The following is a 57,671-nucleotide window of genomic DNA, read 5'->3' on the forward strand; positions in this document are numbered from 1 at the left end:
AGGAGCCATCACTTGATTGCCCATTTCCACAATCGACACTTTCGCTCCCTGTGTATGTAAGTTTTCCGCCATTTCCAGACCGATAAATCCGGCTCCTACGATAACGGCTTTTCGCGGAGCGTGGCTCTTGATATATTCTTTGATCCGATCTGTGTCGGTGACATTCCTTAACGTGAAGATTCCGCTAAGGTCGATTCCCGGAAGAGGAGGACGTACCGGGGAGGCTCCGGTGGAGATGACTAATTTATCATAGCTCTCCTCATAAGTGTCTTCACTGCTTTGCCGGATGGTCACTGTCTTTCTTTTCCGGTCAATGAAAATCGCTTCGTTTTCTGTACGTACATCTACACGGAAGCGTGTAGAGAAGGCTTCGGGCGTTTGTACGAACAATTTATCCCGTTCCTCTATCACTCCTCCTATATAATAAGGAAGGCCGCAATTGGCGTATGATATGTACTTTCCTTTTTCCAAAAGGATAATTTCTGCTGTTTCATCTACTCGTCTGATTCGGGCAGCAGTGGTGGCTCCTCCTGCAACTCCCCCAATAATAATTATTTTCATCTGTTTGTAGTGTAAATAGTTTCCTACGGAAATAACAAACTGCATGGAAGAAAAGTTCATGGATTCAGATAAAAAAACTATATTTGCGCACCCTGTTTTTCATTCTTCTATTTAATGTAGACAAATTGTATGAATAAAATTCTTATTATTGACGATGAAGTCCAGATTCGCAGCCTTTTAGCTCGTATGCTGGAACTTGAGGGCTATGAAGTGTGTCAGGCAGGTGATTGCAAAGCTGCCATCAAACAACTGGAAATTCAATCGCCCGACGTAGCTTTATGCGATGTTTTTCTTCCTGATGGAAACGGAGTAGATCTGGTGTTGAACATCAAGAAAATAGCTCCCAATGTAGAGGTGATTCTTCTTACTGCTCACGGCAATATTCCCGACGGGGTGCAGGCTATCAAAAACGGTGCGTTTGATTATATAACGAAAGGAGATGATAATAACAAGATTATCCCTCTCATTAGTCGTGCCGTAGAGAAAGCAAAAATGAATGTCCGTCTCGAAAAATTGGAAAAGAAAGTCGGGCAGATGTACTCGTTCGATTCTATCCTGGGGGAGTCAAAAGTGTTGAAAGAGGCTGTATCTCTGGCGCAGAAAGTGTCTGTGACAGATGTTCCCGTATTACTGACGGGGGAAACAGGAACAGGAAAGGAAGTCTTTGCGCAAGCTATACATTATAGTAGTAAACGGAGCAAACAGAATTTTGTGGCGGTCAACTGTTCGTCTTTCAGTAAAGAACTGCTCGAAAGCGAGATGTTCGGACATAAGGCTGGCTCGTTTACCGGTGCGCTGAAGGATAAGAAAGGACTTTTTGAAGAAGCTAATAACGGAACGATCTTTCTGGATGAAATCGGAGAGATGGCTTTCGAATTGCAGGCAAAGTTACTGCGTATCCTTGAAACAGGAGAATATATAAAGATCGGTGATACCAAGCCGACAAGAGTCAATGTGCGTATCATTGCTGCTACCAACCGCAACCTGCAGGAGGAGATCAAAGCAGGACATTTCCGTGAAGACTTGTTTTATCGTCTTTCGGTTTTTCAGGTGCATCTTCCTTCGCTTCGTGAACGTACCGGTGATATCAGAATTCTTGCAACTGCTTTCGCCAAGAGTTTCTCCGAAAAACTTTCGTATGCCATCAATGAGATGACTCCCGCTTTTCTGGAAGCTCTGGAACAACAGCCGTGGAAAGGGAACATCCGTGAATTGAGAAATGTGATTGAGCGTAGCCTGATTGTGTGTGAAGGGGGGCGACTGGATATTTGTGATCTTCCTTTGGAAATCCAAAACACTCATTATGAATGTTCGGATGATAGTGTAGGCAGTTTTGAGTTGGCCGCAATGGAACGCAGACATATTGCACGTGTGTTGGAATATACGAAAGGGAATAAAACGGAAGCTGCCCGTTTGTTGAAAATCGGACTTACCACTCTGTACCGGAAGATAGAGGAATATAAAATCTAAGCATACATTTTCTTAAGTCCTTTTATGCTGGCTTTGGGATATATAGCATTTCAAAATAGGCAAAAAGGACTTGAGAAACCATACCATAAGGACTATCGGAAGATTTTTGCATCTTCTTCCTCTTTGTCAATCAAAGTTGTGGCACTGCTTTTGATGGCTTGAATAATAGAAGAAGTGAAGCCTTTGTGCTCCAGTTCGTTCAATCCTTTTATAGTGGTTCCGCCCGGAGTGGTTACTTTCTCTATTTCCAGCAATGGATGAGTGTTATGATTCAGAATCAGTTCTGTCGCTCCTTCCATGCTATACGCTGCCATTTGCATGGCATCCTTGCCGGGAATTCCTAGCTCAATCCCTGCCTGCATAACCGCTTGCATATATTTTAAGGCGAAAGCTATTCCGCTGGAGGTTAATGCAGAAGTGGTATCTAGTTGTTTTTCTTGTAGGAACAGGCATTTTCCTCCTTCTTCAAATATCTGTTTTATTAATTGCTGATATTCTTTATCGGTTCCGCGGGAAGCTATCAAAGTGAGGCTGGAACGTTCTGTAATGGCCATATTGGGAACTGCCCGAAAGATAGGCATCTCGGCTTCTGTCAAATGAGCCAGGTGGGAGATACATACTCCGGACACGAGAGATACGAGGATTTGTGTACGTGAGAAACGTAGAGGAGATAATACTTCATCTACTTTCCAGGGATTGATGGCGAGGACGATTACTTCGGCTTCCGATATGGCTTGTTGGTTATCGGTCGTTATGTGTATTGCCGGGAAATGTTCTTGCAGTCTCTCCAGTTTATCGATATTTGGATTGGAGACAATAATGTCTTTTTCATTGTAAAGATGTCCTTGCGCCAGACAAGTGACAATTGCACTCCCTATGTGTCCGGCTCCTATAATAGCTATTTTCATCTCTTTATTTTTTTTATTTGGTTTTCAGATGTCTCTTTTTTATCCGGCTTTGAGTCAGGCTGCGCACTGACTCTCGAAAAATTGTCTGGATAGCGAACTAATCAGTCTGTTTTTATCTGTGGTATGTACAGATAGTGTGAAACAATGATCGCTTCCTCCATAAGAAATGAGAGATACGGGGATATCTTTGATAGTATCCATAATATGACTTTCTACTTGTGTGCGTTCCCAATGAAGGGAGCCGATGATATGTATTACAGACATATTTTCGTCCATAACCATTTCGGCATATTTATGTAGTTCCCTTTGAATGATTCGCAGGGTGTCCCGGCTGGCTGTCAGCATCATCGAGATGGATACATTGGATGAGGCCATTGAGATGACATTGATTTGATATTTGTTGATAACTTCCAATATCTTACCCATAAACAAATATCCGGGCAATACATTCAATGAGGTAAAACGCACAAAAGTAGCCGAATCCTGTGAGAGGATGGCCTTGACACTGTTGCCTGTGTCATGGGAAGATATATAGAGGCGTTCTGTTGACAGATCGTGTGTATCGGTTAGGCGGATAACTATATTAGAGCGTGCCGCAAGGGTGATACAATCTGCGTAGAGCAGGTGTACTCCGCTGTTAATCAGTTGTTCGGCTTCTATGTAGGTTAGTGAATGTTGTTCTCGCAGGCAATTCCGGTTTGCGTAGATATGATTGATAGGGGTGGATAACAGTATTTCGTCCGCTTTGAATAGGGTGGCAAGCACTGTTGCATAGTAATCATTGCGTTGTTCGCTCATGAAGTCTATTTCACCATACACATTTCTGCAAATGGAAAGTGGGGCGATAAAAATATCTACATTCCGGTTCTCGTCAATGTATTGTTGGATAGATTCCTGAATATATGGGATATCCGGCTTTCTTTCCAGGTTGATCTGTATAAGTTTGCCGGTATCTAATGTTTGGGCACGAAGACCCTGTTGACGTAAGCAATAAGTGAATAAATCACTGGATAATCCGTATACTTCCGCTTTTATCATTTTATCAATCAGTAAATCTGCTTTGTCTTCTACAAGTATATGTATTTTCTTTATGCACTCCAGAATCCGGTTTTTAATTTCCTGATTTAAGTGCGAATCTGTAATGAGATGATTGGCAAGGGTACAGCAATATGCTTCGATGGCATTGACTGTGGTATGAGAAACTTCATCTTCTTCGTGAAACCAACTGATGGAAATAGCCTGTAACCACTCCTGTAATTGTGCCAATATAGGGACTACAGCTACATAAGGATGTTCTTTCTGGATACAATTGATTACTTGCTTCATTTCATCCTCATCTTTAATTTTCTCGAATTTACAAACTTTCATTGTTATCTGGTTATTTATTGGTTACTACTCTTTTCAATCTTTTCAAAATGATATGCTTTTTTCAAAAGAGAAAGATATCTTATCATCATTCTTTTACTTTCGAATCCGGTATATTTTTATAAATCAATTTGTTAATGTCGTAATTGATGCTTCTGATGCATTTCCTTACTATAAGTAATCTGCTAATACCATACCAAATTGGGATATGAAAATAAGATTTCTTATCTTTGTTGCGTAATTGATTGAGAAACCAGCAATATTCATCCATTTATGAAACTCTGTATCTAGCTACGCTCAACGAATAGCATCATTTCTAACAGGGCTATTCAGCTATCCGACAGGCAACTACTCGTCTGCCAAAGAGTTTTATATCCATTTTTATAAATTTACGGAACTGTGTGCTGCTATGATGTGGTATACCGTATCGTATTATTTTTAAGTTGAGCAATGAATTATACATATAAGCAAATATGGCTCATCAACTTTCCTGTGATGATGAGCATTCTGATGGAACAATTAATCAATATTACCGACGCTATTTTCTTGGGGCACGTGGGAGAAGTCGAACTGGGAGCTTCTGCGCTTTCCGGAATCTATTATTTGGCTGTTTATATGCTGGGCTTCGGATTCAGCATCGGGCTGCAGGTAATGATTGCCCGGAGAAATGGGGAACAACATTATAAAGAGACGGGACGTACATTTTTTCAGGGAGTATATTTCCTGTCGGGGATGGCAGTCATTCTTTGCCTATTGCTCCATTTGGCTTCTCCCTTGATCCTGTGCCGGTTGATAACTTCGGATGAAATTTATCAGGCAGTGATTCATTATCTGGATTGGCGTAGCTTCGGTTTGTTATTCTCATTTCCTTTTTTAGCTTTCCGGTCTTTTCTGGTAGGGATAACAACGACCAAAGCATTGTCCGTGGCAGCTATCATGGCTATCTGTATCAATATTCCTTTTAACTATCTGCTGATATTCAAACTGAATCTGGGGATATCCGGGGCGGCGATGGCTTCTTTTTTGGCAGAGTTCGGAGCTTTTATCGTACTCCTATTATATATGTGGGTGAGGGTAGATAAAGTGAAATATGGGCTGAAGGTCGTTTATGATGGGAAAGTGTTAATAAAGTTGTTGAGGATATCTGTATGGAGTATGCTTCACTCTTTTGTCAGCGTTGCTCCCTGGTTTCTGTTCTTCGTTGCTATCGAGCATCTGGGAAGGACAGAGCTTGCTATTTCCAATATTACTCGTAGTGTTTCTACCGTCTTTTTTGTGATTGTCAACTCTTTTGCATCCACTACTGGTTCATTAGTCAGCAATCTAATTGGGGCGGGGCAGGGGAAGGAACTTTTTCCCGTTTGCCATAAAGTTCTTAGGTTGGGTTATGCCGTGGGGGGGCCATTGATAGTTATGGCTCTTTGGGGTAACCAATGGGTTATCGGATTTTATACGAATAACGATAATCTGGTGAGACTAGCTTTCTATCCTTTTATAGTTATGCTGTTGAATTATGCTTTTGCACTGCCCGGATATGTTTATATCAATGCTGTTACCGGTACAGGAAAGACGAAGCTCGCCTTTATCTTCCAGTTAATCACCATTCTTGTATATTTGATTTATCTGTATCTGTTAAGTGAATGTTTTCATGCTTCTCTGACTGTGTATATGACGGCAGAATATTTGTTTGTTATTTTATTAGGGATACAATCTATCATTTACTTAAAGAGGAAATCCAACTAGAATATGTATTTTTGTACTTTCAATACTTGATACTTTCTCGAAATGACTGAAGATATAAAGAATAAACTTTTAATGTGTGCGGAGATGTATCATCGCGCAGACTTTATACAAAGCGATCCGGTGCAGTTTCCCCATCGTTATACGCTGAAACAGGATATCGAAGTCAGCGGTTTGCTGACGGCGATTATGAGTTTTGGCAATCGCAAACAGATCTTGAAGAAAGCGGACGAATTGCACGGGCTAATGGGAGATTCGCCTTATCAGTATGTATTGTCCTGCCAGTGGGAGAAGGATTTTCCTTCAGGAGCAACCAATAGCTTTTATCGGATGTTGTCGTATGCTGATTTTTATGGATACTTTCGGCGATTATATATAGCTTATACACAGTTTGAAAGTCTGGAGGAAGCTTTGATGTTATATCCCGGAATACCAATGGAAAAGTTATGTGCATTTCTTGAAGTTTCTGCCAAAAGTCCTCAAAAGAAACTGAATATGTTTTTGCGTTGGATGATTCGTCGGGATTCGGAGGTCGATTTGGGGGTTTGGGAAAGTTTTGATCGCAGAGATTTGATTGTCCCTTTAGATACACATGTATGTCGGGTGGCACATTATTTCAAGTTGACGGATACGGAAACCTTTTCTTTGAAAAATGCATGCCAGATAACGGCAGCATTGGCTAAAGTCTTTCCGGATGATCCTTGTCTGGGCGATTTTGCTCTGTTCGGCTTGGGGGTGAATGGGGAGATTTAAATAGATAACCTAATAGTACTGATTTTTCCGGCTATTATTGAAAATATAGTGTTTTCTTAAGTTATTTCGATTATAACCGGAAAAGTCGATATTAAACCAACTTTATTCGATTATAATCGAAAAACTGGAGAACTGTTAGAACGTTGTTATCTTGTTTGTGAAATCCCTCCAACCATTTGCGTTCTTATATTTTTCCACAGATTCGGCAGGAACACGAATGACGGTAATATCATCCGGAAATCCGTACCATACTTTTTCAAATACCTGCGGAGGTGTTGTCCCTTCTACCTTTACTTCTTTAATACCTGTATTATTGAAAGCCGAAAAATTAATCTGTGTGACGTTTGCCGGAATGGTTAATTGGGTCACTTTCCTATTACCACCCAGTAATCCCTGTCCCAATATCCGAATACTTTCAGGTATTTCGAAGCGAGCCAATTTCGGACATCCTTCAAGACAATAGGGGTGGATCATAGCTTCGGGGTCATCATTGAAAGTACTCCCGTAGGTGGTCACTTCCGCCAATTCCGGGCAGTAATAAAAGGCTCTTTGCGCCATGGTTGTAACGCCGTTCGGTAACTTCACGGTTGTAACGCTACTTTCCCGGAATGTTTCCAATCCGATTGTTTTTACATTTTCCGGAATCTCAATCGTTTTCAGTTGAGATGTCTTAAGGAATGCCTGTGCTCCGATTTCTTTTAGTATCGCAGGCAGCAGCACTTCTTCAACGCCCGCATATACAAAAGTGCTGGCGGGAAGTTTGGTGAGTTTCGTTTGGCTTAAATCTGCTTTTTTCAAATTCCGGCAATAGTAGAAAATGTTTTCCTCCATCTGTTCCAGGCTTGATGGAAATACTATTTCCTGAATGGCCGAATTGAAGAAAGCCATATCTCCAATCGATTTTAGTCCTTCATTGAGTACTACCTTTGCTATTTGGCTGTTTCTGAAGGCAGCTTTCGGGATTGATCTCACGCTATTGGGAAATATGATTTCATTGTATCCTTTCAATATTTCCGTCAATACTCCGTTTTCTACACGGACAGGAGAAATGTGCACGGAGAAGCTTTTCTGTTTTCCTTCTATTGTTATGGTTACTTCCTGTTTATCGACAGGGACAGATGATGAGAAACCACTGATCTGTTCCGAGGTAACCTTTACGGGGCGTTGTTTCCCGTCATCATACTTGCCTGTCACGTTAAGGCCGGTTAAGTCTATATTCTCTCCTAATGCATAAATTGTTTTTGCGGGCAATTGTTCTATGGAGAAATCTTCAAGTGAAGCCTCTATGGGTTCAGTAGGATTTGCTGCCGAAGGTGAATCTTTCTTGTATTCGTCATTTTCGGTGCTGCAACTTAGTAATATTGTTCCCAAAAACATTTGCAGACAAAGTGCGGTTATTATATAAAGTCTAGTTTGCTTCATGTGATAAAGGCTTAGTTAGGGAATTGGGTTAAACGTATTTCTACTTTTACGGCTTTTCCGGCTTCTACGGTTTTGCCGGAAGACCATATCTGATAGTTGTCAGGGCCGCCCCCTTCTTGTACCACAAATGTCAGGAACCGTTGCGACTGCGTTGCAAACCATTCCTCTCGTGGCAGTACAAAGGTGGCCATACCACTTTCATTTGTCTGTATGATTGCAGTTGGCAAAGTTAAATTATCTTTTTCAAAAACCTTATAATCCTTTTCATTATACATTTTTACGGGAACGCCCGTTGCAATTTTTCCATTCTCATCATAAACGGATACCACTACTTTTGCTTCTTTCATTTCTTCGTTTCCTTTTTCGCATGCTACCATGAAAAGCATGGCGCTTAATAGAATAACAATATTCTTCATAATCTTTTCTTTTTTCTAATTTTTCGAATGCAAAAGTAATAAGATTGCATCAAATTCGGGTTGTGATGCAATCTCGCAAATCTAACAATTTGATTTAAAGTGTATTGATATTCAATGGATTATGAAAGATGTATTCTAAGATTTCTAACACAGGTCTAACACCTATCCGAAAAGTGCTAAAAACAACTCTTTATTGGCCGTTTCTGCCGATTTGATACGTGATTTGAGCCGTGACTTGCGAGCATATACATTAGCTACCGTATCTTTCATAAACAAACTGATTACTTGTGGCGAGAAACCTACAAAAATATAACAAAGCAGTCGTATGTCAGCTTCTTTCATTGACGGAAAATCATTCCGCAACTTCTCCATTGCATTATCATGGCAGGTATTTACGATAAGTTCCAGTTCTTGGAACATTGCATTGTTCTCTGCAAAATCGGTGATAATCTGTTTCACTTCGTGGAACATGGCCGCTTGTTGTGATGCGGTATTCTCACGTTCATAGTAAGTCTTTCCCAGTTTGTCAATGATGTCAAAACGTGAAGCTACCAAACCTTTTAAATGGCTTTCCGCATTGCGCTGTCCTTCCATATGTTCTGTCAGGGTTTTGTATTGGGTGTTGGCTTCTTCCGCTAATAGCAGGTAGCGGTCGGTACGTTCGCGTTGCAAGCGCAGGCGTTGACGGATGATGTAGTATGCTACCCCTATTATTAGAAAAATAATACTTGCTACGACAATTTCCCAGGTAGTACGGTTCTTCATCCGGTATTCGGCGAATTTGGAGCGTTCCTTGAAATAGTCACGTTCCACCATACCGGCGGAGAATTGCATATTTGAACGTGTCAGCGAGTCAGTCAGATAGATATAATGGTGTATCTTCTCTGTCGCTTTCTCGAAGTTTCTGGCCTGCGCTTCAATCCGATAAGCGGTGTATTGCAGGTCTGCCATGTCACGTATATCGGTGGAATGTGTTTCTGCAAGTGCCAGATAGTAGCGTGCGCTGTCTATACGGTTTTTTAGTAGATTCACATCTACTAATGTATGGTATCCGTATAACGTATCTTGCCGGGCAGAGAGTTCGATGCGTTGCAGTAGGTCATGAGGAATTTGTTTCTTGCCTGACACCACATAGAGAGAAGCAAGATTGGTGAGACTGGCTTTGACTAACTTATCGTACTTGTGCTCATCGGCCAAATCAAGTACGGCAGAATAGAGCCGCATAGCTTTCTCCATGTCTTTAGAATTGAAAGTTGCGGCTGCCATATCGAGAGTTGCCTCTGTTTCTTCACGAGTATTATCAGCCTGCCGGAAGTTATTGCGAGCTTCACGAAAATAATGATAAGCCCGGCTATAGTTCATCTGGTCATAATACACTTCACCGATTTGACTGTATAAAAGCCCTGCATAATAAGGCTCATTGGTATCCTTCAGTTTCTCTTCAACTTTCAGGTAAAGGCGTAACGCTCCCGGCTTGTCTCCTGTGCGCAGTTTAACCCGTCCCCAATAATAAAGAGTCTTGCATTGGCGGCGTAAATCTTTGGGATGATGTTTGTAATACTCCCAAGCCCGACGAATCAGCGAATCATTTGTTGCTTTAATATGATTTTTGTCTAAAGCCTCTGAATAAAGCAACGCATACCTAGCCTTTTCAGCCTGATTTCCTTCCAATTTGAGTTGTTGTAATATTGTTAAGGCACTGTCCGGTTTATTCTGTAACAGTGCTTCCGCCTCGTCAAGTCGGGAAATCTGTTCTCTGTTATAACATCCTGTAAAAAAGAGAATTGCTAATAATCCAAATATAATCCTGCATTTCATGGTGTGAATGTAGTGAAAATATTTCGAGTTTAGTATGGAATCGTCATATCTTTATAATTCTTATGATGTTTAATTTTGTAAAGGTAGGAAAATAGATTCGAGTTGAACTTTTCGGATTAATATCAATATGTCTTGAATATATAGTCATTTAATAGACCTTTTTCAACTTTAAAGTTGAATATTTGTTTTGTTATACTATATTATTCATATCTTTACATAAAGATATTTTAGATATGGATATAGAGACAGTCGATAAATTCTTGAAAGAATTTAAGGACTATTATAAGCTTCCTACGAAAGATAAGTTGAATTATATGGGAGAACTTAGGGAGTTTGGCAAGTCCGTAGATAAAAAGGAGGTCTATATCAAAATAAGTAAAGGTACTGGAACAAATTCTCCAATCTGTGTCTCCTTTCATTTGGCAGAGAGAAAAATAGAATATCCTTTCAAAAATAAAAAGTAGAAGTTATGAAAAGTCCGTTTACAGGTGGTGACGCTGTATTGTGTCATGAAAAGCAATCATTTGAATTTCGAAAAGACAATTTTGAGATAGTATATCATTTTTATAGATGTAAGGATACAAATGAAGAGTTTACTACAACTGAACTTGATCAACTGAATATGGATCAAGTTTATAATTTGTATCGTCAGAAATATGCAATACCATTTCCGGATGAAATAAAAAGGGGCCGGGAATTATATGGTATATCTGCACTTCGTATGTCTAAACTTTTAGTTTTTGGAGACAACCAATAATTCCTGTTTTGAGAATAAAATAAATGAATTTATATTTCACAACCATTTGTCTTTACGTTCAAGTATGAATGGGTATGCTTCTGTCATTCCCGAGAAGGTTAAGCAGATTATTGTCTTTTTTGCATCTGCATTACAAGGAGTTTTTGAAACAAAACTAAATAAATTATTATTTTATTCTGATTTTCTTTCCTATAAGAAATATGGTAAAGGTATTAGCGGGTTACAATACCAAGCTATAAGTTATGGACCTGTTCCTGTGCGTTATAGTACTATATATGAGAACTTGGACGGATTAAAAAAGGAAATTATAAATTTGGGAAATGGTTATTCTGGAAGTATAATTACAACTGTTGAGCAATTTGAACAGTCTTTATTTACAGTTGAAGAATTAGAGGTTTTACAATGTGTATTAGCTCATTTTGAGAAGAGTAAGGCTAATGAAATTTCAGAAATGAGTCATGCTGAGGAAGCGTGGCGCCAAAATGAAAAACAGCATAGTTTGATTGATTATAGTTATGCGTTTGATTTGAGACAGGTGTAATGTAAACTTCCCTTTTAGTACCCATATAAATATAGAATCACAATTTTATACGGGTACTTACTGGAAGCTTATAATTTGTGTCTATTAACCTATTGTTTCTTTGAAATATCCAAATCTTCCATCTACAAGTGCGCGACGATCCAAACCGAGATTACGTTGTTCACATGAAGTTTCAGAAATCATGGTACAGGAGAAACAAGAAGCGCGATTAAGGCCATCTTCGTTTTCCCAGCACATTGGATCTGATGAGCAGTTAAGAGCTCTATTCATGGCTGTTTTGATGATATGCGCAATCAAGTGAGGTTGTCCTTGCCATACGAGACCACCCATACTGCCCTCTGCTCCGTCAGCAGTGTATATGAGAACACCACACATCTGATCTGAATAGTAAAGGCGTTCATTTAAGCTGGCAGTTGGATAACCGCATGAGAATTCCATTTCTTTCATAATTATGTGGGAGAAAGTATGGAGAAGATAGAAACGGGCTCTACCATATTGATCCATTTCATCAGACATAAATTTACCCATGTCATCATCCTTAAGATTACACTGGTAGTATTCGTCCAAATTATGGCGTTTAGCCCACTGATTCACTTTCTCTTCGTTAAACATGAAAAATATTCCTTCGCCGAATAGTTGGTTAGCTGGTAAAACAAGTACCTCTTCTTTGTTGCATGTATAGATTGGCTTTATTTGTTCGTCAGGATAAACGACTTTTTCACTTACAATCTTTGGTGATGGCATAGAAACTCGGCTAAATCCTAGTTGAGTTGTAGTTACAGCTAACGTATCTATTGTTTGGATCTTTGTAAAATACTCTTTTAAATAATCAGGAAGGTCTATATCTTTAAAGTGCAGTCCGGGTTTATCTCCTGGAGTTTTTGAGTTCTTGGCAAATACTTGATATTCATTGAGGCGATATGTTGCCAAAACGTCAACTTCCTCTGTTTCATCCGGATTTACGAATGACTGTTTTATTTCATTCCAATCGTTTTCGCTTAACTCAATATCGTCGTCATCCGCAGCATCTCTCAAAGTATTACCGTTTTCAAACATTTTTTGCCAGAAATCATCTCTGGAAGAAGTTTCTGTGCGGCGTTCGTATCTTGGATAAATTTTTTCTTCTATCTTCTTCAACATTTTATTTGCTTCAGCAGATAGTTGTCCTTCTGGCTTCTCAATATACTCGTTTGGAATATAAAGACTGCTTAGGCTATTGGCATAGTAAATACTATTACTTGTTACTAAAGCCATTTGCATGATAGTTCGGTCATGTCCACTCCTACAAATCTCTGGTCTGTTTTCAGAATCCCAAGGACGTTCTCCACGACAGAAAGGCTTGATGTTCATAATACCAGCCAAACTGACTGTGCGCTGACAATGTGAGCATTTGAGAGTTCCCCAAGATTCACTTTGGTTCCGGTTTGTAATCCATTGGAGATTGTGTTTTTCATCAGGAGATCTTGGACAGGATACGCAGTCATAATTAAACAGCTCAAAACCTTCTGGTTGGTCTATTTTCTCGCCCGCAAGTTTAGCACAAAAATACTGATACCAAGGAATATCTGAAATATGACCGTTAGGACAAATTAAAACCATTGGAACAGGTTTAAGCAGGTCATAAACAGTCTTGTCCGTTAGCATAGATTTCTTAAAAGTGCGGAAAGTCTTTTTGTAAGGATCTCTAGGAGGGGCAAAATAATCCATTTTACCATCGTTACATCTTTCCGTCTTCCAAATTTCAGTCCAATCGTCAATTGACTTTAATTCATAATTCTTAGAAGAAATAAACCACTTAGGGAAATTGATGGCTGGAATTACAAACATTTCATCCTTAAGCTCTACTCCTAAGTCTTGTTTCTTTTTATAAATCGGATGTTCTGATTTATCAATCTGATTGAACTTATCCAATTGAATATGAGGTACAGCGATAAAACATTTTAATGCAGTCATCTGCTTCTTTTGCTTCAAGAACTCTACGAAACGAGTATCATCAATTATTTCAACACCAGCCAAATTCCCTAGCTGCTGCAGCGTATGATTTGCATTCTCTGGTTTAGTGATTTCTGCTGATAGCGTTTTAATAAATTGCCAATCAGAAATACTCAACGGCATAATGAATCCTCCCCATTTTGTTGTGACTAGAGAACCTACGCCCGCAGTTGAAGACAAAATCTTATATTTGCCAATTCCTTGATTATATTGTTTTTTGTTATTAATATCCATAATTTTTATTTGATAATGTGGATTACAGCCTCTGGTTCAAGAATTCTTAACGCAGTAGGAACTTTCCATTTGTTCTGCTGTCGAATTTCATCATAATCCTCTGTAGAGGAATATAATGGCGTAGCTTGCTGGTCTCGTCCCAAACGATTCTTTATATAAACCAAATCTTGCGATTCTTCTTTCTTTTTTATCCATTGTTCCAGCATTTCATGAACCATCAAACATATATAGTCAAACAAATCTTTTGTCAGCAATTCACGTTCAATGCCCGAGAGTTCTGCTGTCCTCTCCAGACGCCCAGCAAAATATTTCTTAACTTTCTTTTCAATTTCCCCTATCTTAACCATGTCTATATTGCCTGCAGATTTATTATCAGCTAAAGTTGGGTATAGATGTCTCACATATGCGCCAATGAATAATGGTAAATATTTTTCTACAGACTTATGAGAGAATGGAGTGATTGAGATAGGCTCAACATAGTAGTAAAGCTTCTCATGGAATTCCCTAAACTTCTCAAAATGTGATACGTCTCTAGAACGGAAAGGATTATGCAAAGTCAGCACTAGTCCTTCCTTTTCTCGTGCAACCCGAGAACTTGCCTGAATGTATTCAGCAATATTTCTCGGCATTGAGTTCATTATGATGGTGTTAAATCTTGATACATCAAGACCAACAGAAATCATATTTGTTGCAAGGATGAAATCGTCAGGTTTGATTGCCTGTTGCCAATTTCCCCCCTCTTGATAAGGAAAACGATGTTCTGGACTCCAACTTATTGACTGAACCTTATTCAATTCTGCAACTGCATCGTTTCCAGAAAGTCGCCCTGTAAGTTCTGATTTGGAGAAACGTTCGTTATATGCATAGAAACATTCCAGCATATTGGAGTAACGCATCACACGTTTGTAAAGACGACGAGTGTATTTAGTAAATTCCATGTAGAACTGTGCATCCGTTTTGCCAACCTCTTTCAAACTATTGAAATAAGAAATGGTAGTGAAATAGTAATCGGCAGCTTTGATAAAATCTTTGTCGTTCAACTTAGCCAAATTCTCTTTCTCAAAAATTGCACGATGGACAAATAGAATAGCAGCAAGCCTCATCTGTGTTGTCATCTGTGTTCTGCCTGTCGGCATCACTCCAATATACCTGCGCTTTGAGACAAACGACCAATCTTCGTCTCCCTTTTTTTTGCATCGTTTGTAGAAAGCAAAAAAAGAGTCATCATAGTCAATACCATTCTTAGGAAAAATGCTTACTCCTCTATCGTAGAGGGCACGAACCTGCAAAGTCGTATTACGAGTTGTAGCAGTTGATGAAATAATCTTAGGACGAATTGTTAAGTCTCCTTCTTTTCTCGTGCAAAGTTGGTCAATAGCACATTCATACAAACTGACAGCAGAGCCTAACGGACCTAAAAGTAAGTGTAACTCATCCTGAATGATAAGATCTGGAGGTAGTTTTTGCCAATTCGTACCACGACCAAACAAACGTCTTGAATCCTTACTTGCAGAAGTTTTATTAGTATTAACCTTGTGAGCCAATTGAGCGAATTTATCTACTGTACCAAACAACAGTGTAGGAGGATTTACGTAGATATCGTCATCACATAACCTGACAGGAATCACCGCATTTCCCACATCATAAGTACAGAAAACATTTTCGCAGAAAAACTTCACACCACTATTTCGACTTGTCTCGTGTGTCAGTTTAGAACCACACCAAGGGCAAACATCCAATGGAATTTTGCTGTTATTTCCAGATTCAGTTCTGCTTTCCCATTTAAGACATTCTTTTTTCAGGTCCTCTAACGAATTAGGCAGTGATTGGTCACCAACAAACAGTCCTATTGAAATCTGTTCTTTACCAAGATTGCAGTTATCTATTTCCCATAGACGAATTTGCTCTAAAGCAAGAATCAAACGCAGTGCTCTTTGGAACTGCTGGGTAGTCAGCAATCGTAACGTATATCGCATAATAGCCGTTACGCCATAACCCGCTTCTCCACAAGTCAAGCGGCGATTGATAATTGTAAGGGCAATCAAACCCAAATAAGCTTCCGTCTTGCCACCACCTGTCGGGAACCATACCAAATCGACCAATTCGTTGCGGTTTGCCCAAGAGACATCACTTTGACTCTTAAATATGCCATCAAGATTCAAAAGAATAAACGCCAACTGGAATGGTCTCCAAGCTGCATGTTCAACTTTGGGGAATATGTTGTCTGTAGCCTTTCTGTAGAAATCGATATCCAAAATAGATTCTTCATCTCTAACCTTTTTTTGATTTTCTTTCTTGTTGTGCCACAATTGCATAAACATCGCTGCATTCATGGTTCTAAATGCTTTCATCTTAGCTGAGTCAGACAAGAATTCCATCACATTATGTTTCATTCTTTCATAATCCGCCTCACAAGCATCAACATTTTGAGTAGCAGTTTCGTAATCCTTCAGTTCACTAATACTATCTCGTTGTGTCTCAATCCACATTTTGTATGTAGACACGAACTCCAACAAACCACTCAAAATCTTTTCATCAGAAGTTTCTGAAAAGAATGACAACCATTTAAACTGAAGACATTGATTATCTTCAAGATAAGGCTTGGGTAAAACATATCCGTCCTGTCCAGCCACTTCACAAGACTTGTCTCGTGGAACAGGCTCAACATCCGGTGTTTCAATACTCGGCATAAACTCCGAAAAGACATGCATCACTCCATCCTCATCTTTCTTCCAGTCAACAGAACAAAGATGTCCAACACCATAATCCTCAATCCTGCGATAAAGAAAATTAAGATTGTGAGCTTCCTCGTCATCAAGATTATCAGATTGTAAACTTTTATAAGGACAAAGATGCTTGCTTATTGCTTCTATTTTAGTTCCAAAGAAACATCTTTCGTTTACCGTCTCTGACACGATGGAATAATAATGTTGTCCGTCAGTCGTTACTTCTGTCGAAGAATTGTTTAGCAATATCTTCAAGTAAGTTCGGCTATCTTTAGTCTTAATCAACTGTAACCAGACAGAGAGAGAAAGTTGTATATTGTCGCTGATTTTGACAGCAATAATATCTTTGAGACATTTATTCTTTTTCGGTGAATAAATAACCTTGCCATCCTCTAACGAGATCTTTAACTTTACCGAACTCAAATCAATCTCTTTTGAAAAAGGATGTTCTACCCAATAACCAAAATTCCGACTGTCACAAATGGAAATTAAGTCTTCGAAGTACGAAAAAAATGTCTCATATCGCTCTATCGTTTCTATTCGTTTTTTGATTGTCTCAACTTCTTGGGCTGTAAAATATGCATTATTCTCTTTTAATGAAGAAATATTCTTGAATAATCGTTCTTTGTAAGAACTAAAAAATCTATACTGTTCCTTGAAAGTTGGGTTATTGAAAATCGTATCAAAACTCCCATCAGGATTTTTTGCTATCTCTGCTGTTATTTGAATATTGAGTGCTCTTAGACTTTCTTTATAAGTTTTCAATTGTGCTTGCGGAATCGTTTGGCGTAATGATAGTTTGTCTCCCTCTAGCTCAAACCATTCATTAAACATGGCAGCATTCTTCCTGAAAAAAGCCTCAAAAGCTTCCTGTTCTTCGATTATGACTTCAAGCCGTGTGTGTTGTTCTAATTTTGTGTAATAGCGACCTGAAACAACAATTTTCAATTCATTGTCATTGGCGAAACTAGAATCTAAACAACATGATATTCCCATTGAAGAAGGGAACCTTCTACTCAAAGAATTCAAATCCTCGTCTTCATTCTGAAAGTTATCAATTATTTCTTCAAGTTCATTTTCTTGCTCGTAATTTTCATCTGGCGTTTCTATTGCTTCGGATTCCGTATCCGTATTTACTTGTTTGGAAGCGTCACCGGTCTTAATTTCTTTTTTGAAAGGAAACAATATAGCTGAACTGTAAATTGAACCAGGAGTTGTACTTACCACTTCTCCCGAAAAATCTGTTTCTTCACTGACAGAAGAGCCTGACTTCAAGGAATACAGCCCCTTACAACCGCCAGGGCCGATGAGTTGTTCTTTGATGAACAGTTCCAAAGATTCACGTTTAGTTCTTATCATATATAGATATATTTTTTATTTCAGTATAATCAATTTCTTTCTTTAGCAAGTCAATCAATGCTTCTAAGTCATCATGATTGTCAATGCCAAACATATCTTTCATACCATCGCTCAACCTTTCGAACGATTGCTTATAATCGTCTGAGAACAAGTTGTTACAAAGGAATGACCTAAGCATCGAATTCTTTTGTTCTGTTTTTGTTCCTTTTTGAGCTTTCTTTCGCCGAATAATTTTATCATATGGAGTTGCAATTGACAAATATTGGAAGAGCACATCCTGCATCCTGCGGCTTCTTGGCAAAATCATATCATTGTTTTGAGCGTACCAACGCTCAAAAGACTGTCTTTTGATTTGCTCGGAATATGGTATTTTCTCCATTACTTCAGCAAATACGATATCAGCACCTCTTAGCTCAACTTTTCTTCTTAGTAATATCTCCCAAAGTTCACTTTCAGATGAAACTTCATCATCTGTTAAAGCATAGCGTTCATCTTGACGGATATACAATTCGTCTTTCTTGATTTCATCTTCTGATTGCTCAAGAATTGATTCTAAAATATCTTGCAATTTTGATAACGGACATATTAAGAATGCCTGTTCACTCTCTTGCATAAGAGAATTTAGAGATGATACTGGTATTATTTGCTCATTACTGAACAGATTGTTCTCTTTGCAGATAACATAGTCAGATTCTATCAGTTTAATTGACTTACCACTGCCTGTGAAAGCACTATATCGCTTATTGTTTTGATTTGCTCTATGACTATTACTAGAACGGGATGTTGAGCGGTCTCGGCTGTCATCAATCTTTCGCTTTGGTCGTTCTGGTAGGGGAACTGTACATTTTACATAGTTTATGCGATAGTCAGACGACAAGATGTTTCTTAGAGTTCTCATGTATTCGTAATGATGCACCGCATAATATGGGTCAAAAACAAACGGGTTGATTATATTCAATAGTTCCTGTTTTTCACACAAACAGATTGGGTCAAACGAATTTGGATAATGATTGTATGGTCTACCTACATAATGTCCTTGATAAGACAATACAATTATCTTGTTTGATGGGTTATTCGAAACGTATTTACCTTCTAATGCTTTGTATTTTAACGATTTGAATGTTTGTGTTATAACACCAATTCCATATGAATCAAACACTGAAACGATATGCTGCTTGTAGTAGTCTGGCATGAAATAATCAAGAATGAGACAAACTTTTGTCTGTCCATTCAAAAATGTCATGATTTCTGGGAAGATTTTATTTTCCCATGTATTTTGAATATTTTTAAAAAATATATCAAAATACTGTGCATCAATGTCGTCAATAGAATTTTCGAATTCGTTTTTGAATAAGTTTTGAGAGTATTCATTGAAACAAACTGCCAAATTGTTTCTTGCCTGAATATTGTATTCACAAGCATCTAATGCATCATCAACAAGTGTCTTGAAATCATCTAATCCTTCTTGCTGTATAATTAATTTGTTTTGTTTGCGAATCCTTCCAAAGATGAAGTCTGATTCTTCTGCGGATATAGAAATAAAATCTTTCATTTCCTTTACATCCTCATGCAATATGTCAGCGGCATTTTTAAGCTTCCACGTTAATTGCCTTTGCAATTTATATGGTTTCGTTGAAAAATAAAAGTAAAATACATTTTGTATTCCTGCCCCTAACTTATTAAGTCTTTCTATTCTCGGTTTTTGAAACGAATATGCTTCAGAGAAACGTCCATTTGCGCTTCTGGAAAGAAACACGAACATGTTTTCTATTTTGCATAAACCTTTATTCTTCTTTATAGGGCGATCCAATGCTCCTACTTCAATGTCTGCTCTGGAAACAGCATAGCACTTATCACATATGGTTTTCTCATTACCACAATAATTATCTAGATAAGGATTCTCTCGAACAGAACAATCAAAAGGCTTACAAATTATCAAGTTTTTGTTGATACTGCTTTCCGGTATATTCCTGTTCTTAATATAGTTATAAATATGCTTTGAATATTTGTAGTTGTTCTGTGCCTGTTTGAATTTTTTTGATTTGGCAGAACAATCCATCGGTAAAGTCATACAAGCTCTTTCTATATCTGCGCGCAATTTAATTTGTATTAATCGGTTGTAAAGCAATGAAAGTTTCAATGTAACAAACTCAATACATATTTCTTGTGCCCAAACTTCTGAAGCAGGAATATACAGCAGCGGATAACGCACTTCATCATCTATTCTACTTATGTAATAGTTCATCACGTCATTTATCATGCACAAGAACATTCGTGCATCTTCCTTTTTAGGATGACACATCACATCAATAATCAGATTTACATCCGAATTATTCTTGTTGTAGTGATTTATAAAGTGCTGGTCGATCATGTTGTGTTATATATTAAGTATGAATATATCAAGACTCATAATGGCACGAGTCATACCAACATAAATTTCAAACAAGAAATTTTCGTAGGTACTCTTAACTTGCTTGGCAGGGATCACAAGTATGATGTTCTCATTTTCCAATCCTTTGTATTTTAAAATAGAAGAAAGTCCAATAGCACGTTCTGGCAATCTATATATATTCTCCTTAGAAAGTTCTATAACAGAATCCGAATATGATAATTTATCATAAATGGAATCTTGACTATCCTGCAAAGAGGTCAGCAAATCTGAATGTACAAGAATTGTAGAATTATCCAATGAAAAATTAGAGCTTATCATCTCTTTTCTTTGTTGCTTAATACCTCTTGTTAGAACTTTAGAATCCTCTACAAAATGAATTTTACAGGCACATTCATCATTACTAATCTTATTCCAAAAAGCTGTTAGATTTTCAGAGTTCACTGTCATTAATTCATTTGCATATCTTACAATCTCTATATTAGTCGGAACTCGTTTATTACCATTGATTGTAAAATGTGCCGAAGTATGTAAGATCTCATCTATTGCAGATTCTAAATTACGTGTGCCACTATTATATCCTTGCTCAATATCATATAAAACTAAAAATCGGCCTGTTCGCAGACCAGTATGTTGCAATGACGTTAGTTCTCTTAGTATGGTAATCATTCCTTTATCAGCAACATCCTGTGCTTCGTCTATAATTACATAATCATAATATTTGTCTTGCAAATATTTTATAATAGTTGACTCCAGTTCCTGCAAGCCTGTTGTAAGGCTTAACTCATTGATAGATATTTGTCCACCAGAAATACGATGCAAATATGAAGCATAACTCTCTACATCGCAATTGCTAAGCCCTTCTAATTGAAGAATGTATTTAGTTTGTGCAGCAAGCAACTTTGTCCAGCATAGATACAAGCCATTCAATCCCTTGTTTTTCTTAATAAAAGCCTTGGCTATTGTTGTTTTACCAGTGCCCGGACCACCTTCTATTGCCACTCGGTGATTCCGTTGCAGGCTATCTAATGCATCCAAATTAGAGATGTTCAACCAAGTTAAAATGTCCTTTAATGATGATTGACTGTATCTTCCTGCATCTTTGATCGTAGGTGCAAAACTGTTAACTACAGATGAGAGGATTTTTGTAGAAAGATTGCAGCTAAACCAATGTCTTCTCCGTTTGTCTTCGTTCAACACATTGATACAGAAGTCTGCAAAAGAAGTATCCGAATCTTGTTTGTTTTTATTCCACATTTTGTAAGAAAGATCCTGAACGGGATTGTTGCTTGTGCGTTCAAGACTTGCATGAGGGAAGGCACAAAGATGGTCAATGAATACCTCTTCTCCATTTAATACTTTATTGTTGATAATCGCCCATTGGTAATCTTCAGCTTGCTTGAACGGTGAACGTTCCATCTGGGTGAGTGTTCCTTTGTTCTGGTAAAAATAATGACCTGCTTCAATCTGTATAGCTCCACCTTTCACCTCTATAACAATCGCCCCAAGTTCACAAATAAGTAAAAAATCCAGTTGTATCTCTCCAGCTCTACCAGAAGTAATGTGAAGTCTTACATCATGCCAAAAATGCCACATTATTGAACTCTTTTCACAATCATGTACAATACGTCTGTACATGTCAATCTCGCCCTGTAATGGAGTCCCGTCATTCTTTGTTATAAGATGCTCTAATCGAGACAAATCTCTATTTGTATAGTCTATAATCATATTTCTTTCTTAGTCCAAAATGTAGGGTTAACCAAATCTTTTAGTTTGTAATTAAACATCTTTAATATTTCTTCCCTATGTTGCGGAAATTTATTTAAAAAGTCGACAAATGTCTGTATTGTTTTGCAAAGTTTGAGACCATTCTTTTCATAATAGCCATTGCTCAACCTATTTTCAAATTCTTCAAACGAAATTTGATTGGGAACATCTAGTTTCTTTGTCTTTTGCTCCCAATATGATTGATTGCGGTAGCAGTATTCCCAAAATGACATGTAGCGATAGAACTGCGGTTGGTTGCACCACCGCGCTATTTGAACATAAATATTTGACAATTTATGATTGACATAATCTGCATGTCTCATTACATAACCGAAACAGCCATATTGCATCAAAATTTTGATTCGTTCAAATAGTATTTTGATGTCATTATAAAGTTTCTCATCTTCACCGGATTTCAATGTGTAACCACAAAAAAGATAGAATTTCGTTCCGCGTTTGGAATTATATCTCTTCCAGATTTTTAATGCTTTGATTATCTTATCACGGTCACGCCAGTTGTCAAACGCAAAAATAAAATCGCCATGATACTTACACTTAGATAACATCTGAGCAATTTCTTCACCATCTTTACTTTCAGCCAAAATGCGTTCATCTAAACCCTGTCGAAATTGGAATGGACGTTTTGAATCGATGAGACTTTGTAACATCGGCTGCCAAATTTCTTTTGGAGCTGCCAAAAAATTATCATCCCAAAGATAAATATAAGGACGAATCAAATCGCCTTTCTCATTCCTCTCATCATCTAAAAACCATTCTAATTCCGAATAACGATAAACCTTATTTTCAAGTTTATTAACGCAGAAAGGGCAATGGCGAATACAGCCGCGTGTTAAAAAACCTATTGAGTAATAAAGATAATCATTAAAGTATGATTTCTTTCTTCCTGCTTTTATTTTTGATTGTATGTACTCGTCATAAAGATGATAATATGGCATTTGCCTACACATATCAATTCCCCATTTTTTCTTTCCACCTCTTTTATTTGGATAATTATTCAAAAAAATATCATTTTCCAATTGATTCATGTCACGAGTACGTGAAGATTTGAAGTCTTTAATATCCTTTTTTATAGCATAATCACCAGTTCCACCTATTTTAAACTTGTTTTCGTCTGGAGTTTTCTTTACCTTCTCATAAAATGGAGGGTCTGGGGTAAATGAGAAAACTTTGGACATATATATAGTGGTATACTCCATAACATCCTCATCTTTATCTATTATCAAACGAAAAGGAATTGCATTATCAGCTAGGAAACCCGCTAATTTCAATAGTACAAGATTAGGGTGACGTGTACCACCATTCAATAGGTCAGCATCAACTAGTCCAATTAATATTTTATCTTTAGATGTCATTCTTAATATTTAGAAACAGATTTACTCTGTTAATATTAGCAATTCTTTTATGTTTATTCTAGAATCTTCGCAACTACCACTAATGTTTCAAGTGACGCTTGAGTAGTATCCATGTACCATTTTGGAATTGTTGCGGGGTTCTCGTAGTGCTATTCTACTAGTCATTTACTAGTACGTTTCTTTTCTAAAAGAATTACTGTTGGCATGTTTATCTACCATTGTCAAATCCTTTTGGATAACAAAAATAAGAAATAAATTTCAATGTACATAAATTTTTATCAAATATTAAGTGGTAATTTACATATTTCATAGCGAATTAAGTAACTTATGTAGCATAATTTTTTGATAATCCCTAACTTTTCAAGTCAATCACAGTATGAATTATTTCTCTAAGTAGTATTCGTAATTATTTCATATATGTTTAAATTGCATTACAAAGATTATATATACATCTTGGTTAAGGTTGCAAAAACATAATGGACTGTTTGGGCGAGGGAGCTATGCGCAAACCAGTGAGTTGGACCAATAGAGTGTGTGCAGCCAAAGAAGCTTAGTAGAAAGCTTCTGCTTGACAATGCAAGTGTATACCATAATGAGAAAATAAATCGAATGTGTCCCATATGGGAAAACGAGGTTTCTTTCTCTTCTATATTCCCCCGTATTCTCCTCATTTGAACATTGAGGAGACGTTGTGACGTATTATGAAAGGGAAATGGGGTAGACCACAGGGCTATGTCACTATTGAATTGCTTTTTTATGTCATCAACAGGGTTTTGGCGGCGATAGGAATACGATTGAATATTAACTTTAGCTATTATGCTGCTTAAGTTTGATTAGTTACTTAACGTTATATCTTTTTCATTTTCTTCCTCCACCTCTGAAACCCTCTCATCAAACTTTCCTCTTCCACCGAATCTGCCATATCATACTTTACCACAAACTCATGCATCGACTTTATATACATCACTCCGTTTTTGAACTTATTTTCCAACAGAAACGAATAAAGCTCCGCTTTCATTTCCACCTCAATTTCCTTTTCGATAATAAAGATACTGTCCTGACCGAAGTAATTGTAGATTTCCGGGTTCTTGCCCTGTCTTGGGCTGGGAAGAACAAAAGTAATATTTCCAGTCTCTTTCCAGGAGACGCCTTGCGGATGAGGAACGGACAATTGATGCAAGAAATGATAAATGGGAGTGAGGTGGGAGAGGTGGATGGGGATGGGGAGCCTTGAAGGTGGAATGTTGTGCGATTGAAGTTCTAAACTTTGTCCGTACCGGACATACATATACCTCGCCAGATATGGCTTAATGGCAAACGTGACTGTAACCATGGGATTTGAATTTTGAATTGTTGAAATTTGTTGTATACTGATTGCCGTTTCGTGCGGCAGATTCCGTCGTGTTTGTTGGAAAAAATCCCATGGGTTACGGGGACGGAATTCTGATTTGGTAAGAAGTTGAAATTCAAATGGTTACAAATGCCGGTTTTTCCTTTAAAACCAACGGGCCGTTCCTTTAAAAGGAACGACCCGTTGCACACCGAGGAATGACCTCTTCCTTTTAAAGGAACGGACGGCTCCCTAAAATCCATCGTGCAAAGCTATGCCTAATATTCTGATTTTTCAAAAGGAAGAATAGCGGTAATCTTTATGTTATGTAATGAAATATCATAAATGGTATACATATCTAATTTATGCGTATGTATATTGACAATATGTAATAAAAATATACTAATTAATAGGACGTGTGTTTTAACTATATTTATCAGATAACTATTCTTAAAGTGGAAAAACTTTTTATTCCTTTTCTTGTTTCTTGCGTAACAGGCGGAAAAATAGTTCTGATAAGTAAGGTGAACTTCGTACTTTTACGTCTCAAACAAAAAAAGCAAGATATGATAACATCAGTGAAACTTATGCTGAACAAGAGCAGGATATTGAATAATGGCAGTTACCCTTTAGTATTTCAGGTGATCCACAATCGGAGAAAAAAATTACTGTATACAGGCTACCGGATGAAAGAAGAGGTGTTTGACGAGTCGGAAGGGAAGATTATGAATGGCGTAGGTTCTACTTTTACGGCTACGGAGGTCGTGAAAATGAACCGCGAGTTACGAAAGATGCGGAATCAGATTGATATTCGGATCAGGCAGCTTGAGCGGACAAGAGAAGAATTTACAGTGGAGGATATTCTGACTCAAAATGCTTTTGGTACAGGAAAATCACAGTTTTATTTATTGCGATATATTAATGCGCAAATTGAGCGTAAGCAGGAACTGAAGAAAGTAGGAATGGCTGCGGCCTACAAGAGCACCCGTTCGTCGTTGGCAAAATTTATAGGTCGCCCTGATGTGCGGATGTCAGAGGTTGATTTGGCGTTCGTCAGGAGATACGAGGATTTTCTGTATAGTAATGGTGCTTCTGGCAATACGGTAAGTTATTATCTGCGCAATTTGCGCTCTTTGTATAACCAAGCGGTAACGGACGGTTATCATCCTCGTGGCGAATATCCATTTGCGAAGGCACAGACCCGCCCGGCGAAGACTGTAAAACGTGCTTTGTCACGGACGGATATGCAGAATTTGGCGGACTTGAATTTGGAGAATGAACCAGAACTGGAATTTACCCGCGATCTGTATCTGTTCAGCTTTTATGCGCAGGGAATGGCTTTTGTCGATATTGTCCTTTTGAAGAAAACCGATATTTGTAATGGTGTGCTGACTTATTCCCGCCATAAGTCGAAACAGCTGATTCGTATAGTGGTGACTCCGCAGATGCAGGGCGTGATAGATAAATATAACACGGAGAATGAGTATCTCTTTCCGATCATTAGCGGTGAATATGCTTCGGGATACCAAAAATACCGTCTGGCGTTAGGGCGTATCAACCGCCATTTGAAGAAAATCGCTGTTGTAGCTGACATTAAAGTACCGTTAACGACATATACTGCTCGGCATACTTGGGCTACCCTCGCACGTGACTATGGAGCTCCGATTTCTGTGATTAGTGCCGGACTTGGACACACTTCGGAAGAAATGACACGCGTCTATTTAAAGGATTTTGATGTATCCATGCTCAATCAGGTGAATAGCATCGTTACAAACTTATCCAAATGAAATAATTATTTGTAATATAATCTGTTGAGAATTAGAAGATATAATATTTTTATTTATCTTTGCAATATTGTAATCTATTCCGTAATAGAGATCATATTAAAATATCTTTGTTTCTTAATATATTTCACGCTGCAAAGTAAATGAAATTTTTCAATATTGAATTTATCATAAAGTCCAATAATTTATTCATTTTGTACAGATAGGGACAATAATGGCTAACTCGTTTGATTGGTTGCCTGACATTGCTCTATCAGTTGTTTGGGGGTACATCCGAAATGTTGTTTGCAGTAACGGTTGAAGTTACCTTGCGAATCAAATCCCAATTCTTCAATGATATCTTTTATACATACTCCTGGTTCCGTCATTTTTTCCAATATTCTTTGGTTCTTTTGTTTCAGCATCCACTGTTTAGCTGTCATACCAAACACTTCATTGAATTTGGTAAAAAAACAGCTTCTTCCCATATTCGATAGTGAGATAAGCTGCTCTATATTATCTACTTTGGTATGATTGTGCATGACAAAATCTTTAAAATCCACTTCTTTTCCGATAATGGGGTGGAATAATACTGCAATCTCCTGTTTTTCATAAAACCCTCGTAAAAGAAAGAAAAACTCTCGTTGCATCAGCCCGTGTAAGTGTGCGCAACTCATTCCGTTTTTGATGCAGTGAGTTAATACTTCAAGAAATAGTGTTAATGGATAGCGTATTTTAATTGGTGAAAAGTCATATTCAATGTTGTTGCATACATTTGATAAAGACTGTAATATGAGCTTGTCACAGTTCTCTGCAGGTATATCGAAAAACATGGAGAGCAGGCTTGAATCGGTTCCCGCAAATCCTTTTAGTCGGGAAGAACGAGGGATGAGTATCATTTCTCCAGCATGAAACAACTTGTTATGAAACTGGTTGCAACTTATGGTGAAATCGCCTTTCAGGAAGAACAGGAGATAATTTTTTGTTGTATTATCTTCTTCAAATGCTGCATTCTTAGCGAATTCAAGATATTTAAATCCAGTTTCAATCGTTGTCATGTAGTTTTGACATGACCGATGTTCTTCAATATACAGAAGTTCGCTTTTTATATGTTTTGTTTCCATGGCAATAACTGTTTTGATTGTTTGGTCTGTTGCTTATCTGTTTGTTTCACAATTGTTTCAGTATCTATTTTTTTAATGAATTATATATCAAAATGATATTATTTATTTTGTTTGCTATGATTCATTGTATTATGATGTTGAAACATTTTATTATTAGTTTTTGTAATATAATTCTTTGATAATTAGATGTTTACTGTTTATGTGTAATTATGCATCTCTATTACGGAATAGAGATGCATAAGAAATAGTTTGAAAAAACTGTATATAATGAATGATTGTATAAGAAATAAAGCCGGCATACTTATTGGTCTATTTACTTTGCTAGGATGTTTTGCGGTTAGAGCACAAGATATAGCAGTAAAAACGAATTTACTTTATGGCGGGTTGTTACAAACACCAAACATAGGGGTGGAATGGGGAATATCTCCCAAACTGACTGTTGATTTGTGGGGAGCCTACAATCCTTTTCCTTTGGGTAAGAATGGTTATGGTTCCAACAATAGAAAAATGAAGCATTGGTTGATACAATCAGAGCTTCGCTATTGGCTTTGTGAACGGTTCAATGGACATTTCTTTGGCGGACATTTGTTTTATGGACAATATAATGTCAGTAATATTCGATATTGGGGACTAGGTGACTTTAGAAAACAGGGAAATCTTGCCGGATTCGGATTCAGTTATGGGTATCAGTGGATTCTTTCACCACATTGGAGTATAGAAGGGACATTAGGGATCGGCTATGCACACCTGCATTATAGTAAATACCCGTGTAAGGAATGCGGTGAGCGTTTAAGTGTAAACAACCGTAATTATTTAGGGCCTACACGTGCCGCTGTATCTATCATATATTTATTTAAATAATATGCCAAATGAATAGTTTTCAGATTATAATACTTTCCTTTTTTATGAGTATAACGTTCATGTCAGCTTCCGCTCAAAATAATGATTCGATCAAGAGCAATAATTTTTCTATAGAGAAGAATGCTCAAGGTGACTCTGTGAGTTTGAAATTTCATTTGATGATTGCTCCCGGCATTACAAAAGCGAATGATGAGTTGCTGCTTACACCTATATTGATAGATATAAAGGGAAATCAATCTTTTACTTTCCCTGCCATACGTGTAAATGGCAAAATACGGGAGAAAATGGTTCGAAGACAAAAAGTGCTTCACTCATCAAAAGCAGAGAAAGACTTAATACATACAGTATCCAATCGGCAATGGAATACAATAACATGTTCAACTCCGATGTTAGCCAATCAACTTTGGATATGGCAGGCAAAGTTGGTGTTACGGCGGCAACTTAGAAATTGCTGTATGAAAAAGGAGTTGGATATGGTGGAATTGTTTACGTGGAACCGGACGGATGGATATTCTATTGTTAAGCCGGAAATAAAGAATAAGGTGGAAATACCGGAAATGTTACCGCATAAATGTGCTACGGAAGTACTGGCTGAAACAGAGAAATTTGTAGAACCCATAGATAACTATTCAGCGGGTAAAAGGATTCTGGCGGGCGAGCAGGAAGGAGCACAGATTGTTTATTTCAAGCTTGCAAAGGCAGAGATAGATAGCAATTATCTGGATAATGAGAGAGTGTTGGAACATATCATTGATGTAATTCGCCGTATTAGTGAAGATCCCGAAGTAGAGATAGCTCGCGTAGTGCTATTGGGGCTTTCCTCACCCGAGGGGGCTTTTGAATTCAACAAACGATTGTCTGGAAAACGAGCTGAAGCGCTGAAGCAATATATAGCCGACCGGATTGCTTTGGCAGATAGTTGCTTTGCGCTTGTGAATGGTGATGAGGGCTGGGAAGAACTACGTTATAAAGTGGAACACTCTGATATGGAATACCGTAAGGAAGTATTGAATATTATTGATTCAGTTCCGATAATGAAAGGACGTGAGGGACAGTTGCAACGTTTGAAAAGAGGAGTGCCTTATCGTTATTTGGAAGAACACTTCTTTCCGCAACTGCGTCGAGCCGGATACATCAAGGTGTATTACCGGATGAAAAATGGAACCATATAAATCTCAATATATAATAATTTATTTTTTAATCATAAGACAAAAATGAGAAAGAATTATTTTCTAATCGGAGTATTTGCGCTGGCAACAATAACGTTTGCTGCTTGTAGCAGTGAGGACAAGCTAGGTGAAGAAAGAAGCGATGACAATGGTAATACCGAAGTCATAGAGGGAGAGCCTACTTGGGCGAAGTTTACATTTAAACTGGGCAAAGATGGTGTTGTAGCACGTGCAACGGGTGACGCACATGAAGGTACTACTACAGAAAAAAACATCAAAAATCTGCGGGCTTATATCTTCAATGAATCCGGTAGCTTTGAAGCAAAGACGGATAATGCTACTGTAGATGAACATGGCACGGAGCACACTGCTGTATTGAAACTAACTTCCGGTAAAAAGAAAGTGTATGTAGTAGCTAATATGCAGGACGATTGGATTACGTCTACCACTACAACTGCTCAATTTGAAGCTGTTACTTTGACACATTGTACGAAAGCAGGACGTATTGCCCATACCAAAGGTGTAGAAACGGCAGTTGCTGTATCGCGTGTCGGTAATTTTGATAAAATATCCGGTAATGGGAATGCGGCGACCAATGGTTTCCTGATGGCAAACGTATTAAAGGCAACTGAATACACATTATATCCCGGGATTTCTGCTGAGGATTGCTCGAAACCGGCGTATGAAAGTTCAGCGGAAATGAAGAAAAATAATCATTTGGAAGTGTCCATATCCCGTGCTGCTGCCAAGTTGCAGGCTACTTATGCAAATGCGGACGCTTTGATATTGAAAGATAGTGAAAGTAATACATTAGGCAAATTGCTTACTCCAACTTTTACGGTTCGTAATCTTCCGGTTCAGAGCTATATATTTCTGCATAATCATGTTGATGGTTTCCTTACGCCGTTCTATACAATGACTAATACTAGCTCTACATTTGCAGATTTTGCCAAATATTATGACGAGGTGAATGAGCCAAATTGGGATTTGAAAGCAAGTGCTGATGGGGAAGCTATAGAGTCTATATATTTGCCGGAGAACTCCAATCAGACACCGGTAAGGGGAAATACTACTTATGTGTTGGTGAAAGGGGTATTTGCTCCGGCGGCTAATGTGATGATTAATGCTGTTGAAGTGAAAAATGATGGTGGCAATCTTAGTATCGAAAATAAATTAGACGGAACTGATTATACCACAGGAGGAAAAGATGTACCGCCATATTTTATTGTCCCGGAATGGGAAAATCAGATTTATACGGCTCCTGCAGACTTTAGTGGAAACTTGGCAATCTATGGCTTGGGCATGATTTTAAAGACTTATTTGAATAAAGCCGGAAAACAGAAATGGTTAAATGCCGTAGACGAGGGAAGTGCTGTAGACGAAGGTGATATAGAAAATCCTGTAAGTGTTTATTATGGAAGCTCATTCTCTGCTTCTGAAGGTATTTATTCAGTTGTTACCATCAAGAAATATTCGCATAGCAAGAGTGATGCACCTGGCTATAAGGAAAGTATTGAAGGAACAATCCGTATTTTCCAGTACACCGGAGGTATTTGTTACTATCGCGTGAATGTTGAAGATAACATGGACGGAAAGACAGAAGCCAACAATCTGTTCTATTCAGTAATGCGCAACCGTTTTTACAATGTAAATATCTCAAAAATTACTTCAATCGGCTATCCCGATGACGAAGATGTTACCGTAGACCCGACAGATCCTATCAACCAGAAAACGTATATGCAGGCACATATCACTGTGGAACCATGGACGAAAGTTGAACAAGATGCAGAACTGGGAATGTAATTGCTATTAGTTTGCCGGTTCATTATGAATAGATTTTAACGGATTCTTTTGCCGGGGAGTTGTCCCGGCAAAAGAATCTAAAATCCCCCTCAATAACAATTTAATATGCACTTCAAGGATAATACATTTTACCGGAAAAGAAAGATGGTGGCATACATATCAGTGCTATTATGGCTTATTACAGGATGCGTTAATGAAGATTTTTCCGATTGTCCGCAGGGAAGTTTCCAGGTGGCTTTCGAATATGTTCATCACACGGACAATACTTGTCCCGATCGCTTCAACATTGATGTACAGCAAATAGACTTGTATGTATTTGATGCAGCCGGATGTTTTCTGAAATGTATAACTCGTAAAGGGACGCCTTTCCCGATAGATTTCCGGGTTAACCCGGAACTTTCTGCCGGTAACTATACGTTAGTGGCATGGGGAAACCTGACTGGCGAGGTGACTTTACAACCGGCCTTTATTGCCGGACAAACTACGCTTGAGCAGGCGTTATTATCACTCAACGCAACTGAAGACCGTAGCGTGAACCATAAACTGACTCCTGTTTTTCATGCAATGAAACAGGTGGAAGTAAGCGACGCGAAGGAACAAACAGAAGTCCTTTCATTTATTAAGAATGAGAATCACCTGCATCTGAATGTGAAGTGGTTTGAAAAGAGCGGAATACCATGTATTCACCGCTGTGCGGATGGCGTGCGTGTCCGTGTGGTTGACCCCAAAGGGGCGACTTATAAATTTGATAATTCAGTAGTTGCTTCGGGTAACGAATTGACATATTATCCATATCAGGGCGCAAATAATGATACGTGGAATCAATTTGCAGGCGTTTTCTCTTTGATGCGTTTGGTGGAAGGGGAAAAATTGACGCTATTGATAGAACGTTTGATGCAGGACGGCACAATCAAAGAACTCTACCGTTCTGACTTAGTCGAACTTATCCGGAGGCATCCATATACCCGCATCCAGTCGGAACTTGACCGGCAGGATGTGTATGAAGTAGAAATATCTCTCATAGATGATTTGGATGGTGACACGGATACTTATATGCAAACGGCTGTTACCGTATCAGGATGGACAATCATATTGCAGGATACGGAAATGTGATACTTTATAATTAAACGAGAGAATGAGACTGAAATTAGTTTATATATATAGCTTCGTTGTGACATTGTTATATCTGTTCACTGCTTGTACTGACGGAATAGAAGAATCTTCCGATAGTAATGGTCAGGGAGAAGGCAAGGAAATTCCTGTCAGTATCATGCCGAAACTTGTTGCAGGGGATGAAAATGAGGTATCAAAATTGCGTGTTATCATTTTTTCGACACGCACTTCCAATCCTTATGGGTCTAAAGTCTTAGTCAGTAACCGATTGATAGATATAAATGAAGATTATGTTGCCGTTACCTATATAGGATACAATGATATTTATGTGATAGGAAATGAGCCGGTAGATCTTTCGGGAATAAATAGACCGGAAGATTTGAAAAGTATCCGGATGAATACGGTAAGCAGCTTGAATGCTTCGGAATTTGTCTTTTTCCGGCAATTGCTCAATGTGAATGTGAGGAGTAAAAATGAGATATATCCGGAGGGCGCATCCGCTCCTGTTTCAAAACTGGAGATAAAGTTGCAACGCGTGATTGCCAAGTTAAGTGTGAAGTTTGACCTTAGTACGGAGATTTATGAAAATGGAAATCCTACGGGCGAATATGTCAACCTTGAGTCTATGGAGCTACTTAACATCCCGAAGTACAGTTATCTGATTCCCGGTAAATACAAGATAGAAGAGGAGTTTCTGGATAACCGTGTTTTCTCATTGGAAAATAGCAGTACGAAACTGAATCATTTCACATGCTCATCCGGTGATATATATTTGCCTGAATATCTGCCGATGGATGAGGTTTACAGAATGGTACTGCGTATTAAAGGGACATCACGAGGAATCACCCGTATATATACTTTGCCGATTGGTGACGCGATGAATTCAATTGATTCACATTCTACCGAATGGAACATAACCCGCAACAGGCATTACAGTTTGAATATTAAAGCCATTACCGGCTATGGGGAAGAGTCTCTTGAAATGAAATCCAGCGTTTCCGGATGGTCAGAGATCAATGTTCCTATTGAAATAACGGGCGCCAGTTTTCTTGCAGTCAACAAAAAGACGATTGAAGTAAAGTCACTGCGCTTTTTCTCATATGTGCGTTTTGCTTGTAACGCGCCGGTTGAAGTGAAACTTCCCGATGAGGTGACAATTGGTAATCAACTGCAGATGAAAATAGAATATGATGACGCAAATAAGAAAAGCGGGCGTGTCGGCTTCAGACGTGGAAACTGGAATACAGGTAATGATATTGTATATGTGACTACATTGACATCGGGTACTGCATCTGTTAAGCTTGATTTGCGACTTTATAGATCGGAGACAATTAGTGTCGGAAATAATCTTACCTGGGCAGAAGCTATGGGATATTGGGATAAAGCTAACTGGATTAGTGCGGGTATTTATAATGATGAGTTTTATAAAAGAGCCACCCTGGGAACGGGATGTAGGGTATATTATCCTGAAGGAGTAAATGAGAATGATGCAACAAGAGGGAAAGGATGCTGGAGATTAGCTACTATACGTGAAAATTGGGCGATTTATTCTGATAAAGCATGGTGTATAGAGGAATATGGTGCAAATGGCAGAAGGGCATATGTAAGTTACGGGCCCGGAAATCAGCTTATAGACGATAATAAAGATAATAAAGGCTACCGCTATAACTGTACTCTTGATGTCCGTCCCCCTGAACTTTCGGACTTTATAGTTTCAAGTTCAGATGAAACTAATGTTACGAAGGAAAAAGCATCCTCTATATGTACAAAATTAGGCAATGGATGGAGGTTGCCTACAGGAAAAGAAATGAATTATGTTTTTCTGAATGCCGGAACCAACGGGCTTCCCAATAATTTCTTTTCGGACAGTTATTGGGGAAAGAATGAGGACAGTACCTTCATTGTAGCAACAATGAGTGATCCGGACGGAAGTGCCACGACGGATGAATTGCGAAATGGGAAACACACGGTGCGGTGCGTAAAATTACGTTATCCCCCTATTGGATAAGAAAAATGAAATATATGATAGTAAAAAAGAATTATATTCAATTAATCCTGTTTGTATTGCTTTTCTCTTTGGGGGCTTGCAATAGTGATGAAATGTCGGATATCAACGATACAACAGAATTACAGGAGCAAATGGTTTTGAAACTAAGTGTGCAACAAGAGTCTGTTGTGCATACGAGAGGGACAGGTACTCCTGCCGATGAAGCAAAGATTGAAAATATGGATTTCCTGATATTCAATCAGGACGGAAATGTTGTTTATCATCAACACCCTGTATTGGAATGGACTGGAAATGAATATAAGACGACAGTAAACATTTCTTCAGCTACTGGAGAACATACATTATACCTGATAGCTAATTATCCGATGGAAGAAGGGACAATACATACTTTACAGGAGTTGGAAAATAAGATATGCACAAGTGCGGAGGCACTTGTGAAACCACCTTTTGTAATGGCTACCAAGCGCATTACTCTTTCCTCACTCAACATAATAGCTATTCGTAATGCCATGGAAAGTGACGGCAGCAATGGTTTCAGTTTGAAACGGAATGTTGCGAAATTCAGTGTGGAAGTGACAGCCAGCAATTTTAATTTGATTTCAATAGATTGGTTGGGGTGTCCTGTATCAGCCTCGATATTGACGAATGTGGATTATACCAGTCCGTCCACTTTGTCCATCAGTAAGCTTGCCTCTTCGTCAAATCCTATTTATCTGTATCAGATTCGGGATATGGGTTTGGATGCACATAAAGGATTTCACATCGTTGTACATGGAAATTATAAAGCAACGGACGGGACAGAAAAAGAAGGATACTATAAAGTTCGTTTATGTACGATCAATACTACAGGGGAAAAAGTTCCGTTGACTTCAATTGCAGGCAATGATTACTACAAACTGGATATCCGGAGTGTTGCGGGATTTGGCGCTAGTTCATTTGAAAATGCGGAAAAGAATGGATTTACTAATGATATGGAAGCATTCATGCTATTGGAGTATGATGGCACATATGAGTATCAAGAAAATTATTTGCGAAATGGCTATCAGATGGGATTTGAAAATTCTCGTTGGATTATATACAGCGATGAAACTCTGAATTCATCTGTGTTAGGTCATTTCTACCGGTGTATCCGGGATGAATCATTGAAAGGTTACACCATGTTTGACCCGCATTATCCCAACCTACAGCATGGATTAATAACAGTGAAAGCAAATGGAACAGAAATAACAGGGGAAACAGTTTGTAATGATACTCCTGATAATCCCGTCGAGATGGACTTATGTTTCACGGAATCAAGTGGAGATGCAGGTACAGGTACGGAATACTCCTTCACAAGTATTATCCAATATGGGGTTCTGCAAAAAACGGTAACTGTTGAACGCTATCCCTCTATCGGTCGGTCATATACAGTGCTTCCTATGTTATATACGAATTACGGGGAAGTGGTCGGTTCATCTGATTGGATTGGGATAGCTGAACAACGGCACGAAGGGGCTATTCTTTATCCTCTGTTAGACTCTAACAATGACCATATTTTTGTTCATGTGAAGAAAAATGATACAGGCGAGGCACGCGAAGGAACAGTACGTTTGTTTGGCAGGAATGGATATTTTGAACTTCGTATACGTCAGGAAGGATAATCCGGATAGTGTTAAGAGTGAAAGGAGATATGAGGATGAATATATTAAAAGATATTTTGGAAAAAGAAGGTGATAATCGAGGCTTTGTTTATTTGTATTGTCTAGAGGATTCATGGAAAGCATTCGGATATTCTGCTTTTTATTTGTCTTTACTTTATCCGGGTATGAAAATCGTGAAATATGATAATCCGGATATTATATGCTTTTGTATGTGTATATCGGATGACTGTCTGATGGAAATATTCGAGATGAACCGGATATATGTCGGGAATGAATGTATAGAAATGAAAGTGCCGGAAAGGATTTGCGGTGGAGAAGACGAATATGTCAAATGGTGTAATGAATTGTGCTTGAACTTGTAGGGTTATGAATAAACGGAGATTAGAATTATTACACCTTTTAAGATTGGTAATACATCAGAAATATGTAAGACTTCTTTGTATTACTTTAGGCGTGTTTCTACTTTTATGTACTTGTTCTGCCAATTCTGGCAAATCAAGTGCTATGACAAAGCAACAAAAAGACAGTATACTGATAGAGTGCTTTTGGGATACGTATGATTTTACAGATACTGTCCGGTTAAGCAGCTCGACCACTACCGAAAAGATGCTGGTGGATTATCTTTCTCAATTGTCGGAACTGACAGAGGAAAGGGCTTGTGAAAATATCAGGAGATTGGTGTTGAAGACTAAAGTTAATAAGGTGGTAAACCGTTGGTTTCTACAACGGTTAGAGCATCATCTATATGAACCAGATTCGTCACTACGGAATGATAGTTATTATATTTCAGTATTGGAGGAAGCATTAACATCCGGACATTTAGATGGAATGATGCGTATACGTCCCTTGTATCAATTGAAAATGCTTAAAAAGAACCGGATAGGGATTAAAGCTGTTGATTTTACTTTCATTCTTCCTACGGGGGAACTGCAAAATCTATGGGATATTTCCGCTAAATATACATTATTGCTGTTTTATGATCCGGATTGTATTTATTGTCGGCAATCAATGATGGAACTGTCTGAATCATCGGTAATAAATTCCTTCTTGCAACAGAGTGGACTATCCCTATCGCAACTTGCTCTTGTTACGATTTGTATGGAAGGTGAAATGGATGCGTGGAAAGAATATCAGCAGTCTCTTCCTTCTGTGTGGATAAACGGTTATGATGTCAGGAAGGTGTTGACTGAAAAAGAACTATATTTTTTGCGTTCTCTTCCCTCGATATATTTGTTGGGAGAGGACAAGCAAGTATTATTGAAAGAACCCTCTTCTATAAGTGAAGTTACCAGTTATTTATTAAATAAGTATGATGATATATAATAGTGGCATAAGAAAAATGGAATCATGACTTTTCCGCTGCCTGTGAAGGTAGCCTATTGTTTGTTTTGTTTGTGTGTGCATCTTTTTCCCGGTGGGGAAGAAGGTGCACTTTTTTATTATGATATTTATTAGTTTGAATATATTTGTTTATTTATTATTCTCCCCCAGGTATTGATTTTGTCGCTTTTTTCTGCTTTTCGTCGTTTTCTTGTCGTTTATTTAGTTCCTCTATGTCAGTTGTATATGTCTGAAATGCTTTTTAGTACTTTTCTGTTGAGGCTATTTGGTGTCGTTTCATCTCCGTGGGAGATGCTGCATCTTTGCATTGTTAACGTTAGCGAAGTGATAATTAAAACAGTATTCATTAAAAAAAGAAAAGTAGTATGGCTATTAGATTTAGAAGGGTGTCTCGCCTGTGTGACCCTACAAATAAAGAAGCAGGAAAGAAAGTGTATCCGGTGATTTCTTATCAGTATGATACGAGTGCAACGTTGGATGAGTTTGCAAAGGAGATTGCGTCTGCTTCCGGTGTCAGCGAGGGTGAAACGATTAGTGTATTGAAGGATTTTCGTACGTTATTGAGAAAGACATTGCTGGGTGGCCGTTCGGTGAATATCGCCGGTCTGGGATATTTTTACCTTTCTGCCCAAAGCAAAGGGACGGAGAAGGCGGAAGATTTTACGATCGCTAATATTTCAGGGCTTCGTATCTGTTTTCGTGCTAACTCGGATATTCGTCTGTTTACCGGGACGACTACCCGTTCGGATGGGTTGAAGTTCAAGGATTTGGATCATATTAATGATTCGGGTAGTGTTGGTGACGGTTCGGATGATGGGGGTGAAACTCCGGATCCGGATGGTGGTTCGGGTGGTAATGGTGAAGCACCAGACCCAGCTGCTTGATTCATGAGCCGTTGAGAACTGTCTGGTTTGTATGGAATGGGGCTTCGGCCTCATTCTTTCTTTATAACTACGTAAAAATATAAATATGCAAATAACTACAATCCTTGCTTTTATTACCGCTATGGATGGTTTGGAAGCTGTGAAATGGTTAGTGAGGTATATCACTTGCCGCAAGACGGATGCACGAAAAGAGGAAGCATCCGTGAACAGTATGGAAGAAGAAAATCGCCGTAAAAAGGTGGACTGGTTGGAAGAACGGCTGACTCAACGTGACGAGAAGATAGACGGGCTTTATATTGAACTTCGCAAGGAGCAGGAAGAGAAGATTGACTGGATACATAAATGTCATGAAGTGGAGTTGATACAGAAGGAGTCGGAAGTGAAGAAGTGTGAGATTAGAGGGTGTGTGAAGCGTATGCCACCTTCGGATTATTAACTGGTGCGTTTGAACTAATAATGAATTATCATGAGAAATATAGATTCTATCATAGTACATTGTTCGGCTACGAAAGCCGGGCAGGATTTTACTGCCACAGATATTGACCGTTGGCACCGGGAACGTGGGTTCAATGGTATCGGGTATCACTATGTGATCCGTTTGGATGGGAAATTGGAAAAGGGGCGTGATGTCGCTTTGGCCGGTGCTCATTGTAAAGGTTGGAATGAGCAGAGTATCGGGATATGTTATATCGGCGGATTGGATGAGAACGGGCGTCCGGCAGATACCCGAACGAATGCTCAAAAACGGGTGCTTTATCAGATTATTATGGATTTGCAGCGGGAATATAATATTCTCCAAGTGTTGGGACATCGGGATATTTCACCGGATTTGAATGGTGACGGAGTGATTGAACCTTATGAATATGTGAAGGCTTGTCCCTGTTTTGATGTGAAGGAGTTTTTGAGGAGTGGGAGGGAGTTACTGTTTGTATTGTTGGTGGCTTTGGTTGTGCCTGTATTGCTGTCGGGATGTAGGAGTAAGAAAGAGGTGATAAACAGGGAGAGTGAAGTTAGGGTTGATTCAAGTTTAAATAGTAGCTCCGGGAAAAGTCTTGTTAAAAATAAGGTTGCTTCAGAAAAGGATTCGGAGGTGGTAGAAGAGCATATCGAACAGGTGGTGTTTGTGTTTCCTGTTGATACGCTTGGGTTGAAGGCTGGGATGGTGGTGAAGACTGTGGTGGATAGGAAAAACGTTAATGAGAAACAACTTCTTCAAGAAGTGAATTCACAGTCTGTGAGCTTATCGGATATGAGTGCTAAGACAGAGATTCATAAAACGGGAGTTGAGAAAACTACTAATAGGACAACCGGAGGTTGGTATTGGTACGGAATTATTTTGCTGGTTCTGGTTATTGTGTGTTGGATTTGCAAAGTGAAGAGGAAGTGAGATGTTGTTTGTCTGGTACAAAGTTAGTTTTGATGAAAAATGGAGTCATGGTAGTGCTGTCTGTGAAACTGTGTACTTTTTTGTGGAGTTTGTATGTGTATTCCCATGGAAATGCGTATCTTTGAATAATCAAAATAGAGGAAAAATAATGAACGGAGTATTGCCCAAACTTCCAATTGGAATACATGATTTTGAGAAACTTCGTAAAGGAGATTATCTCTATGTGGATAAAACCACTCTTGTATGGCGAATAGCTAACACAGGTAAAGCCTATCTTTTAACTCGTCCTCGTCGTTTTGGGAAAAGCCTGCTACTCTCTACTTTTAAAGCCTATTTTGAGGGCAAGAAAGAATTATTTGGAGGGTTGGCTATTGCTGGCATGGAAAAGGATTGGAGGAAATATCCCGTACTGCATTTGGATTTGAACGTGAGAAAACATGATTCTTCCCAGGCTCTAGTCGAAATTCTTAGCAGGCAGTTGACGCAATGGGAACTGAAATATGGCAAAGGAGAGGATGAGGAAACTCTTTCAGGACGTTTTGCAGGTGCAATTCGTCGTGCCAGTGAACAGTCTGGTTGTGGAGTAGTAGTGCTTGTTGATGGATATGATAAACCTTTATTGAAAGTATTGAGCAATGATGTTTTGCTTGATGATTATCGTAAAACCTTGAATGCTTTTTATAGTGTACTGAAAAGCTCTGATCGTTATCTCCATTTTGTTTTACTTACAGGTGTGACTAAGTTTGCACAAACTGGCATGTGTAATGATTTGAATCAGCTGAATGATATCAGCATGACGTCTCAGTATGCCACCATTTGTGGTATTACGCGACAAGAATTGAAGGATACTTTTATTCCTGAACTGAATCGATTGGCAGAAACGAATGAACTGACTTATGAAGAAACATTGAACAAGATGACGGCTTTATATGACGGCTATCATTTTTGTGAGTTTGCGGAAGGAGTATTCAATCCATTCAGTGTGCTTAATGTTTTTGACGGGTATAAGTTTAGCAACTATTGGTTTCAAACCGGTACTCCTACTTTTTTAGTCGAACTGCTTAAAAAGAGTGAGTATGATTTGCGTACGTTGATTGATGGGGTAGAAGCCAATGCTTCTTCGTTTATGGAATATAGGGTAGATGCTAATAATCCGATTCCGTTGATTTATCAGAGTGGCTATTTGACTATAAAGGGGTATGACAAGCGTTTTGGAAACTACCTGCTGAAATTTCCCAATGATGAAGTGCGATATGGATTTATGGATTTTTTGGTTCCTTACTACACATCAGTGGTAGATGATGAACGGGGTTTTTATCTTGGTAAATTTGTACGTGAATTGGAGAGTGGTGATGTTGATGCTTTTCTTACCCGCTTACAGGCTTTCTTCGCAGATTTCCCTTATGAACTGAATGAAAAGACCGAACGACATTATCAGGTTGTATTTTATTTAGTTTTCAAACTGATGGGGCAATTTACCGGAGCAGAGGTTCGTAGTGCCCGCGGACGGGCGGATGCAGTGGTGAAAACTCCGAAGTATATTTATGTATTTGAATTTAAACTGAATGGTACTGCCGAACAGGCTTTGCAGCAGATTGATGAAAAAGGCTATCTGATACCTTATCAGGTAGACGGGCGTGAGTTGGTTAAAGTTGGAGTGGAGTTCAGTGCAGAAAAAAGGAATATAGACCGGTGGTTGTATTAGCTCGATAACCATGTTGTTAAAGGAGTTACGGAGCCGTTTGAGATTGTTCAAGCGGCTCTTGTTTTGCGGGTAGTTCTTCTTATCGTTTGTTTTAAATCCAAATCATAATCTCTATTTCTTTATCAGTTGTGATCTTTTCCTTTTTTCTGATTTCCGCTTTGAGAGGAAGTAAATAAGTATCAAGTTTGGTGTCAAACCAGATTGCGGTTTCCCATTGGGTATTGCCGATTTTGGCCGTCATCTTCAACCGTCCCCAGCCTTCCTCTAAGAATCCGAGATTCTCTCTTATTTCTTTGGACATCTCTTTCGGCAGGCAGGCTATGTGCCAACCGCCCGTTCCAACAGTCGATGAGTAGTTCCATACTTTTGCGGTAAACTCGTATTTCATTCCTTTATTTTTCATTGTACAAAAATAGGTAATAATAGGAGATTGGTTGTTCTTTTTCTCTCAATTAATTTTTGATGTTATATTCTATTACAGGAATCGACAACTGGGTGAAGAAACAGAATAAGTCAAAGTTAGCTTGTGCATAGCCCTTGTGGCTGCCACATAAAGCATACTTTTATCAATATTGGAATGATAGTTCTTATCATCTGTTTGCGGAATGATTACTTCGTCAAATTCCAGTCCTTTCGCCATATGGGCGGAAGTGATGATAATCCCTTTTACATAAGCAGAACTTTGATTGGACAAAAGTGAGATGTCGTTTGCATATATCTGGAACTTTTGAACAAGTTCTTTTGCTTGGGATTCTGTTTTGCAGATAATCCCTAATGAGGTATAATGGGAGTTCCTGAAGGAGTTTACTAAATCCGCAATACCTTGGATTTCCTCTTCTGTATTTTTGAATGGAAGAATCTTGGGGTGTTCCCCATGTCTTATAATCGGTTCTAATTCATTGTTCGGTTGAATTTTTTGTGCAAAACTGGTGATCTCAAAAGTAGAACGATAGCTTTTGCAAAGTTTCATTATTTCTCCTGTTGCAAATGCTTTCTGAATCATATCGGCAGTGGAAGAACCATAAGGATTGACGGATTGGGAAGTGTCTCCAAGAATTGTTTTTCGACACGGATAAAGTTTTTGAATCACTTTGTATTGTATGGGAGAATAGTCTTGCATTTCGTCTATCAGAAGATGTTTGACATAAGATTGGGCGTTGTTCCCATTTAATGCGATATGCAGATAAGCCAAAGGAGCTAAATCCGCATATTCCAGTATGCGGTTTTTGCGTGTCTTGAACATCTCCGGTTTTCCGATCCACTCAAAAAAGTCTTTATAGATTTGGAGATCGTTATTGCCTACGAACATCTTTTTTATCTCTTTCTTTAGTTGGTTTTTCTCCGGAGTGCTAACTGTGAGATTATATTGTAGTTGCATCATTTCCAGAATGTAATCTGTCATAGTCTCAAATCGTTGACGTATGGGATAGCGGTGGAATCGTTTGAACTGTTCGTTAATAAATTCGGCAGGAATGGTGATGTATTTGGTGAGTTTTACGTCTGTTGCTTTGAAATAGTTGTTTTCCATGTAAAGGATGAATTTGTCAAGTAGTGATATAAACTCGAAGGAGGCTTTGTATTGTATTCGTTCGATAAAGTCGGGTGTCGGGTTTTCTAATAGTTCCGTCACTTGGTCGAAGAAATTCTGGTGTTTATATTTGTTGTCAATTACGTCCGACAGAATTTGCCCCATGCTGGTTTCGGGAACGGTCTCTTCGCCAAGTTTCGGAAGTACATTAGAAATGTAATCGGCAAATACTTTATTGGGGGAGATGATTAATATGTCTTTGGAAGAAATCTGTCCTTTCTGTGCATAAAGCAGGTAGGCAATACGATGGAGGGCGATAGAGGTTTTTCCTGAACCGGCAACACCTTGTATAATAAGTACAGAAGCGTTTTCATTACGGATGATCTGATTCTGTTCCCTCTGAATTGTCGTGACGATATTTTTCATTTTATTGTCGGCATTGGAACATAGTTCTTTTTGCAGAATATCGTCATGAACAGTTACGGAACTTTCAATCATATACTCCATTTTTCCTTTGCGAATGCGATATTGGCGTTTGAGTGAGATCGTCCCGTTAATTTTGCCTGCCGGGGAGGAGTAGAACGCCTCGCCTAATTCATGATCGTAGAACATGCTTGAAATAGGAGCTCGCCAATCGTAAATCAGATTCTTTTTTTGATTGAGGTCATAGAAAGTATGTATTCCTATATAGATCGGACTAACTTGGCTTTTGTCTTTCTTTTCCTGAAAGTCGATTCGTCCGAAATAGGGGATATCCAGTATTTTGCTTAGTCGCCTGCGTTTGTCAATTACATTTTCACCTAATGCAAAATGATTTAATATGCTTTCGCGCATGGAACGGATTTCGTGGGGATCGATATCTTTGTTCGACCATAGATAATCCTTGTACTCCTGCAGGGTGTCTATATGCTCTTTGACGGAAGTACTGGTAGTGTTAATCGTATCATGGATAGTGGTTATGACTTGCTGTAAATACTCTTTTTCCTGTTTCTCTGTTTGATTGAATATCATAATCTCTTTTTAGTTGTATGGTGAAGAATTGAATTTGCGGACAAAGTTAGCTCAACCCATCAAGGGATTAAATAGTTATTTATAGCTATATATGTATCCTTTTTCCTATTTTTGCATACTTACTTAATAAGGAAAAAGATGAATATTTTTGAATTGGCAAAACGTAACCAGCAGAAAGCTTGGGAGATTATAGAGGATACCCGTATTGTTCGGATATGGGAGGGGATTGGTGCCAAAGTGAATCTGGTAGGTTCGTTGCGTACAGGATTATTGATGAAACATCGGGATATTGATTTTCATATTTACACTTCTCCTTTGGATTTGTCTGCCAGCTTTCGGGCGATGGCTGAATTGGCGGAAAATACGTCCATAAAGAAGATTGAATATACGAATTTATTACATACAGCAGAAGCGTGTATAGAGTGGCATGCATGGTATCAGGATATGGAAGGAGAACTCTGGCAAATGGATATGATTCATATCCAAGAAGGCTCTCGTTATGATGGCTATTTTGAAAGGGCGGCCGAACGCATTTCTGCGGTATTGACAGATGAAATGAGACTGGCTATCCTGAAATTAAAATACGAAACGCCTGATACGGAAAAGATTATGGGAGTGGAGTATTATCAAGCTGTGATTCAGGATGGTGTACGTAGTTATCCGGAATTTGAGGAATGGAGAAGATTGCACCCGGTGGTGGGTGTGGTGGAATGGATGCCTTAGACAGACTGGTAGCTTCGGGAAAAGGACGTATGGGTTAATTAACTTAGTAGTCCGGTTTCCTGTCCCAAACGAATGGCTTCGATGGAATTTTGCACACCTAATTTGCGTAACAGGTTCTGCCGGTGAATATTGACAGTGTGAATACTGATACATAGCTTGTCTGCAATCTCTTTACTTAACAACCCTTTTTGAATAAGCCGTAATATCTCTATTTCCCGATTAGTGAGGTTGAGCGAAGAAGGCATTAGTAAAGAGGAAGGAGAGAAGAATTCCCCGTTCTTCAGATTTAGGACAGTGCAGTCTACTGTTTCGGAATGTTTTTGGTCGGGTGAAATATCCATATTGCCTATTACGAGCCATGCTTTGCCGTTACGGTCTTGTTCCAAAACTTGATGTCGGCTAGTGACACGTATATATTGCTGCCTGGCATTGAGTATACGGAAACTGTAAATGTTGGAATAGTCGTTTCGCTGTTCGAGGGGCAGACTGTAAATGAATTGGCTTAACGTGACCTGTAATGCTGCCAGTTGCGCACGGTCGTCCGGATGAATACGTGATTCTAAATAATCTCCCTGCTTTTCCAAAGTTTCTATCTTGTGACTGTCATACCCCAGTAAATCAACGAAATTCGAGGAAGCATACGTGTAATTGCATTTGTAAACATCGACAACAAATGTGCAGTTGTGACAGATTTTTGAAAGTTGGTGAAGTATGGATTTATCCCGTTCCCACACAGCGTAATCAATATCGGTAGCAGACAAGCATTGCTTTGCCCACATTTCTTCCCGAGTGATATTGTTTGATTTATTCATAGCGAATGTTTTTGGGTACTGATAATCTGTTTTGAGAAATCGTTTATTTACCAATCAATTTCTTCTATTCCCTTGCTATGCAAGAAAGCATTGGCTTTACTGAAGTGTTTACAACCGAAGAAACCATATTCGGCAGAGCGGGGAGAGGGATGAACAGTGGTTAGTACCAGATGTTTGTTGGTATCTATCAAAGATCGTTTCTCTTTCGCATAACTTCCCCAAAGCATAAATATCAAATTCTCCCGTTTTTCACTTAGTTTCCTGATAACTGCGTCTGTGAAGATTTCCCAACCCATATTTCGATGAGAACCGGTTTCGTGCGCACGTACAGTAAGAACTGAGTTTAGCGGGAATACACCTTGAGCTACCCAACGATCCAAATTACCAGAAGTTGGAATTGGCTTTCCCAAATCTTGGTGTATTTCTTTGAAGATGTTGCTTAGTGAACCTGGGATAGCTACTCCATCAGGCACAGAAAAACAGACTCCATAATATTGTCCGGGATTGGGATAGGGGTCTTGTCCAAGGATAACTACTTTTACCTTTTCGAAGGGACAGGAATTGAATATATGAAAAATCTGATGTCCGAGAGGGAGGACGTGTGCCCGTTTGTATTCATCTTTGACGAATGTAACCAACTTTTCGAAGTATGGTTTGTCAAATTCTTCTTGTAATTGTTGTTTCCAACTTGGTTCTATTCTGACATCCATAAAGTGGGACTTGATAATTTATGTAATGGCAAAAGTAGATATATTACAAGAGAATATCAAGAATGAGAGGCAAAATTGTGTATCTCGCCGATTTAGGATGAATTGTGTGCTAATAAATGATAATTATCGTCTTTCTTCCGAAAAAGAACGGGTATAAATGTATTATTCTGATTTATTGTGTTACCTTTGTACCAAGAGTTTGAGTTACGAATCATTATCGTATAGTTCTTCTTTATAATATTTTATTAGCAAGCAGTCCTTGTCTTTAATTATCCTCCTCACTCCAAATTAGTATTTATTTTAATAAAATTTTAAATGAACATTTACATTTCAGGTTTAAGCTATGGCACTAATGATGCTGACTTAACAAATTTATTTGCAGAGTTTGGAGAAGTTTCTTCAGCTAAAGTAATTTTTGACAGAGAAACTGGTAGATCCAGAGGATTTGCTTTCGTAGAAATGCCGAATGATACAGAAGGACAAAAAGCAATTGACGAACTGAATGGAGTTGAATACGACCAGAAAGTTATTTCAGTAAGCGTGGCACGTCCTCGTACTGAAAGACCGTCTAACGGTGGTGGCCGTGGTGGTTATAATAACTCTAGAAGATATTAATATCCGAATAAAAGCAGAAGATAATATCTTCTGCTTTTATTTAATAAGTTATTTCCGTTTCATGATTCAACGGAGGAATCTTCTGATTGACACAGGGGAAGACAAAAAATCATATTACATTTAAGTTCTGCTAATTCTGGCTCTTTTTCTGTGCAATATCAGGAATATCTACTCCTGCACTTTCCATTCTGAAAATAGATTTATTAGACTTTTTTGTAATACACAATACTCTTGAAGAAGTCAGGAGTAAAGGTTTAATAAATTACACCCAACAAGGCAAATAGTCAATGACAGGGCCAATCTTGAGCGCTTGAATAAAGTGTGCTCACACTGTTTATCTTGTTCAATTGCTCTAAAGCAAAATAAAACATATGAAATCATTCTTTATAGGAAATATTGAGATAAAAACACCTGTAATACAAGGTGGAATGGGAGTAGGTATCTCGCTCTCGGGTTTGGCTTCGGCAGTAGCAAACGAAGGAGGAGTAGGCGTTATATCATGCGCAGGTCTAGGTTTGTTATATCCCAAAGGGAAAGGTACTTATCCTGAAAAATGTATTAACGGGCTGAAAGAGGAAATCCGGAAAGCACGTGCGAAAACAAAAGGTATTATTGGCGTAAACGTCATGGTTGCTTTATCGAATTATGCGGATATGGTGCGCACCGCAATCGAGGAAAAGATTGATGTGGTATTTTCCGGTGCCGGGCTTCCACTCGACCTGCCTTCATATCTGACTCCGGAGAGTACAACCAAGCTAGTGCCTATTGTATCTTCTTCACGAGCAGCCAAAATCATCTGCGATAAATGGCAGAAGAATTATAATTATCTGCCCGATGCAATCGTGGTGGAGGGGCCTAAAGCCGGTGGACATTTAGGATTTAAAAAAGAACAATTACAGGATCAGCATTATGCTTTGGAAACTTTGATTCCGGAAGTGGTAATGATTGCATCCAGCTATAAAGAACAGAAACAGATTCCGGTGATTGCCGCCGGCGGCATTTCGACGGGGGAAGATATTGCACATTTTATGGAGCTGGGAGCTGCAGGGGTACAAATGGGAAGTATATTTGTTACCACCCAGGAATGTGACGCGTCCGAGACGTTCAAGGAAGTATATATTCACTCCAAGTCCGAAGATGTTCTTATTATTGAAAGTCCTGTGGGAATGCCAGGACGAGCTATTGACGGGGAATTTATTCACAATGTGAATAGTGGACTGGAGAGGCCTAAGAGTTGCTCATTCCATTGTATCAAAACATGTGATTATACAAAAAGCCCTTATTGCATTATTAAGGCTTTATATAATGCAGCCAAAGGAAATATGAAAAAAGGCTATGCTTTTGCCGGTAGCAATGCTTTTCTCGCTGAAAAAATCAGTAGTGTAAAAGAAGTAATGAGTACACTGGAGCGCGAGTTTTTCTTGGCAACCCATAAACTGGCTTAACCTACGGGATTTTCATTCCCATGATGGAGTTTGTCAGTCCTTTTACAATATAAATTAATAGCTGTTTTGATACAGCAAAAATAACAATTATGACATTTAAAGAATTAAATATAACCGAACCGATTTTAAAAGCTATTGAAGAAAAAGGATATGCAGTGCCCACTCCCATTCAGGGAGAGGCAATTCCGGCTGCATTAGCAAAAAGAGATATATTAGGCTGTGCGCAAACGGGAACAGGTAAAACTGCTTCGTTTGCTATTCCCATTATACAACATTTGCAAATGAATAAAGAGGCAGCCAAGTGCCGGGGGATTAAAGCGTTGATTTTGACGCCCACCCGTGAGCTTGCCTTGCAAATAAGTGAATGCATTAATGATTATGCCAAATATACCCAAGTGCGGCATGGGGGTATTTTTGGCGGAGTAAATCAACGTCCTCAAGTTGACATGTTACACAAAGGAATTGATATCCTGGTTGCTACACCGGGACGTTTGCTTGACTTGATGAATCAGGGACATATCCATCTGGATAAGATACAATATTTTGTACTTGATGAAGCAGACCGCATGCTTGATATGGGATTTATTCATGATATCAAGCGGATATTACCGAAACTTCCGAAAGAAAAACAGACTTTATTCTTCTCCGCTACAATGCCTGATACAATTATTTCTTTAACGAATTCTTTGTTGAAGAATCCTGTACGAATCAGCATAACTCCGAAATCATCGACTGTGGATGCTATTGAACAGATGGTTTATTTCGTAGAGAAAAAGGAAAAGAGTCTTTTACTGGTTTCGATTTTGCAAAAATCAGAAGATCAGTCGGTGTTGGTATTTTCACGTACGAAGCATAATGCTGATAAGATCGTAAAGATACTGGGCAAGGCGGGAATTGGTAGCCAGGCGATTCATGGAAATAAAAGTCAGGCAGCGCGGCAGTTGGCTTTGGGCAATTTCAAGTCGGGCAAAACACGTGTGATGGTGGCTACTGATATTGCAGCCAGAGGTATCGATATTAACGAACTTCCTTTAGTTATCAACTATGATCTTCCTGATGTGCCGGAAACGTATGTGCATCGTATCGGACGTACCGGAAGAGCTGGGAATACAGGGACAGCACTGACATTCTGCTCGCAGGAAGAGCGTAAACTCGTTAATGATATTCAGAAACTGACGGGTAAGAAGCTGAATAAAGCCAGTTATACTATTTGAAATCAACAAATAACAATCTCTTTAAAATTAATATAAAACTAAATATAAATTCTATGGCAAAATCCATGACAGTTGGTAAACGTGAAAATGAAAAGAAAAGACTCGCTAAACGAGAAGAAAAACTGAAAAAGAAAGAAAGCAAGAAATTATCGGGCAGCTCAAATAGCTTTGAGGATATGATTGCCTATGTAGATGAGAACGGAATGATAACTTCGACTCCTCCGACAGAGGATATAAAGAAGGAAGAAATTAATCCGGATGAAATAATTATAGCAACTCCTAAAAAGGAAGAAGAGGAGCCGACGATCTTGAGAGGACGGGTTGAGTTTTTTAATGAGTCAAGAGGATTTGGCTTTATTAAAGACCTTTCAGGTGTTGAGAAATACTTTTTTCATGTAAACAATGTCATTGGCAATATTGCAGAAAATAATATCGTAACATTTGACCTTGAGCGTGGAGTGAAAGGCATGAATGCGATCAATATCTCTTTGGAAAACAAATCTACATCGGAAGATTTAGCTCAGTCTAAACCTGTATAGGGAAGTGTATATTCTGCTTGTGTGTAAAATAAAAAACAAAATAATTAGAGATATGAAAAAAGGTAATATAATGCGTGATGTTATTTCATCCAGTCAGTTTACTGAAAATGTTATTAAAGAGTATAAAAAGGGTTTGGGAGATATGGTATTGGTAGCAATAACTCCGCGGACTACCATTGAACTTCCTGCGCATTTGACTCAAGCGGAAATAGATGCTCGTGTGGAGATTTATAAAAAACTGCATAGTTCTAAAGTATAGGCGGTTGCAAATTGCAATACGAGGAATAAAAAAATCCCTTGAACTTCAAAAGTTCAAGGGATTTTTTATTACCGAATCGATAGTGGTGCCACCAGGAATCGAACCGGGGACACAAGGATTTTCAGTCCTTTGCTCTACCAACTGAGCTATGGCACCTTGTGCTTGTTCGGTCCGGTAATATCTCTTTTGCGGTTGCAAAGGTAGTGAAACTTTTGGATTCTGCAAGTCTTCTGGAAATAAAAAACACTGATAAAAAGTTAGTCGGCTTATTATCAGTGTTGTATAAGATAAAAAATATTTCAGGTATGTGATGAAATCTATTGCTTATCTTCCTTTAATGGATTCCATCCCTGTGCTTTTAATTCAAATTCTTGTCCATCGCGGGTAATCAATGCACAGCCAAGTTCGGGTTTGGTAATATGTCCGATGAGACGAACTCCTTCCATTTGTGAAATTTTCTCATGATCGGCGATGGAAACAGTAAAGAGTAGTTCATAATCTTCTCCACCATTCAAGGCACAAGTCGTAAGATTCATGTTAAACTCTTCGGCCATAACAGCTGTCTGATAATCGATTGGGATATGCTCCTCGTAAACGCGGCAACCAGCATTGCTTTGTTTGCAGATATGCATCAGTTCTGATGACAGGCCGTCGGAAATGTCCATCATAGAAGTAGGGACAATATTGGCGGCTGCCAATTTCTCAATGATATCTTTGCGCGCTTCCGGTTTCAATTGGCGTTCTAATAAATACTCTTTGCCGGAGAAATCCGGTTGGACATCTTTATCACCTTGCAATACGACTTTTTCACGTTCCAAAAGTTGTAAACCCATATAGGCTGCTCCCAAGTCGCCACTAACACAGATCAGGTCAGTGTCTTTGGCTCCATTACGGTAAACTACTTTATCCTTATCGGCATCGCCGATACAAGTAATGCTGATAGCAAGACCTGTCAGAGAAGAAGTGGTATCGCCTCCCACAATGTCGACATTATATTGCTGGCAAGCCAGGCGGATACCGGAATAAAGTTCGTCCATATCTTCCACGCTGAAACGCTTGGAAAGACCAAGAGATACCGTAATCTGCCGGGGAGTACCGTTCATGGCATAAATATCGGAGAAATTAACTACTGCTGATTTATATCCCAAATGCTTCAAGGGAACATAAGTCAGGTCAAAATGCACACCTTCCATAAGCAGGTCGGTTGTTACCAGTACTTGCTTTTCTGAAGGGTAGGAGAGAACGGCGGCATCGTCGCCCACTCCATATTTGCTGGATTCGTTTTCCAGTTTGATTCCCTCGGTGAGGCGGTCAATCAGACCAAACTCACCGAGAGATGCTATTTCAGTTCTCATAAATCGGGATGGTTGTTTAGGCACGGTTGATAAGTTCACGCATGATCGTGGTCATTTTCGGTTGAGCAGCGTCAGCGGCTTTCTGAACTTCTTCGTGTGTTACTTCTACGATTTTTCCTTCTACTCCTAAGTCGGTGATGACGGAAATACCAAAAACTTTGATACCACAATGGTTGGCTACGATAACTTCCGGAACGGTAGACATACCAACCGCATCAGCACCAAGGATATGGAATAATTTATATTCGGCAGGAGTTTCGAAAGTAGGACCTTGCGTACCAATATACACTCCGTGTTGTACTTTAATTCCTTTTTCTTTGGCAATCTCGTCAGCCTTACTAATCAATTCTTTGCAGTATGCTTCGCTCATGTCCGGGAAGCGAGGTCCGTAAGGGATATTTTTTCCGCGAAGCGGATGTTCGGGGAAATAGTTGATATGGTCAGTGATAATCATCAGGTCACCGATTTCGAAATCTGCATTTGTACCGCCACTGGCATTGGATACAAACAAGGTTTTGATACCTAATTCACGCATGACACGTACAGGGAAAGTTACTTCTTTCATAGAATAACCCTCGTAATAGTGGAAGCGTCCCTGCATAGCCATGATATCCTTATTTCCTAGTTTGCCGAAAATCAGCTTACCGCTATGACCTTCGACGGTAGATACCGGGAAGTTGGGGATATCTGAATACTTTATTTCATACTTCTCGGTGATTTCGTTTGCCAAACTGCCAAGTCCGGTGCCTAGTATAATGGCAGTTTCCGGACTGGTATGCATCTTACCTTTCAGATAAGCTGCGGTTTCTTGTATTTTCTCTAACATAGTCAATAATATGTTGGTTAAATTTATCTTGTTGATTTTGTAATATTTCAATTTCAATAGGCAAGGCGTAGATAAATGGTTTCAATTCCTTGTCCAAAGCCGGATGGTTAATCAGGCGTGTTGCATCTTTCTCGGTGGTAATAATCAACCGGTGTTCTCCTTTCAGTTTATGAAACCGTTCTTTGATTAGCTGTATATCCCGCTGAGTGAAATTGTGGTGATCGTCAAACGATAGTAAATCTATTTGTTTGGTACAACCTTCCAGTCTTTCGAGAATAGGGGCAGGTGAGGCAATTCCCGTCATCAATAATATATCAGTGTTTGTCAGTGAGGACAAAGCAACCTCATGGTTTGTCGAAATTGCATTTGTGTCCGGAGACATGGTAGGGAACACTGGTTGCAGGTTACCATACCGGAACGATGAGAAGAATAACTGTTGATATGGATAAAGGTTCAGCCGTTTCGTGATAATGTTATAATCAATAGGCTTGATGTCTTGCGGGCATTTGGTGACAATAACGATTTGCGCCCGATTCTTGCCGCTAATTGGTTCACGAAGCCGTCCTGCGGGGAGCAAAGTGTCATCACAGAATAACCGGTGATAATCCGTTAACAGAATACTCAATCCCGGTTTGACGTATCGGTGCTGGAAAGCATCGTCCAATAGGATAACATCTATTGAAGGCTTTTGCAGTGCAAGCAACTTTTCTATGCCATGACAACGCTTTTCATCGACAGCTACTGTGACAGACGGGAATTTTTGATGCATCTGGTAAGGTTCGTCGCCAATGCTTCTTGCCGTACTTTCCGGAGTTGCCAATACATAACCTTTCGTGTGCCGTTTATATCCCCGACTTAATACAGCTACCTTATATTGATTACAAAGAAACTTTATCAGATATTCAGTGTGCGGAGTTTTTCCTGTCCCTCCTACAGCGAGATTACCCACGCTGATGATAGGTATATCAAAACTCTTTGATTGGAGAACTTCCCAGTCAAAGAGTTTATTTCTCATCATTACCACTGCTCCGTAGAGCCAGGAGGCAGGGTAGAGCCACTTATGTATCTTGATAAAGTGTTCGTCCATGTATTACGGTTTATTTAATATTCAGTTCGAACGGAATACGTGCCTGAATCATGGATTGTTCTTGCAGATTTTTCAGTAAACCGAATTGCTGGTAGTACTCGCCTAATTTACTTTTCAGTAATTGTGATTCTACATAATTCGTCGGTTTCGTATCAAGCAGGGAAGACAGGAAATCTTGTTTCTCCGGATAAGAGACAACGGTATAGCCTTCGATACCGGCTTTTGCAACAGCAATGTCCAGTGCCTTGTCAATACCGCCTAATTCGTCTACTAATCCCAGTTCTTTAGCAGTTTCCCCAGTCCATACACGGCCTTCGGCAATCTTCTCGATAGCTTCCTTCGTCATGTGACGTCCTTCGGCACAACGAGTTACAAAGGTATCATATCCTTCAGTTATCATCATTTGAAGCAATGATTTCTCATCCTCGTTAAACGGACGCATGATATTTCCGAAATCAGCGTATTTATTCGTTTTTACGACATCATAACTTAAACCGATTTTATCAGTCAATCCTTTCACATTAGGAATCATACCGAAGATTCCGATAGAACCGGTCAGGGTAGTAGGCTCTGCAACAATCGTATCGGCAACGCAAGAGATATAGTAACCTCCTGACGCAGCATAATCACCCATAGAGACAATGACCGGTTTCTTTGTTTTCAGCTCTTTCACAGCATGCCAGATTTGTTCCGAGGCGAAAGCACTTCCACCTGGAGAATTGACACGGAGTACAACAGCTTTCACATCATCATTATCTTTCAATTTGCGCAGGTCACGAATGACTTTCGAACCGACAATCCCATCTTCGGAAGTTGCAGAGCTCGGATAGTCTGTAATTTCACCGGATGCATAATAAACAGCTACGATATTACCGCTTTTATCTTTCGGCACATTTTTCCTTACGTTCATCATGTCGCCCAATCCTAATATAGGAAGATTATCATCTTCATTGATCTCTACCAATTTCTTAAGATAATTGCGCACATCATTGCGATAAATCAGAGTATCAGCCAATCCGCATTTTACACTCTCTTGTGCCGGATAGAACATGAGCATGCGATCTGCATAAACATTCAGTGAGTCTACAGAAATATTACGTGAAGTAGATACCCCTTCCGTAACCTGTCCCCAGATAGAAGTGATAAATGTGGTAACCTGTTCGCGGTTGGCAGGACTCATTTCCGTAGCAATAAACGGCTCTACGGCAGATTTGTAAGTTCCCACCTTGAACACCTGCATCTCAACTCCTATTTTTTGCAGCAGATCTTTGTAGAACAAGGGAGCAGAGGCGATACCCCGCCATTCAATCATTCCTTTGGGATTGAGCAACACCTTATCGGCTGCGCTGGAAAGATAATAAAGTCCCTGCGTATAGGAGTCTGCATAAGCAATAACGAATTTTCCACTTTCTTTGAAGTCGAGCAGTGCGTTGCGGATTTCCTGCAAAGAAGCATAGGAGGTGCCTAATGAATTTGCCTGCAGATAAATCCCTTTAATATTTTCGTTTTCTTTAGCCTTCTGGATAGAAGAAAGAATATCGTCTAGTCCGTACGTGTTAGATCCGTCACCCAACAACTGTGATAAAATACCCAGCGGATCTTCTTGCGTACGTTCAACCAACGTTCCATTTAAGTCGAGCATCATTACAGAATTCTTTTTTACGATTGTTTCCGTGTCCGAAGCAGACATGATGCCAAACAACGTTACCATGCTGATTATAAATAATACAATACTTGACAAAATGATACCTGTCACCGTGGCAAGTGTAAATTTCAAGAAATCTTTCATTATACTTATTGTTTTTTGCGCCAGCTTGTTATTAAGCTAACAAAGATAAATAATTGAGTTGATATTTATTCAATAAGTCGTACGAATTTTTGTTTTATCACAGCGAATCCACATAAATAGGAACTTCCTCCATTTAAGATTTAAGTATATTTGTCTGTATCAAATCCTTTTAAATGAGAAGAAATCTCTAATTTTGTGGCACAACTATTAATACATTGAATAATACTATCATGAAAAAACTCACATCTATTCTTTTATTGCTTTTGTTTGTATGGACGGTACAAGCGCAAACTGCTCGTGAAGAGATCCGTGCAAACCGGTATTTATCCGCTAATAATTATTATGCATATCCTACGCCTACTGCCAAGCAGACAGCTGCTCCTAAGGGGTACGAACCTTTTTATATCAGCACATATATGCGTCATGGTTCACGGTATCTGATTGATCCGAATGATTATCGTTTCCCCAAGCAAACTTTATTAAAAGCCGACTCTTTAAACAAACTTACTGCAACAGGTAAAAACACACTGGATATTGTTTTGCGCATGGCTGATATGGCGGAAGGTCGTCTTGGTGAACTGACTTCGGTGGGAGCACGCCAACACAGAGGAATTGCAAAGCGTATGTATACTAATTTCCCACAGATATTTGCTGATGGAACAGAAGTGGATGCCCGTTCCACAGTTGTCATCCGGTGTATATTATCCATGACATCCGAATGTCTCCAATTGCAGGCGATGAATCCTAATCTATGTATCAAGAATGATGCAAGTTACCATGATATGTATTACATGAATCCTCCTGCTAAGGATTTGAGTAAAATAGCTGGTTCCGATAAAGTGAAAAAGGTTCAGAAAGATTTTGAAGCTACCCATGTACGTCCGGAACGGTTGATGAAAACATTGTTTACAGACGAAGCGTATGTAAAAGCAAATGTTGATGAAGCGCGCCTGATGAGACGTCTTTTTGATTTGGCTTGTAATATGCAGAGTCATGATACAGATATGCAGCTATATTCTCTTTTCACAGATGAAGAGTGTTATGATCTATGGAGTTGTAACAACTTATATTGGTATCTGACACACGCTTGTTCTCCTGTAACGGATGGTTTGATGCCCTATCGGGAAGCCGACTTGTTGCGTAATATTTTAGATAGGGCAGATGCTGCTTTGAAAGAAGGTAAGAACCAGGCCACTTTAAGATTTGGTCATGAGTCTTGTCTGTTACCGTTAGTCGCTTTATTGGAACTGAATCATTATGGAGAATCTTACCCTGACGTAGAAAAGTTATCCGAACAATGGAGAGCGTATGATATTTTCCCGATGGCTAGTAACGTGCAATTCGTCTTTTTTCATAAAAAAGGAAGTAACGATGTATTGGTAAAAGTATTACTTAATGAAAAGGAAACTAAACTACCGATGAAAACAGACGTAGCCCCTTATTACCACTGGAAAGATGTAGAAAGCTACTATCGTGAAAAACTAGATAAATATCAGCGTATATAATGCGACATTAACTTAACATTATTATATTTACCATGAGAAGAAAAACCCCTTTTATGGCTGCAACTCTGGCAGCAGGCTTGTTTTTTTATTCTTCTTGTACTCCGGCTGAAAAGACGGATACAAAAGATTATACTCAATACGTTAATACCTTTATCGGTGGCGCAGACAACGGGCATACATTTCCCGGCGCATGTTATCCTTTCGGTATGATACAGACCAGCCCTGTGACGGGTGCAGTCGGTTGGCGTTACTGTTCTGAATATGTTTATGAGGATTCTCTGGTTTGGGGATTTACACAGACACATTTGAATGGAACAGGCTGTATGGATTTAGGCGATATTCTGGTGATGCCGGTCACAGGTACACGTGTCCGTGCATGGGATGCTTATCGTAGTCGTTTCCCTAAAGACAAAGAAGCGGCTACTCCGGGATATTACACTGCGGAACTTTCTGATCCACAGGTGAAAGCGGAACTGACAGCATCTATCCATGCTGCCCTTCACCGCTATACTTATCATAAAGCTGATTCTGCCT

48 protein-coding genes and 1 tRNA gene (2 of these 49 cut by a window edge) are annotated in these 57,671 nt (G+C 39.0%); 27 read left to right on the forward strand and 22 right to left on the reverse strand.

Annotated features, from left to right (window positions below; all coding sequences use genetic code 11):
- Positions 1 to 561, reverse strand: partial view of an FAD-dependent oxidoreductase gene (locus ACT8YW_RS02250; RefSeq protein WP_444103842.1) — the 5' portion only. Its footprint begins 1,965 nt before the window's first position; only the first 561 of its 2,526 coding nucleotides appear in the window; it begins with the start codon at positions 559 to 561; the stop codon falls past the left edge of the window.
- 129 nt (positions 562 to 690) lie between these two features.
- Between ACT8YW_RS02250 and ACT8YW_RS02255 the strand changes: the two genes are divergently transcribed.
- Positions 691 to 2,031, forward strand: a complete 1,341-nt coding sequence (locus ACT8YW_RS02255) for a sigma-54-dependent transcriptional regulator (RefSeq protein ID WP_004327156.1) — start codon at positions 691 to 693, stop codon at positions 2,029 to 2,031.
- A 92-nt stretch (positions 2,032 to 2,123) separates the two neighbouring features.
- Here ACT8YW_RS02255 and proC read toward each other — a convergent pair whose 3' ends face one another.
- Together proC and ACT8YW_RS02265 are read right to left on the reverse strand one after the other, a co-directional pair.
- On the reverse strand, positions 2,124 to 2,939 hold the full coding sequence (proC, locus tag ACT8YW_RS02260) for a pyrroline-5-carboxylate reductase (RefSeq protein ID WP_009000152.1): 816 nt from the start codon (positions 2,937 to 2,939) through the stop codon (positions 2,124 to 2,126).
- A gap of 54 nt (positions 2,940 to 2,993) precedes the next feature.
- Positions 2,994 to 4,307 carry an amino acid kinase family protein gene (locus ACT8YW_RS02265; protein WP_099147128.1) on the reverse strand — a complete coding sequence of 438 codons (1,314 nt, stop codon included), beginning with the start codon at positions 4,305 to 4,307 and terminating at the stop codon, positions 2,994 to 2,996.
- Positions 4,308 to 4,754: 447 nt separating this feature from the next.
- Here ACT8YW_RS02265 and ACT8YW_RS02270 point away from each other — a divergent pair, with 447 nt between their 5' ends.
- Positions 4,755 to 6,047 (forward strand): MATE family efflux transporter, encoded by a 1,293-nt coding sequence (locus tag ACT8YW_RS02270; RefSeq protein WP_444103843.1) that lies wholly within the window; start codon positions 4,755 to 4,757, stop codon positions 6,045 to 6,047.
- 42 nt (positions 6,048 to 6,089) lie between these two features.
- A complete protein-coding gene (locus ACT8YW_RS02275) occupies positions 6,090 to 6,797 on the forward strand; it encodes a TIGR02757 family protein (RefSeq protein ID WP_444103844.1) in 708 nt (235 codons plus the stop codon).
- A 135-nt stretch (positions 6,798 to 6,932) separates the two neighbouring features.
- On the opposite strand, the gene ACT8YW_RS02280 is transcribed toward ACT8YW_RS02275, so the two are convergent.
- From ACT8YW_RS02280 to ACT8YW_RS02290, 3 genes are all read right to left on the reverse strand, one after another.
- Positions 6,933 to 8,219, reverse strand: a complete 1,287-nt coding sequence (locus ACT8YW_RS02280) for a leucine-rich repeat protein (RefSeq protein WP_444103845.1) — start codon at positions 8,217 to 8,219, stop codon at positions 6,933 to 6,935.
- Between the two features lie 11 nt (positions 8,220 to 8,230).
- A complete protein-coding gene (locus ACT8YW_RS02285) occupies positions 8,231 to 8,635 on the reverse strand; it encodes a hypothetical protein (protein WP_004323262.1) in 405 nt (134 codons plus the stop codon).
- A 162-nt stretch (positions 8,636 to 8,797) separates the two neighbouring features.
- Entirely contained in the window at positions 8,798 to 10,453 is a 1,656-nt protein-coding gene (locus tag ACT8YW_RS02290; protein ID WP_444103846.1) for a hypothetical protein, read from the reverse strand.
- Positions 10,454 to 10,686: 233 nt separating this feature from the next.
- On the opposite strand from ACT8YW_RS02290, the gene ACT8YW_RS02295 reads away from it, so the two are divergent.
- The 3 genes from ACT8YW_RS02295 to ACT8YW_RS02305 are packed head-to-tail and all read left to right on the forward strand — an operon-like array spanning position 10,687 to position 11,751.
- Positions 10,687 to 10,917 (forward strand): hypothetical protein, encoded by a 231-nt coding sequence (locus ACT8YW_RS02295; protein ID WP_444103847.1) that lies wholly within the window; start codon positions 10,687 to 10,689, stop codon positions 10,915 to 10,917.
- A gap of 5 nt (positions 10,918 to 10,922) precedes the next feature.
- Positions 10,923 to 11,210, forward strand: coding sequence for a hypothetical protein (locus ACT8YW_RS02300; RefSeq protein WP_444103848.1), 288 nt, complete (start codon positions 10,923 to 10,925; stop codon positions 11,208 to 11,210).
- Positions 11,194 to 11,751 carry a Panacea domain-containing protein gene (locus tag ACT8YW_RS02305; RefSeq protein ID WP_444103849.1) on the forward strand — a complete coding sequence of 186 codons (558 nt, stop codon included), beginning with the start codon at positions 11,194 to 11,196 and terminating at the stop codon, positions 11,749 to 11,751. The genes ACT8YW_RS02300 and ACT8YW_RS02305 overlap by 17 nt, the downstream gene beginning before the upstream one ends.
- An 84-nt stretch (positions 11,752 to 11,835) precedes the next feature.
- Here ACT8YW_RS02305 and drmB read toward each other — a convergent pair whose 3' ends face one another.
- From drmB to ACT8YW_RS02335, 6 genes are all read right to left on the reverse strand, one after another.
- Positions 11,836 to 13,977 carry a DrmB family protein gene (drmB, locus tag ACT8YW_RS02310; protein ID WP_444103850.1) on the reverse strand — a complete coding sequence of 714 codons (2,142 nt, stop codon included), beginning with the start codon at positions 13,975 to 13,977 and terminating at the stop codon, positions 11,836 to 11,838.
- Positions 13,978 to 13,982: 5 nt separating this feature from the next.
- Entirely contained in the window at positions 13,983 to 18,062 is a 4,080-nt protein-coding gene (locus ACT8YW_RS02315; RefSeq protein ID WP_444103851.1) for a helicase-related protein, read from the reverse strand.
- Complete coding sequence (locus ACT8YW_RS02320) at positions 18,049 to 20,433, reverse strand: hypothetical protein (RefSeq protein ID WP_444103852.1); 2,385 nt, start codon at positions 20,431 to 20,433, stop codon at positions 18,049 to 18,051. Before ACT8YW_RS02320 ends, ACT8YW_RS02315 begins: the two co-directional genes overlap by 14 nt.
- A 6-nt stretch (positions 20,434 to 20,439) precedes the next feature.
- On the reverse strand, positions 20,440 to 22,179 hold the full coding sequence (locus ACT8YW_RS02325; protein ID WP_444103853.1) for an NERD domain-containing protein: 1,740 nt from the start codon (positions 22,177 to 22,179) through the stop codon (positions 20,440 to 20,442).
- A complete protein-coding gene (locus ACT8YW_RS02330; RefSeq protein ID WP_444103854.1) occupies positions 22,176 to 23,591 on the reverse strand; it encodes a hypothetical protein in 1,416 nt (471 codons plus the stop codon). The genes ACT8YW_RS02325 and ACT8YW_RS02330 overlap by 4 nt, the downstream gene beginning before the upstream one ends.
- Positions 23,592 to 24,438: 847 nt before the next feature.
- Positions 24,439 to 24,924 carry a hypothetical protein gene (locus tag ACT8YW_RS02335; protein WP_444103855.1) on the reverse strand — a complete coding sequence of 162 codons (486 nt, stop codon included), beginning with the start codon at positions 24,922 to 24,924 and terminating at the stop codon, positions 24,439 to 24,441.
- 563 nt (positions 24,925 to 25,487) lie between these two features.
- Here ACT8YW_RS02335 and ACT8YW_RS02340 point away from each other — a divergent pair.
- On the forward strand, positions 25,488 to 26,708 hold the full coding sequence (locus tag ACT8YW_RS02340; RefSeq protein ID WP_211420268.1) for a site-specific integrase: 1,221 nt from the start codon (positions 25,488 to 25,490) through the stop codon (positions 26,706 to 26,708).
- 215 nt (positions 26,709 to 26,923) lie between these two features.
- Here ACT8YW_RS02340 and ACT8YW_RS02345 read toward each other — a convergent pair whose 3' ends face one another.
- Positions 26,924 to 27,808 (reverse strand): helix-turn-helix transcriptional regulator, encoded by an 885-nt coding sequence (locus tag ACT8YW_RS02345; RefSeq protein WP_099147594.1) that lies wholly within the window; start codon positions 27,806 to 27,808, stop codon positions 26,924 to 26,926.
- Between the two features lie 267 nt (positions 27,809 to 28,075).
- On the opposite strand from ACT8YW_RS02345, the gene ACT8YW_RS02350 reads away from it, so the two are divergent.
- From ACT8YW_RS02350 to ACT8YW_RS02405, 12 genes are all read left to right on the forward strand, one after another.
- Positions 28,076 to 28,669, forward strand: coding sequence for a DUF3575 domain-containing protein (locus ACT8YW_RS02350; RefSeq protein WP_444103856.1), 594 nt, complete (start codon positions 28,076 to 28,078; stop codon positions 28,667 to 28,669).
- An 8-nt stretch (positions 28,670 to 28,677) separates the two neighbouring features.
- The gene (locus ACT8YW_RS02355) at positions 28,678 to 29,841 is read left to right on the forward strand and encodes a DUF3868 domain-containing protein (protein WP_444103857.1); all 1,164 of its coding nucleotides are present in this window, start codon (positions 28,678 to 28,680) and stop codon (positions 29,839 to 29,841) included.
- A 42-nt stretch (positions 29,842 to 29,883) separates the two neighbouring features.
- On the forward strand, positions 29,884 to 31,641 hold the full coding sequence (locus tag ACT8YW_RS02360) for an Mfa1 family fimbria major subunit (RefSeq protein ID WP_444103858.1): 1,758 nt from the start codon (positions 29,884 to 29,886) through the stop codon (positions 31,639 to 31,641).
- Positions 31,642 to 31,785: 144 nt separating this feature from the next.
- Positions 31,786 to 32,754 (forward strand): FimB/Mfa2 family fimbrial subunit, encoded by a 969-nt coding sequence (locus ACT8YW_RS02365; RefSeq protein WP_444103874.1) that lies wholly within the window; start codon positions 31,786 to 31,788, stop codon positions 32,752 to 32,754.
- A 22-nt stretch (positions 32,755 to 32,776) separates the two neighbouring features.
- Entirely contained in the window at positions 32,777 to 34,762 is a 1,986-nt protein-coding gene (locus ACT8YW_RS02370) for a hypothetical protein (RefSeq protein WP_444103859.1), read from the forward strand.
- A 5-nt stretch (positions 34,763 to 34,767) separates the two neighbouring features.
- Positions 34,768 to 36,402 carry a fimbrial protein gene (locus tag ACT8YW_RS02375; RefSeq protein WP_444103860.1) on the forward strand — a complete coding sequence of 545 codons (1,635 nt, stop codon included), beginning with the start codon at positions 34,768 to 34,770 and terminating at the stop codon, positions 36,400 to 36,402.
- 35 nt (positions 36,403 to 36,437) lie between these two features.
- On the forward strand, positions 36,438 to 36,764 hold the full coding sequence (locus ACT8YW_RS02380) for a hypothetical protein (RefSeq protein ID WP_444103861.1): 327 nt from the start codon (positions 36,438 to 36,440) through the stop codon (positions 36,762 to 36,764).
- Positions 36,765 to 36,906: 142 nt separating this feature from the next.
- Entirely contained in the window at positions 36,907 to 37,725 is an 819-nt protein-coding gene (locus tag ACT8YW_RS02385; RefSeq protein WP_444103862.1) for a DUF5106 domain-containing protein, read from the forward strand.
- A 383-nt stretch (positions 37,726 to 38,108) separates the two neighbouring features.
- Complete coding sequence (locus tag ACT8YW_RS02390; protein WP_004323245.1) at positions 38,109 to 38,627, forward strand: HU family DNA-binding protein; 519 nt, start codon at positions 38,109 to 38,111, stop codon at positions 38,625 to 38,627.
- An 85-nt stretch (positions 38,628 to 38,712) separates the two neighbouring features.
- Positions 38,713 to 39,063: a hypothetical protein gene (locus ACT8YW_RS02395; protein ID WP_444103863.1), complete on the forward strand. Its 351-nt coding sequence runs from the start codon at positions 38,713 to 38,715 to the stop codon at positions 39,061 to 39,063.
- 30 nt (positions 39,064 to 39,093) lie between these two features.
- Positions 39,094 to 40,014 carry an N-acetylmuramoyl-L-alanine amidase gene (locus tag ACT8YW_RS02400; protein ID WP_444103864.1) on the forward strand — a complete coding sequence of 307 codons (921 nt, stop codon included), beginning with the start codon at positions 39,094 to 39,096 and terminating at the stop codon, positions 40,012 to 40,014.
- Positions 40,015 to 40,162: 148 nt separating this feature from the next.
- Positions 40,163 to 41,719 carry an ATP-binding protein gene (locus ACT8YW_RS02405; RefSeq protein WP_444103865.1) on the forward strand — a complete coding sequence of 519 codons (1,557 nt, stop codon included), beginning with the start codon at positions 40,163 to 40,165 and terminating at the stop codon, positions 41,717 to 41,719.
- A 91-nt stretch (positions 41,720 to 41,810) separates the two neighbouring features.
- Here ACT8YW_RS02405 and ACT8YW_RS02410 read toward each other — a convergent pair whose 3' ends face one another.
- Together ACT8YW_RS02410 and ACT8YW_RS02415 are read right to left on the reverse strand one after the other, a co-directional pair.
- Positions 41,811 to 42,107, reverse strand: coding sequence for a DUF1905 domain-containing protein (locus ACT8YW_RS02410; RefSeq protein ID WP_008026284.1), 297 nt, complete (start codon positions 42,105 to 42,107; stop codon positions 41,811 to 41,813).
- 87 nt (positions 42,108 to 42,194) lie between these two features.
- A complete protein-coding gene (locus ACT8YW_RS02415) occupies positions 42,195 to 44,258 on the reverse strand; it encodes a HelD family protein (protein ID WP_444103866.1) in 2,064 nt (687 codons plus the stop codon).
- Between the two features lie 138 nt (positions 44,259 to 44,396).
- On the opposite strand from ACT8YW_RS02415, the gene ACT8YW_RS02420 reads away from it, so the two are divergent.
- Positions 44,397 to 44,981 carry a phosphoglycerate mutase family protein gene (locus ACT8YW_RS02420; protein ID WP_270359238.1) on the forward strand — a complete coding sequence of 195 codons (585 nt, stop codon included), beginning with the start codon at positions 44,397 to 44,399 and terminating at the stop codon, positions 44,979 to 44,981.
- A gap of 38 nt (positions 44,982 to 45,019) precedes the next feature.
- Here the strand turns inward: ACT8YW_RS02420 and ACT8YW_RS02425 are convergent, their stop codons facing one another.
- Together ACT8YW_RS02425 and ung are read right to left on the reverse strand one after the other, a co-directional pair.
- Positions 45,020 to 45,793: a LuxR C-terminal-related transcriptional regulator gene (locus tag ACT8YW_RS02425; RefSeq protein WP_004310616.1), complete on the reverse strand. Its 774-nt coding sequence runs from the start codon at positions 45,791 to 45,793 to the stop codon at positions 45,020 to 45,022.
- A 47-nt stretch (positions 45,794 to 45,840) separates the two neighbouring features.
- Entirely contained in the window at positions 45,841 to 46,503 is a 663-nt protein-coding gene (gene ung / locus ACT8YW_RS02430) for a uracil-DNA glycosylase (protein ID WP_004310617.1), read from the reverse strand.
- A gap of 315 nt (positions 46,504 to 46,818) precedes the next feature.
- Between ung and ACT8YW_RS02435 the strand changes: the two genes are divergently transcribed.
- The 5 genes from ACT8YW_RS02435 (at position 46,819) to ACT8YW_RS02455 (ending at position 50,575) form a co-directional block, all read left to right on the forward strand.
- A complete protein-coding gene (locus tag ACT8YW_RS02435; RefSeq protein WP_004296140.1) occupies positions 46,819 to 47,118 on the forward strand; it encodes an RNA recognition motif domain-containing protein in 300 nt (99 codons plus the stop codon).
- Between the two features lie 371 nt (positions 47,119 to 47,489).
- On the forward strand, positions 47,490 to 48,563 hold the full coding sequence (locus tag ACT8YW_RS02440) for an NAD(P)H-dependent flavin oxidoreductase (protein ID WP_008649897.1): 1,074 nt from the start codon (positions 47,490 to 47,492) through the stop codon (positions 48,561 to 48,563).
- Positions 48,564 to 48,652: 89 nt separating this feature from the next.
- Complete coding sequence (locus tag ACT8YW_RS02445; protein ID WP_444103867.1) at positions 48,653 to 49,777, forward strand: DEAD/DEAH box helicase; 1,125 nt, start codon at positions 48,653 to 48,655, stop codon at positions 49,775 to 49,777.
- Positions 49,778 to 49,830: 53 nt separating this feature from the next.
- Positions 49,831 to 50,316, forward strand: coding sequence for a cold shock domain-containing protein (locus ACT8YW_RS02450; protein ID WP_004307024.1), 486 nt, complete (start codon positions 49,831 to 49,833; stop codon positions 50,314 to 50,316).
- A 52-nt stretch (positions 50,317 to 50,368) separates the two neighbouring features.
- Positions 50,369 to 50,575 (forward strand): hypothetical protein, encoded by a 207-nt coding sequence (locus ACT8YW_RS02455; RefSeq protein WP_004307025.1) that lies wholly within the window; start codon positions 50,369 to 50,371, stop codon positions 50,573 to 50,575.
- A gap of 83 nt (positions 50,576 to 50,658) precedes the next feature.
- On the opposite strand, the gene ACT8YW_RS02460 is transcribed toward ACT8YW_RS02455, so the two are convergent.
- From ACT8YW_RS02460 to sppA, 5 genes are all read right to left on the reverse strand, one after another.
- Positions 50,659 to 50,731: transfer RNA gene (locus tag ACT8YW_RS02460), tRNA-Phe, on the reverse strand.
- 161 nt (positions 50,732 to 50,892) lie between these two features.
- Positions 50,893 to 51,930: a thiamine-phosphate kinase gene (thiL, locus tag ACT8YW_RS02465; RefSeq protein ID WP_004298938.1), complete on the reverse strand. Its 1,038-nt coding sequence runs from the start codon at positions 51,928 to 51,930 to the stop codon at positions 50,893 to 50,895.
- A 16-nt stretch (positions 51,931 to 51,946) separates the two neighbouring features.
- The gene (locus ACT8YW_RS02470; protein WP_004298940.1) at positions 51,947 to 52,756 is read right to left on the reverse strand and encodes a purine-nucleoside phosphorylase; all 810 of its coding nucleotides are present in this window, start codon (positions 52,754 to 52,756) and stop codon (positions 51,947 to 51,949) included.
- Positions 52,713 to 53,843 (reverse strand): tetraacyldisaccharide 4'-kinase, encoded by a 1,131-nt coding sequence (gene lpxK / locus ACT8YW_RS02475; protein WP_444103868.1) that lies wholly within the window; start codon positions 53,841 to 53,843, stop codon positions 52,713 to 52,715. The genes ACT8YW_RS02470 and lpxK overlap by 44 nt, the downstream gene beginning before the upstream one ends.
- A gap of 10 nt (positions 53,844 to 53,853) precedes the next feature.
- Positions 53,854 to 55,632 (reverse strand): signal peptide peptidase SppA, encoded by a 1,779-nt coding sequence (sppA, locus tag ACT8YW_RS02480; RefSeq protein WP_444103869.1) that lies wholly within the window; start codon positions 55,630 to 55,632, stop codon positions 53,854 to 53,856.
- 230 nt (positions 55,633 to 55,862) lie between these two features.
- Between sppA and ACT8YW_RS02485 the strand changes: the two genes are divergently transcribed.
- Both ACT8YW_RS02485 and ACT8YW_RS02490 read left to right on the forward strand, forming a co-directional pair.
- A complete protein-coding gene (locus tag ACT8YW_RS02485; protein WP_444103870.1) occupies positions 55,863 to 57,137 on the forward strand; it encodes a histidine-type phosphatase in 1,275 nt (424 codons plus the stop codon).
- A gap of 32 nt (positions 57,138 to 57,169) precedes the next feature.
- A protein-coding gene (locus ACT8YW_RS02490; RefSeq protein ID WP_444103871.1) for a GH92 family glycosyl hydrolase crosses the window boundary here: on the forward strand, positions 57,170 to 57,671 show its beginning. 1,697 nt of this gene lie beyond the right edge of the window; only the first 502 of its 2,199 coding nucleotides appear in the window; it begins with the start codon at positions 57,170 to 57,172; its stop codon lies off the right edge, out of view.

The sequence above is a fragment of the Bacteroides sp. genome, assembly GCF_052357945.1.
Classification (GTDB): domain Bacteria; phylum Bacteroidota; class Bacteroidia; order Bacteroidales; family Bacteroidaceae; genus Bacteroides.

What these genes read in the sequence shown, in the direction of transcription:
- ACT8YW_RS02255 (WP_004327156.1), top strand. Translation starts at nt 691, where the DNA reads ATGAATAAAATTCTTATTATTGACGATGAAGTCCAGATTCGCAGCCTT.
- proC (WP_009000152.1), bottom strand. Translation starts at nt 2,939, where the DNA reads ATGAAAATAGCTATTATAGGAGCCGGACACATAGGGAGTGCAATTGTC.
- ACT8YW_RS02265 (WP_099147128.1), bottom strand. Translation starts at nt 4,307, where the DNA reads ATGAAAGTTTGTAAATTCGAGAAAATTAAAGATGAGGATGAAATGAAG.
- ACT8YW_RS02270 (WP_444103843.1), top strand. Translation starts at nt 4,755, where the DNA reads ATGAATTATACATATAAGCAAATATGGCTCATCAACTTTCCTGTGATG.
- ACT8YW_RS02275 (WP_444103844.1), top strand. Translation starts at nt 6,090, where the DNA reads ATGACTGAAGATATAAAGAATAAACTTTTAATGTGTGCGGAGATGTAT.
- ACT8YW_RS02280 (WP_444103845.1), bottom strand. Translation starts at nt 8,219, where the DNA reads ATGAAGCAAACTAGACTTTATATAATAACCGCACTTTGTCTGCAAATG.
- ACT8YW_RS02285 (WP_004323262.1), bottom strand. Translation starts at nt 8,635, where the DNA reads ATGAAGAATATTGTTATTCTATTAAGCGCCATGCTTTTCATGGTAGCA.
- ACT8YW_RS02290 (WP_444103846.1), bottom strand. Translation starts at nt 10,453, where the DNA reads ATGAAATGCAGGATTATATTTGGATTATTAGCAATTCTCTTTTTTACA.
- ACT8YW_RS02295 (WP_444103847.1), top strand. Translation starts at nt 10,687, where the DNA reads ATGGATATAGAGACAGTCGATAAATTCTTGAAAGAATTTAAGGACTAT.
- ACT8YW_RS02300 (WP_444103848.1), top strand. Translation starts at nt 10,923, where the DNA reads ATGAAAAGTCCGTTTACAGGTGGTGACGCTGTATTGTGTCATGAAAAG.
- drmB (WP_444103850.1), bottom strand. Translation starts at nt 13,977, where the DNA reads ATGGATATTAATAACAAAAAACAATATAATCAAGGAATTGGCAAATAT.
- ACT8YW_RS02315 (WP_444103851.1), bottom strand. Translation starts at nt 18,062, where the DNA reads ATGATAAGAACTAAACGTGAATCTTTGGAACTGTTCATCAAAGAACAA.
- ACT8YW_RS02320 (WP_444103852.1), bottom strand. Translation starts at nt 20,433, where the DNA reads ATGATCGACCAGCACTTTATAAATCACTACAACAAGAATAATTCGGAT.
- ACT8YW_RS02325 (WP_444103853.1), bottom strand. Translation starts at nt 22,179, where the DNA reads ATGATTATAGACTATACAAATAGAGATTTGTCTCGATTAGAGCATCTT.
- ACT8YW_RS02330 (WP_444103854.1), bottom strand. Translation starts at nt 23,591, where the DNA reads ATGACATCTAAAGATAAAATATTAATTGGACTAGTTGATGCTGACCTA.
- ACT8YW_RS02335 (WP_444103855.1), bottom strand. Translation starts at nt 24,924, where the DNA reads ATGGTTACAGTCACGTTTGCCATTAAGCCATATCTGGCGAGGTATATG.
- ACT8YW_RS02340 (WP_211420268.1), top strand. Translation starts at nt 25,488, where the DNA reads ATGATAACATCAGTGAAACTTATGCTGAACAAGAGCAGGATATTGAAT.
- ACT8YW_RS02345 (WP_099147594.1), bottom strand. Translation starts at nt 27,808, where the DNA reads ATGGAAACAAAACATATAAAAAGCGAACTTCTGTATATTGAAGAACAT.
- ACT8YW_RS02350 (WP_444103856.1), top strand. Translation starts at nt 28,076, where the DNA reads ATGAATGATTGTATAAGAAATAAAGCCGGCATACTTATTGGTCTATTT.
- ACT8YW_RS02355 (WP_444103857.1), top strand. Translation starts at nt 28,678, where the DNA reads ATGAATAGTTTTCAGATTATAATACTTTCCTTTTTTATGAGTATAACG.
- ACT8YW_RS02360 (WP_444103858.1), top strand. Translation starts at nt 29,884, where the DNA reads ATGAGAAAGAATTATTTTCTAATCGGAGTATTTGCGCTGGCAACAATA.
- ACT8YW_RS02365 (WP_444103874.1), top strand. Translation starts at nt 31,786, where the DNA reads ATGGTGGCATACATATCAGTGCTATTATGGCTTATTACAGGATGCGTT.
- ACT8YW_RS02370 (WP_444103859.1), top strand. Translation starts at nt 32,777, where the DNA reads ATGAGACTGAAATTAGTTTATATATATAGCTTCGTTGTGACATTGTTA.
- ACT8YW_RS02375 (WP_444103860.1), top strand. Translation starts at nt 34,768, where the DNA reads ATGAAATATATGATAGTAAAAAAGAATTATATTCAATTAATCCTGTTT.
- ACT8YW_RS02380 (WP_444103861.1), top strand. Translation starts at nt 36,438, where the DNA reads ATGAATATATTAAAAGATATTTTGGAAAAAGAAGGTGATAATCGAGGC.
- ACT8YW_RS02385 (WP_444103862.1), top strand. Translation starts at nt 36,907, where the DNA reads ATGACAAAGCAACAAAAAGACAGTATACTGATAGAGTGCTTTTGGGAT.
- ACT8YW_RS02390 (WP_004323245.1), top strand. Translation starts at nt 38,109, where the DNA reads ATGGCTATTAGATTTAGAAGGGTGTCTCGCCTGTGTGACCCTACAAAT.
- ACT8YW_RS02395 (WP_444103863.1), top strand. Translation starts at nt 38,713, where the DNA reads ATGCAAATAACTACAATCCTTGCTTTTATTACCGCTATGGATGGTTTG.
- ACT8YW_RS02400 (WP_444103864.1), top strand. Translation starts at nt 39,094, where the DNA reads ATGAGAAATATAGATTCTATCATAGTACATTGTTCGGCTACGAAAGCC.
- ACT8YW_RS02405 (WP_444103865.1), top strand. Translation starts at nt 40,163, where the DNA reads ATGAACGGAGTATTGCCCAAACTTCCAATTGGAATACATGATTTTGAG.
- ACT8YW_RS02410 (WP_008026284.1), bottom strand. Translation starts at nt 42,107, where the DNA reads ATGAAATACGAGTTTACCGCAAAAGTATGGAACTACTCATCGACTGTT.
- ACT8YW_RS02415 (WP_444103866.1), bottom strand. Translation starts at nt 44,258, where the DNA reads ATGATATTCAATCAAACAGAGAAACAGGAAAAAGAGTATTTACAGCAA.
- ACT8YW_RS02420 (WP_270359238.1), top strand. Translation starts at nt 44,397, where the DNA reads ATGAATATTTTTGAATTGGCAAAACGTAACCAGCAGAAAGCTTGGGAG.
- ACT8YW_RS02425 (WP_004310616.1), bottom strand. Translation starts at nt 45,793, where the DNA reads ATGAATAAATCAAACAATATCACTCGGGAAGAAATGTGGGCAAAGCAA.
- ung (WP_004310617.1), bottom strand. Translation starts at nt 46,503, where the DNA reads ATGGATGTCAGAATAGAACCAAGTTGGAAACAACAATTACAAGAAGAA.
- ACT8YW_RS02435 (WP_004296140.1), top strand. Translation starts at nt 46,819, where the DNA reads ATGAACATTTACATTTCAGGTTTAAGCTATGGCACTAATGATGCTGAC.
- ACT8YW_RS02440 (WP_008649897.1), top strand. Translation starts at nt 47,490, where the DNA reads ATGAAATCATTCTTTATAGGAAATATTGAGATAAAAACACCTGTAATA.
- ACT8YW_RS02445 (WP_444103867.1), top strand. Translation starts at nt 48,653, where the DNA reads ATGACATTTAAAGAATTAAATATAACCGAACCGATTTTAAAAGCTATT.
- ACT8YW_RS02450 (WP_004307024.1), top strand. Translation starts at nt 49,831, where the DNA reads ATGGCAAAATCCATGACAGTTGGTAAACGTGAAAATGAAAAGAAAAGA.
- ACT8YW_RS02455 (WP_004307025.1), top strand. Translation starts at nt 50,369, where the DNA reads ATGAAAAAAGGTAATATAATGCGTGATGTTATTTCATCCAGTCAGTTT.
- thiL (WP_004298938.1), bottom strand. Translation starts at nt 51,930, where the DNA reads ATGAGAACTGAAATAGCATCTCTCGGTGAGTTTGGTCTGATTGACCGC.
- ACT8YW_RS02470 (WP_004298940.1), bottom strand. Translation starts at nt 52,756, where the DNA reads ATGTTAGAGAAAATACAAGAAACCGCAGCTTATCTGAAAGGTAAGATG.
- lpxK (WP_444103868.1), bottom strand. Translation starts at nt 53,843, where the DNA reads ATGGACGAACACTTTATCAAGATACATAAGTGGCTCTACCCTGCCTCC.
- sppA (WP_444103869.1), bottom strand. Translation starts at nt 55,632, where the DNA reads ATGAAAGATTTCTTGAAATTTACACTTGCCACGGTGACAGGTATCATT.
- ACT8YW_RS02485 (WP_444103870.1), top strand. Translation starts at nt 55,863, where the DNA reads ATGAAAAAACTCACATCTATTCTTTTATTGCTTTTGTTTGTATGGACG.